Annotated in this window: 50 protein-coding genes, 5 tRNA genes and 3 riboswitches (2 of these 58 only partly in view); of the genes, 38 read left to right on the top strand and 17 right to left on the bottom strand. The window is 43.1% G+C overall.

The genetic code is table 11. From position 1 onward, the window contains the following. Positions 1-340, top strand: the final stretch of a protein-coding gene (gene rpiA / locus B3V56_RS00415) for a ribose-5-phosphate isomerase RpiA (RefSeq protein WP_289282565.1). It extends 341 nt beyond the left edge of the window; the window shows 340 of its 681 coding nt (coding positions 342-681); the start codon falls outside the window, past its left edge; it ends in the stop codon at positions 338-340. Positions 341-417: 77 nt separating this feature from the next. Here the strand turns inward: rpiA and B3V56_RS00410 are convergent, their stop codons facing one another. Beyond that, entirely contained in the window at positions 418-933 is a 516-nt protein-coding gene (locus tag B3V56_RS00410) for a peroxiredoxin (RefSeq protein ID WP_289282564.1), read from the bottom strand. A 161-nt stretch (positions 934-1,094) separates the two neighbouring features. Here B3V56_RS00410 and B3V56_RS00405 point away from each other — a divergent pair, with 161 nt between their 5' ends. Together B3V56_RS00405 and B3V56_RS00400 are read left to right on the top strand one after the other, a co-directional pair. Further along, entirely contained in the window at positions 1,095-2,102 is a 1,008-nt protein-coding gene (locus tag B3V56_RS00405) for a Gfo/Idh/MocA family protein (RefSeq protein WP_289283842.1), read from the top strand. Between the two features lie 197 nt (positions 2,103-2,299). Next, positions 2,300-2,381, top strand: a riboswitch (cyclic di-GMP riboswitch). Between the two features lie 28 nt (positions 2,382-2,409). Beyond that, positions 2,410-2,913: a hypothetical protein gene (locus tag B3V56_RS00400; RefSeq protein ID WP_289243415.1), complete on the top strand. Its 504-nt coding sequence runs from the start codon at positions 2,410-2,412 to the stop codon at positions 2,911-2,913. Between the two features lie 104 nt (positions 2,914-3,017). Here the strand turns inward: B3V56_RS00400 and B3V56_RS00395 are convergent, their stop codons facing one another. Continuing rightward, entirely contained in the window at positions 3,018-3,770 is a 753-nt protein-coding gene (locus B3V56_RS00395; RefSeq protein ID WP_289282562.1) for a PEP-CTERM sorting domain-containing protein, read from the bottom strand. Between the two features lie 25 nt (positions 3,771-3,795). Continuing rightward, positions 3,796-3,885, bottom strand: a riboswitch (cyclic di-GMP riboswitch). Positions 3,886-4,254: 369 nt separating this feature from the next. Then, positions 4,255-4,337, top strand: a riboswitch (cyclic di-GMP riboswitch). A gap of 26 nt (positions 4,338-4,363) precedes the next feature. Here B3V56_RS00395 and B3V56_RS00390 point away from each other — a divergent pair. After that, positions 4,364-4,882: a hypothetical protein gene (locus B3V56_RS00390; RefSeq protein ID WP_286304199.1), complete on the top strand. Its 519-nt coding sequence runs from the start codon at positions 4,364-4,366 to the stop codon at positions 4,880-4,882. Between the two features lie 93 nt (positions 4,883-4,975). Here B3V56_RS00390 and B3V56_RS00385 read toward each other — a convergent pair whose 3' ends face one another. The 7 genes from B3V56_RS00385 to mfd form a co-directional block, all read right to left on the bottom strand. After that, positions 4,976-6,034, bottom strand: coding sequence for a PA0069 family radical SAM protein (locus B3V56_RS00385; RefSeq protein WP_289282561.1), 1,059 nt, complete (start codon positions 6,032-6,034; stop codon positions 4,976-4,978). Then, complete coding sequence (locus B3V56_RS00380) at positions 6,034-6,753, bottom strand: SIMPL domain-containing protein (protein WP_286304201.1); 720 nt, start codon at positions 6,751-6,753, stop codon at positions 6,034-6,036. Before B3V56_RS00380 ends, B3V56_RS00385 begins: the two co-directional genes overlap by 1 nt. Positions 6,754-6,808: 55 nt before the next feature. Next, positions 6,809-7,801 (bottom strand): alpha-L-glutamate ligase-like protein, encoded by a 993-nt coding sequence (locus tag B3V56_RS00375; protein WP_289282560.1) that lies wholly within the window; start codon positions 7,799-7,801, stop codon positions 6,809-6,811. After that, the gene (locus B3V56_RS00370; RefSeq protein WP_286304202.1) at positions 7,798-9,309 is read right to left on the bottom strand and encodes an inactive transglutaminase family protein; all 1,512 of its coding nucleotides are present in this window, start codon (positions 9,307-9,309) and stop codon (positions 7,798-7,800) included. Before B3V56_RS00370 ends, B3V56_RS00375 begins: the two co-directional genes overlap by 4 nt. A 12-nt stretch (positions 9,310-9,321) precedes the next feature. Next, a complete protein-coding gene (locus tag B3V56_RS00365; RefSeq protein WP_286304203.1) occupies positions 9,322-10,143 on the bottom strand; it encodes an ATP-dependent zinc protease in 822 nt (273 codons plus the stop codon). Positions 10,144-10,237: 94 nt separating this feature from the next. Next, a complete protein-coding gene (locus B3V56_RS00360) occupies positions 10,238-11,008 on the bottom strand; it encodes a methyltransferase domain-containing protein (protein ID WP_289283841.1) in 771 nt (256 codons plus the stop codon). After that, complete coding sequence (gene mfd, locus B3V56_RS00355; protein WP_289283840.1) at positions 11,005-14,472, bottom strand: transcription-repair coupling factor; 3,468 nt, start codon at positions 14,470-14,472, stop codon at positions 11,005-11,007. Before mfd ends, B3V56_RS00360 begins: the two co-directional genes overlap by 4 nt. Before the next feature lie 143 nt (positions 14,473-14,615). Between mfd and B3V56_RS00350 the strand changes: the two genes are divergently transcribed. From B3V56_RS00350 to B3V56_RS00295, 12 genes are all read left to right on the top strand, one after another. Further along, positions 14,616-14,822 carry a hypothetical protein gene (locus B3V56_RS00350; protein ID WP_289243423.1) on the top strand — a complete coding sequence of 69 codons (207 nt, stop codon included), beginning with the start codon at positions 14,616-14,618 and terminating at the stop codon, positions 14,820-14,822. Between the two features lie 8 nt (positions 14,823-14,830). Continuing rightward, positions 14,831-16,672 (top strand): excinuclease ABC subunit UvrC, encoded by a 1,842-nt coding sequence (gene uvrC / locus B3V56_RS00345; protein WP_289283839.1) that lies wholly within the window; start codon positions 14,831-14,833, stop codon positions 16,670-16,672. A 49-nt stretch (positions 16,673-16,721) separates the two neighbouring features. Beyond that, positions 16,722-17,279 (top strand): CDP-diacylglycerol--glycerol-3-phosphate 3-phosphatidyltransferase, encoded by a 558-nt coding sequence (pgsA, locus tag B3V56_RS00340; RefSeq protein ID WP_289283838.1) that lies wholly within the window; start codon positions 16,722-16,724, stop codon positions 17,277-17,279. Between the two features lie 38 nt (positions 17,280-17,317). Next, positions 17,318-17,393: transfer RNA gene (locus tag B3V56_RS00335), tRNA-Gly, on the top strand. 68 nt (positions 17,394-17,461) lie between these two features. Continuing rightward, positions 17,462-17,535 (top strand) — tRNA-Cys (locus B3V56_RS00330). A gap of 162 nt (positions 17,536-17,697) precedes the next feature. Next, a complete protein-coding gene (locus B3V56_RS00325) occupies positions 17,698-18,900 on the top strand; it encodes a tyrosine-type recombinase/integrase (RefSeq protein WP_289282529.1) in 1,203 nt (400 codons plus the stop codon). A gap of 151 nt (positions 18,901-19,051) precedes the next feature. Then, the gene (locus tag B3V56_RS00320) at positions 19,052-19,375 is read left to right on the top strand and encodes a S24 family peptidase (RefSeq protein ID WP_289283837.1); all 324 of its coding nucleotides are present in this window, start codon (positions 19,052-19,054) and stop codon (positions 19,373-19,375) included. A gap of 39 nt (positions 19,376-19,414) precedes the next feature. Then, positions 19,415-19,651: a hypothetical protein gene (locus B3V56_RS00315; RefSeq protein ID WP_289283836.1), complete on the top strand. Its 237-nt coding sequence runs from the start codon at positions 19,415-19,417 to the stop codon at positions 19,649-19,651. A gap of 357 nt (positions 19,652-20,008) precedes the next feature. Beyond that, positions 20,009-20,209, top strand: coding sequence for a helix-turn-helix transcriptional regulator (locus B3V56_RS00310; protein WP_289282531.1), 201 nt, complete (start codon positions 20,009-20,011; stop codon positions 20,207-20,209). After that, the gene (locus B3V56_RS00305) at positions 20,209-20,502 is read left to right on the top strand and encodes a helix-turn-helix domain-containing protein (RefSeq protein WP_289282532.1); all 294 of its coding nucleotides are present in this window, start codon (positions 20,209-20,211) and stop codon (positions 20,500-20,502) included. Before B3V56_RS00310 ends, B3V56_RS00305 begins: the two co-directional genes overlap by 1 nt. Next, positions 20,499-20,687 carry a hypothetical protein gene (locus tag B3V56_RS00300; RefSeq protein WP_289282533.1) on the top strand — a complete coding sequence of 63 codons (189 nt, stop codon included), beginning with the start codon at positions 20,499-20,501 and terminating at the stop codon, positions 20,685-20,687. The genes B3V56_RS00305 and B3V56_RS00300 overlap by 4 nt, the downstream gene beginning before the upstream one ends. Next, positions 20,687-21,067, top strand: coding sequence for a hypothetical protein (locus B3V56_RS00295; RefSeq protein ID WP_289282534.1), 381 nt, complete (start codon positions 20,687-20,689; stop codon positions 21,065-21,067). Before B3V56_RS00300 ends, B3V56_RS00295 begins: the two co-directional genes overlap by 1 nt. A 1,017-nt stretch (positions 21,068-22,084) precedes the next feature. Here the strand turns inward: B3V56_RS00295 and B3V56_RS00290 are convergent. Together B3V56_RS00290 and B3V56_RS00285 are read right to left on the bottom strand one after the other, a co-directional pair. Continuing rightward, the gene (locus B3V56_RS00290) at positions 22,085-23,341 is read right to left on the bottom strand and encodes a diguanylate cyclase (protein WP_289283835.1); all 1,257 of its coding nucleotides are present in this window, start codon (positions 23,339-23,341) and stop codon (positions 22,085-22,087) included. A gap of 94 nt (positions 23,342-23,435) precedes the next feature. Beyond that, on the bottom strand, positions 23,436-24,650 hold the full coding sequence (locus B3V56_RS00285; RefSeq protein WP_289283834.1) for an HD-GYP domain-containing protein: 1,215 nt from the start codon (positions 24,648-24,650) through the stop codon (positions 23,436-23,438). Positions 24,651-24,963: 313 nt separating this feature from the next. Here B3V56_RS00285 and B3V56_RS00280 point away from each other — a divergent pair, with 313 nt between their 5' ends. The 8 genes from B3V56_RS00280 (at position 24,964) to B3V56_RS00245 (ending at position 34,099) form a co-directional block, all read left to right on the top strand. Further along, on the top strand, positions 24,964-27,081 hold the full coding sequence (locus B3V56_RS00280) for a VTT domain-containing protein (RefSeq protein WP_289282254.1): 2,118 nt from the start codon (positions 24,964-24,966) through the stop codon (positions 27,079-27,081). 8 nt (positions 27,082-27,089) lie between these two features. Then, the gene (locus B3V56_RS00275) at positions 27,090-27,776 is read left to right on the top strand and encodes an endonuclease/exonuclease/phosphatase family protein (RefSeq protein WP_289282255.1); all 687 of its coding nucleotides are present in this window, start codon (positions 27,090-27,092) and stop codon (positions 27,774-27,776) included. A 189-nt stretch (positions 27,777-27,965) separates the two neighbouring features. Next, positions 27,966-29,255 (top strand): hypothetical protein, encoded by a 1,290-nt coding sequence (locus B3V56_RS00270; protein WP_289283833.1) that lies wholly within the window; start codon positions 27,966-27,968, stop codon positions 29,253-29,255. Between the two features lie 47 nt (positions 29,256-29,302). After that, positions 29,303-31,294, top strand: a complete 1,992-nt coding sequence (locus B3V56_RS00265; protein WP_289283832.1) for a BCCT family transporter — start codon at positions 29,303-29,305, stop codon at positions 31,292-31,294. A gap of 79 nt (positions 31,295-31,373) precedes the next feature. Then, on the top strand, positions 31,374-31,703 hold the full coding sequence (locus tag B3V56_RS00260; RefSeq protein ID WP_289282257.1) for a DUF2845 domain-containing protein: 330 nt from the start codon (positions 31,374-31,376) through the stop codon (positions 31,701-31,703). Positions 31,704-31,833: 130 nt separating this feature from the next. Further along, complete coding sequence (locus B3V56_RS00255; RefSeq protein WP_289283831.1) at positions 31,834-32,100, top strand: PepSY domain-containing protein; 267 nt, start codon at positions 31,834-31,836, stop codon at positions 32,098-32,100. Next, positions 32,100-32,765, top strand: coding sequence for a response regulator transcription factor (locus tag B3V56_RS00250; protein ID WP_289282259.1), 666 nt, complete (start codon positions 32,100-32,102; stop codon positions 32,763-32,765). The genes B3V56_RS00255 and B3V56_RS00250 overlap by 1 nt, the downstream gene beginning before the upstream one ends. Further along, entirely contained in the window at positions 32,765-34,099 is a 1,335-nt protein-coding gene (locus tag B3V56_RS00245) for an ATP-binding protein (RefSeq protein ID WP_289282260.1), read from the top strand. The genes B3V56_RS00250 and B3V56_RS00245 overlap by 1 nt, the downstream gene beginning before the upstream one ends. Here the strand turns inward: B3V56_RS00245 and B3V56_RS00240 are convergent. Then, a complete protein-coding gene (locus tag B3V56_RS00240) occupies positions 34,096-34,422 on the bottom strand; it encodes a PepSY domain-containing protein (RefSeq protein ID WP_286304215.1) in 327 nt (108 codons plus the stop codon). The genes B3V56_RS00245 and B3V56_RS00240 overlap by 4 nt on opposite strands. A gap of 116 nt (positions 34,423-34,538) precedes the next feature. Between B3V56_RS00240 and B3V56_RS00235 the strand changes: the two genes are divergently transcribed. From B3V56_RS00235 to B3V56_RS00175, 13 genes are all read left to right on the top strand, one after another. Further along, complete coding sequence (locus tag B3V56_RS00235) at positions 34,539-35,042, top strand: MarR family winged helix-turn-helix transcriptional regulator (protein ID WP_289282261.1); 504 nt, start codon at positions 34,539-34,541, stop codon at positions 35,040-35,042. Between the two features lie 44 nt (positions 35,043-35,086). Continuing rightward, positions 35,087-35,533, top strand: a complete 447-nt coding sequence (locus B3V56_RS00230) for a YybH family protein (RefSeq protein ID WP_289282262.1) — start codon at positions 35,087-35,089, stop codon at positions 35,531-35,533. A 215-nt stretch (positions 35,534-35,748) separates the two neighbouring features. Continuing rightward, the gene (nirB, locus tag B3V56_RS00225; RefSeq protein WP_289283830.1) at positions 35,749-38,181 is read left to right on the top strand and encodes a nitrite reductase large subunit NirB; all 2,433 of its coding nucleotides are present in this window, start codon (positions 35,749-35,751) and stop codon (positions 38,179-38,181) included. A gap of 8 nt (positions 38,182-38,189) precedes the next feature. Further along, entirely contained in the window at positions 38,190-38,495 is a 306-nt protein-coding gene (nirD, locus tag B3V56_RS00220; RefSeq protein WP_286304219.1) for a nitrite reductase small subunit NirD, read from the top strand. 21 nt (positions 38,496-38,516) lie between these two features. Then, positions 38,517-41,168, top strand: a complete 2,652-nt coding sequence (locus B3V56_RS00215) for a nitrate reductase (RefSeq protein WP_289283829.1) — start codon at positions 38,517-38,519, stop codon at positions 41,166-41,168. 127 nt (positions 41,169-41,295) lie between these two features. Then, on the top strand, positions 41,296-42,549 hold the full coding sequence (locus B3V56_RS00210) for an alginate export family protein (protein ID WP_289283828.1): 1,254 nt from the start codon (positions 41,296-41,298) through the stop codon (positions 42,547-42,549). Between the two features lie 355 nt (positions 42,550-42,904). Continuing rightward, positions 42,905-43,768: a nitrate- and nitrite sensing domain-containing protein gene (locus B3V56_RS00205; RefSeq protein ID WP_289282231.1), complete on the top strand. Its 864-nt coding sequence runs from the start codon at positions 42,905-42,907 to the stop codon at positions 43,766-43,768. Positions 43,769-43,779: 11 nt separating this feature from the next. After that, positions 43,780-44,388, top strand: coding sequence for an ANTAR domain-containing response regulator (locus B3V56_RS00200; protein WP_289282232.1), 609 nt, complete (start codon positions 43,780-43,782; stop codon positions 44,386-44,388). Between the two features lie 63 nt (positions 44,389-44,451). Further along, complete coding sequence (locus B3V56_RS00195; protein ID WP_289283827.1) at positions 44,452-44,574, top strand: hypothetical protein; 123 nt, start codon at positions 44,452-44,454, stop codon at positions 44,572-44,574. Between the two features lie 32 nt (positions 44,575-44,606). Further along, entirely contained in the window at positions 44,607-45,890 is a 1,284-nt protein-coding gene (locus B3V56_RS00190) for an EAL domain-containing protein (RefSeq protein ID WP_289283826.1), read from the top strand. A 168-nt stretch (positions 45,891-46,058) separates the two neighbouring features. After that, positions 46,059-47,525, top strand: a complete 1,467-nt coding sequence (locus B3V56_RS00185) for a NarK family nitrate/nitrite MFS transporter (RefSeq protein ID WP_289282234.1) — start codon at positions 46,059-46,061, stop codon at positions 47,523-47,525. A 14-nt stretch (positions 47,526-47,539) separates the two neighbouring features. After that, positions 47,540-49,264 carry a bifunctional protein-serine/threonine kinase/phosphatase gene (locus B3V56_RS00180; protein WP_289282235.1) on the top strand — a complete coding sequence of 575 codons (1,725 nt, stop codon included), beginning with the start codon at positions 47,540-47,542 and terminating at the stop codon, positions 49,262-49,264. Between the two features lie 145 nt (positions 49,265-49,409). Then, a complete protein-coding gene (locus B3V56_RS00175) occupies positions 49,410-50,306 on the top strand; it encodes a GGDEF domain-containing protein (RefSeq protein ID WP_289283825.1) in 897 nt (298 codons plus the stop codon). Here B3V56_RS00175 and B3V56_RS00170 read toward each other — a convergent pair whose 3' ends face one another. The 5 genes from B3V56_RS00170 to rnr form a co-directional block, all read right to left on the bottom strand. Further along, entirely contained in the window at positions 50,307-51,299 is a 993-nt protein-coding gene (locus tag B3V56_RS00170; RefSeq protein WP_289282237.1) for a response regulator, read from the bottom strand. It lies immediately after the preceding gene. After that, complete coding sequence (locus B3V56_RS00165; RefSeq protein ID WP_289282238.1) at positions 51,296-54,661, bottom strand: PAS domain S-box protein; 3,366 nt, start codon at positions 54,659-54,661, stop codon at positions 51,296-51,298. Before B3V56_RS00165 ends, B3V56_RS00170 begins: the two co-directional genes overlap by 4 nt. Before the next feature lie 240 nt (positions 54,662-54,901). Next, positions 54,902-54,977, bottom strand: a tRNA-Thr gene (locus tag B3V56_RS00160). 199 nt (positions 54,978-55,176) lie between these two features. Beyond that, positions 55,177-55,252, bottom strand: a tRNA-His gene (locus B3V56_RS00155). Between the two features lie 180 nt (positions 55,253-55,432). Then, positions 55,433-57,610, bottom strand: coding sequence for a ribonuclease R (rnr, locus tag B3V56_RS00150; protein WP_289283851.1), 2,178 nt, complete (start codon positions 57,608-57,610; stop codon positions 55,433-55,435). Between the two features lie 40 nt (positions 57,611-57,650). On the opposite strand from rnr, the gene B3V56_RS00145 reads away from it, so the two are divergent. Further along, a tRNA-OTHER gene (locus B3V56_RS00145) sits at positions 57,651-57,671 on the top strand; it runs 128 nt beyond the window's last position.

Genomic DNA, 57,671 nt, shown 5'->3' with positions numbered 1-57,671 from the left:
GTTCTTTGTATTAGTAGATGAATCAAAACTGGTTGAGCATATTGGAGATAGTTTTCCTATTCCAGTTGAAGTGATGCCGCAAGCATGGCGTTTAGTGTTAACCCAGCTGAAACATCAGGGCGGAGAAGGGCAGCTCAGGCTAAATGCATCAGGTGATAATGTTGCTGTCACGGCAAGTGGTAGTCTGGTGCTGGATATGCAGTTTAAGGATATGGATAGTCTAGAATTGACGATGATTTTAGATACGATTCCCGGCATTGTTGAGCACGGAATTTTTAGTGATATCGCCTCCGCTATTTTTATTGGTGGAGAAAGCGAAGTAGAAGAACACTGGCGTTAAAACTATTTTTCATTGGCGTGATGACATGATGGTACATGGAGGAGTTGAGCTCCCCCATGTCCTCAGAGTTTAAGAAATTAGCCTTTTTTGAGTTCTTCCAGAATGGTTTCTGCTTTGGATTTACCAAACTCACCTGAGCCTTCAACACCAATATATGTCACTTCGCCATCTTTCAGGATGCAGGCAAAACGATAGCAGCGTACGCCCATGCCACCTGCCGTTAAGTCACGGTCTAAGCCCATAGCCTTGGTCAGTTCAGCACTACCATCAGCCATCATTCTAACTTTACCTTCATTGTTGACTTGTCTGCCCCATGCTCCCATGACAAAGGCATCATTAACGGCCATACACCAGATTCCATCTGCCCCTGCTGCTTTGATGTCATCTGCCAGTCGTATAAAACCGGGTAAATGCTCCTCAGAGCAAAGCGGAGTAAATGCACCAGGCACACCAAAAAGAACGATGGTTTTGCCTTCTGTGAGTGATTGCACATTTTGTGGTTGAGGGTTAACAGGGCAGCCACTGCTGGCTGAAAAGTCTACACATTCTGAGAGTGTCGCCGCGGGAATTTTCTGTCCAACTTTGATTGTCATACTTGCTCCTTAATCCATTATTTTTATTTACAGGTTAACTAGCATAAGACAATCGCTATGAGATAAAAACACTATGAAACATGAGGTTTTATGAGTTTGGAATTGTGAAGGTGAGTCGATATGATGTTAGTGACTTACTCGAATCAAAAGGATATAAACACATGGCTGAAAAACAATTACGCTGGGGAATTTTAGGTGCTGCTCGTGTAAACGAAAAATTACTGCCCGCTATTGTTGAAGCAGCTAATGCGAAATTGCTCGCCATTGCTAGTCGTCGTCCTGGTGCTGCAGCAGAAGTTTTGCAAAAACTAGCGCCAGATCAAACTGAGGTAGAGACTTTGGACGATCCTGAAGCACTGCTTTCTCACTCTCAGATCGATGCTATCTATTTACCCATGTCGAATGAAGAGCATGCGGAATGGGCTTTGAAAGCCATAAACCACGGTAAACACGTGTTGATTGAAAAACCGATGGCACTAACGGTGGCGGATATTGATGCGATTGAAGCAGCTGCGAAAGCAAACAATGTCACGGTGATGGAGGGCTTTATGTATATCTTTCATCCCCAACATGATTATGTAAAACAGTTGATTGATGATGGCAAGATTGGTGATGTTCGCACGGTGAAAACGGCGTTTGCCTTTCCAATGAAACCCGCTCGACTGTATAGGATCAATCGCGATATCAACGATGGTGGTGGCGCCATGTGGGATATTGGTCCTTATGCTATTCATACAGCAAGACTATGGTTTGATAGCGAGCCTGTTGCAGCCATGGCGATGGCCAAGCTCAATGACAGTGGAGCGGATGTCAGCTTGAGTGGTGTATTTGATTTTACGGATGGTAAGTTTGCTCATTTTGAAATGAGTTTTGAGCATGCCAGACGCAGCGAGTATGAAATCATCGGGACTAAAGGCGGTATTAAATGTCATACCGTTTGGCAACCGGAAACGGAAGAGGCCACAATTAGCTGGTGGAATGATGAGGAAGAGCAAAACGTCTCTATTCCAAAGGCCAATCATTTCAATCTGGAAATAGAGCACTTCTCTGAGTGCATACTGCAAAATAAGGCTCCCAAACTCACGATGACAGATGCAAGAAATAATTGTGCTGCTATTTGTGCTGCTCTGGCTTCAGTCCGACAATCAAAGAAAGTTGATATTGATTGAAAGTCAGCAACACTGATAGTCATAATTGATACAAACAAACGGATCTTTAAGTAGAAAAGCTGAAATGCGCACCCTTTAACTTGAGATCTATCAATGTTAGGGTAGAAGCAACAACAAACTATTTGTTGTTGGTACCCGTTAAGAAGGTATTGATTTACATTCATAGCGGGTATGTTCGGCTCAACACGTTCGTGATGGGCTGTCATAGCCAAACTCGTCGCGAGGCGAGGACGGAAAGCTACAGATCTTGATGAAGAACGAGATGGCTGGGCTGCATTGCTTTGTAACAAATCAAGGAGTTTATGATATGAAACAAGCGATGCTATTTGCAATTGCTTTATTTGCCACAGTGTCAGCTAATGCTGCGACACTCACCATCAATCCAACAGGGTCAACTAATGCCACTCAGACCACCTCAGTAGATACAGGAAGCACGGTGTTAGGTAGTGGTACCGTCACTAACGGTGACGAGCCATGGAGTTCAACTTACGATGTGACTACAACAGAAGATACCTCTACCATTATTGAGTGGTCATTTAATCCTGTAGCTGCGCTGACAGAAGCCACCATTTCTTTTGATAATGGGGTTGATCCAGTTCAGTTGTTTGATATTTCAGGTGATTTCAGGTTTACAGGTTTGATTTACGCAGGCACAGTTGCCTCTGTTAATTTGCTGAATGGTAATCGAAACGTCTTTAAATATGACGTATCACTGCAATCAGTTTCTGAAGTCCCTGTTCCTGCAGCATTTTTTCTTTTAGCCCCAGCCCTGTTAGGGTTCCTTGGTCTACGTAGAAAAAACGTGCTCTAGCTCGGGAAATTTAAACTTTTCTGAGACACTTCAATTATCTGACAAGATATTGAGTATTGTGAAAAAGCCGTGGTACAGGACCACGGCTTTTTTATTGCTGGATATTATTTCGCTTTACGGCGCAGGCCGATAAATCCTAATAGAGCAGGAGCAAACATTAATAATGCACCAGGAACAGGAACTGCAGATGGTACATCAACTTCTTCAATTCCAGCATAAAGCACACTTTGCTGGCTGTAGTTATAAAAACCGAAAGACCCATTACTGAATGCACCAGTAATACTTAACTCTTTTATACCATTGACAAAGACTTCAACTAAAGAGGATGTAAAGGTAATATCAAAGTCATATGTTGTATTATCTAGCCAACCTGTATCGCCCAAGTTAGTTGCACGGGCTAATTCGGTCACATTTTTGCTTGGATCATGAGACCAAGCACCAGAGTTATCACCCAATACGTCCCTGACCTGTGAGATGGCCAGTCCTTTTTGACCAGCACCGTAATAGGTTTGATCTCCTTGTTTCCAGTCGATGAGTAAATAATCAGCAGATGAGTTGGTTAGATCGTTATTGTTATAACCCAAGACAAACCCGATATAATCATCATCAGCAGTCGTCTTTACTGTTATCTGACCTGATAATGCCGTGCCCTGGCTATTTTTATTGTTGTGAAAGACGGTTGGAGTACCGTTGATTCCTTGTTGAACAGCATTATTACCCGACTGTAATACCCAGTTACCGTTACCATTTGCCTTCCATGAAGACAAATCAACGGGCTGAGGTGCAGCCATAGCTGTTGTGGATATTGCTCCAAGAATGAAGCCACCCAAGAGAAGGTTTTGTAACATTTTTTTCATGCCATTTTCCTTATTCGCAAAGTGAAAATGCAACTCAGCCATCTCATTTTTATCAGTAGAATTGAGACCTGTAGCTTTCCGTGCTTGGCTCACACCAAGGTTGGCTTTGAAATTGAGCGCTGGGTTTTACCAGCAAGGAAATTCTAACCCAACCAGACGCGATAGAAAATAACGTGTTTTGTATTTTCTTTACAAAAGTTAACTTTTGTAAAGTGACATGCGTTCGCTGCTATCTAGCGATAACGCAATGAAGCTGATAATGCAACTCCATATTCCCGGTGTATAGAAAGTCTCATTGTTAATTCTTGCAATAATTCACAACCAGTTCACAGTTTTTTTGTGATCATTATCACGCGATCAAGCAAATGCTGTGCGTTACATCCCAGATTTAACTAACTGGTATGGTTCTGAAATTCAGTGATTTGTACCATCGAATCATCTGAAATAGTTCAGATGGTCACATCATTAGTTATTTGTGATGTGTTTTTTATAAAGCCAAACTCGTCGTGAGACGGGGTCGGAAAGCCACGGATCTCTAATGTAATTGGAGATGGCCGGGTTGCATTGCTTCATAGATTAAATAGGAATTTATTATGAAAAAAGCGATGCTATTTGCTGTAGCTCTTTTGTTTTCGGTTGGTGTTAATGCCGCTACGTTAAATTTGACTGGAATTGGTTCATCAGGTGCTTCTCAAAGCGTTGATGTAAACAACAACAGTACAGTTTTAGCAGGTGGTACTGTAGGTGAATCAAGCAGTTGGTCTTCAGGCTTCGATTTAACCTCAGACACTGATACTGCAGTAAAGGTTGAATGGTCATTTAACCCATTTACTGCTCTTGATAGTGCAGTACTTGTATTCAGTGAAATCACAGGTCCATCAGGTGGTTACACTGGTAGTACACAGTACTTCAACATCACTGGCGACTTTAGCTTTACAGCATTTTTAACTGCTGGTGTGTACTACGCTGTTGATATTATCGACGCTACATCTAGTATTTTGAAATATGATGTATCAGTATCTGCAGTACCTGTACCAGCTGCATTATTTTTATTCGCACCAGCCTTATTAGGATTATTGGGCATGCGTAGAAAAACTGCAGTAGCAGCATAAAACTTGAAATCAAAAATCAAGTTAACAATTGTTAGTTAGATTGAAAGGGGAACTTCGGTTCCCCTTTTTTATGTCTAATAAAGATGCTCTTTTCTAAAACAAATCCATTTGCTTTGATGGTTTGTGAAATAAGTCGGTTCGTAGAACCAATGAAGATTGGTTTATGGGGTATTTTTTTACCGCTACGTTGAATCGTTTTTTGATCATATCCGCATAGAACCCCTGACCTTCAAGTCTAAAACCAAATCGTGGGTCATTGGTTTTGCCATTCCTGGAATCTTTAATGCGATTCATAACATGTTCAGCCTTATCTGGATAATGACTGTGTAACCAATCATTGAAGAGGGGGCTGACTTCTCTTGGTAATCTCACAAAAATATAGTCAATATTGCTAGCGCCTGCTTTTGCAGAAGCATCAATAATCGCTTCTAACTCTGTATCTGTAAGAACAGGAATGACAGGGGCAATCAGAACAGAAACAGGGATGCCATTACCCTTTAATATGCTAATCGTTTGCAGGCGTCTTTGTGCACTGCTGGCTCTTGGCTCAAGTTTTCTGGCAAGTGTTTTATCCAAGGTCGTGATAGACAATTGCACATGTACCAGTTGTTTTTCTGCAAGTTGTTTAAGTATGTCGATATCACGTTCTATCATAGATGACTTTGTGACAATATTAACTGGATGGCTAAATTCCAGCATCACCTTGAGTATCTGTCGTGTGAGTTTATGATCACGTTCTATTGGCTGATAAGGATCAGTGTTAGCGCCAAGAGATAGTATTGAGCACTGGTAATTCTTTGCCATTAACTCATGCCGAAGTAAGTCAGCAGCATTGGGTTTGACCGTGAGTTTTGTTTCAAAATCCAAGCCTGGAGACAATCCCAGATAAGCGTGGGTAGGTCTGGCGTAACAATAAATGCAGCCATGCTCACAGCCACGGTAAGGGTTAATCGTTTGCTGAAATGGTAGATCAGGTGATTGGTTTCGACTGATAATTTTACGAGGTGTTTCTTCACTTACCTCTGTCGAAAGAGGACTGACTTCACTATGAAACCAGCCATCATCAACCTCAGTGCGTTGAAACTCATTAAAACGACCATCGATGTTATTTACTGAGCCACGGCCCTTGTGTCGTTTATTGTGTTCTGACATTAATCAGATAAGTAATACTCTATGGTAGAAACAACGCGTACCTTTTTTATTTGTGGATTATTGTTGTCGCGTGAACTGATGCTGAATTGGCCTTGGCGCGCCTTACGAATTTTACCCAAGGTGCTGTCTGAGTCTTGAGCAAATTTTTCTGCTACTTCACGGGCTTTACGTGTCGCTTCTTCAATCATCTGAGGCTTAATTGAATTAAGACGTGTAAATAAATACTCTGGTTGAGCCGCGTAATTATTGCCTGTTAACACAATGCCTTGCTTGCCAAGTTCAGAGAGTTGCCCCATCACTTCTCTGACGGTGTCAATGGCCTCTGAATATACAGTAACGGTCTGTACAGCCGTATATCGAAATTCAGCACGTTGATTGCCACCATATTGCTGTGCAGATTTGTCGGTGATGGCTGGCGCGCTGATGGTGACATCATCACGTTTTATACCTTGTTGGGTCAGAAACGAAATAATGGTGTTGGTATTGCTATCAACATCATTGTATAAGCCTTGTAAATTATTACTTGCCAGAGTGAACTGGATTGGCCAGATGACGATATCTGCAGTGAACTCTTGTTCAGCTAGCCCTTTTACTGTAACTGTTCGTTCGTATTCTTTATATTCGATTGCAGCATTAGATAGAAACCAACCCAGGGTACTAAGACCGAGAAATAAAGCGACACCAAGAATCAGACTACTGCTTTTATTGACCGATGACATAAGTCTCTCCTATAGCAAACGCATGAATGTCCCAGCAGTGTAAAACAATTGTTGATTATGATCGACGTGAAAAATGCTCTTTTGAAAACGCGATACGTTGTTCAAGCGTCATTTTCTTCACATTGGTTAAAGATTCAATTTTCTTGAGCCGTGGCAGTAAACCCACACCATTAGCCACTTGTATACTCAAACCAGGACGGGCGTTTAGTTCAAGTAGCATAGGGCCTTTTTTACTATCCAAAACGATATCAGTACCTAAATAACCCAGGCCCGACATTTCATAACAGGATGCAGCCAGGTGCAGTAATTGATCCCAATGTGGCACCTGAAGATCAAGCAGGTTTCTACCTGTGTCAGGATGCAGCATAACGGGGCGGTCAAATTGAACAGCACGCACCGCACTACCATTACCAATATCCAAACCCACACCGACGGCACCCTGATGAAGGTTCGCCTTACCGTTAGAGTCAGATGTGGATAAGCGCATCATTGCCATCACAGGAAAACCTTTGAAGACAATCACCCGTGTGTCAGGTACACCTTCAAATGTATATCCATTAAAGCAATCATCGAACTGAATCAGCGCTTCAATGATGGCGACATCAGTTCGACCACCCAGCGAAAATAGGCCCGCCAGGATATTAGAAACATGTCGCTCAAGATCAGCGAGCTTAAGAATTTGCCCATTTGCTTTGTGGTACCCGAAATCATCTGACCCCGTCACCACCAAAATACCTTTACCACCTGAACCATGTGCCGGTTTAATACAAAAACCTGCAGTATTTTTAATAATATCAAGCAGGTCATCGACCTGGTGTTGTTCAGTGATAGTGCCTATCAGGTCTGGCGCATTAACCCCCGCTTCCAGAACGATTTCTTTTGTTTGTAATTTATCATCAACAAGCGGGTAGAGACGTCTTGGGTTGTAACGGCTTATGTAAGCAATATTTCGTTCGTTCATACCAAGCACACCAATCTTGGCTAGCTTGTTTGGGTGAACGTACCGAGACTTGACCTCTTTCAGCCAATTCAGCACATTCAGGCTCATAGGTGATCCTCGGTTAAAGGTTTAAAGCGTTTTAATTCGAGCAAGCGATAACCGGTGTAATTACCTGCCATCAATACCAGTCCCATTAAAATCAGCTGGATGCCGAGGAAATTGAAGGTCAAATGACGAATTAATTCGTTATTCATTGCTAAGTAGGCTAGTACAGCTACTAACAGAGAGCCACCACCTTGAATAACTACCTGATGTGGACCTTCTTCTTCCCATAAAACTGACATCCGTTCAATGGTCCATGCCAGAATGATCATCGGAAAGAACGTCACTTTCATACCTTCTGTTAAACCAAGCTTATAGGCAAGAATGGAGAATATTGCAATGATACCTATCACCATGATGATAACCGCGGATATTCGGGCGACGAGCAGCAGGTTGAGATAGGAAAGATAAGAGCGAATCAACAAGCCTGTACCCACGATGAGTAAGAAACCGACTAAGCCCGTTACCAAGCTTGTTTGAATGAAGGCCAAGGCAATCAAAACCGGCATAAACGTACCGGATGTCTTTAAGCCCACCAGAATTCGCATTAAGACCACCACTAAAACACCAACAGGTATTAATAAAATACCTTTAAATAGTGCTTGTTCCTCAAGTGGTAGAGTGTAGAGTGAAAAATTTATCAAAGCTTCATCAGCAAACTTCTGATTCAAAGCGACACCAAACGGGAGCTCTTGCTGAATCATAGAGAAAGTAACGTGTGAATTGGTTCCGCCAATCAGTTCAAGAACGGGTCCTGAATGATATTCCCAGAGTAAGACATTTTCAGGCCTGCCTTGCTCACCTGTTTCCGGGTTGAACAATTGATAGTCACTGTCATCAAATACCTGAATATAGGTGACTAACTCTTGTCTGCGACGACCGTCTTCAAGAAATAGTGCATGTACTTGGCGAGCAGGTACACCAGCTTGTTGCAGTAATTGAACAATCCACTGCGTTTGCGGTTTCAACTGAGCTAAGAGTTCAGCGTTTTGTGATTGATTTTTAAACTCCTGAATCAATTCTCTAGCAAGAGTGTATGGCGTGGAGGAACGCTCTTGTGCTCGATCAAGGAGTTGATTAGCGGATGTCGCGTAAGGCTCTTTTTCTATGCTGACTTTTAACGCCGGTGGCTGGCTGGGTTCTGGCGGAACAGCGTAAGGGTCTAACAACATATCCACTTTGTAATAGAGGGCTTGTTCGCCTGTAGCTTGCCGGATTGACCATTCGGCGCGCTGACCGCCGTTTTCACGTTTAGTGTAAGACAAACCATAGCCCGGGCTGGCAGTTTGTTGGCTCAGTTGCGTAAAGCCGGGTTGTGTTCCAGGTATGGCAAGTGATGCCAGCACTTCTTTATCTTGTGCATCAAACTCAACCTTGGCTTCGATAGACCAGGTTTGACGCTGCTCCCCCGGAAGCCAAGGAATATCAAAGGTGTAATGTCTATGTAATGTTAATCCCAGGCCTGTGACAATCAGTAAGCCCACTATCAAATAAAACGCTTTACGAGATGTCATGGCCTGGTTTCCTTATTTCTTCTTACTTTTACTGACTGAAGGTGCTTGCGGCTGGTTTTTAACAATTTCAGGTTTGGGTTGATTATTGTCTTTTGCCACATCTACCACAGCTACATCACGTAAGAACTCACGTCCCAGCAGGATAGGGTAGGTCATATGGGTGCGGTCATTTAAGGTAAATTCAGCTACTTCGGTCATCTTACCCAAGCGTACAGTTAGTGAGGCTACTGGACGTTTGTCGAGTGTATCTGTCGAGGCCTGACGGATTTTGACGTAACGCACTAAGGGAGCTTCAATTTCAAAGCTATCGTCACCATCATCTGGTGCTAAACGGAAACGTACCCAGTTCTTGCCATCTTTCTCAAAGGGAGTGATATCCAGCGCACTGATAGATGATGTGGTAGCGCCGGTATCGACACGAGCCTCGTAAACACGATTGATAGCCTCAATCCACAGCCATTCTGTTTTACCGACTACTAGTTTATTACCGATATTGTTTGTATTTACCGCAGCAGGTTTGGGGCAAAGTGGGGGAGCAGCATCACCTTTGTGTTGTTTGACGATGACAGTATCCAGTTTGCCTTCAATCACATCAAAACGTCCATCAAACTGACGTTGTGCTTTGCTGATCTTTTGCAGTTCATCAGCTTGTACTGTCTCTTGCTTGTTCAAACTTTCACATTGCTGCTGAATTTGTTGAATGAGGCGAGATTCGGTCTCTTGCAGAGATTGAGCTAACTCAGTAGATGAGACAGGAGGTGTTTGTGGACCCTGTTGAATACAGGCGCTTAAAAATACAGTAGAAGAAGCAATCAGAACTAATAGTTTAGACATAATAACCTTGTAAGGATAATTGATTGGATTCACTAAAAAATAGCGGCTATTGTAGCAGAGACAATACGCTTGATAAGCAGCGTATTAAAAATTCTTATGTATTTTCACGTTTCGCTAATAAATGAATGTATCGGCCCATATCACGATAAACCGGCATGCGACAATATTGATGCTCTAGCTCGAACAATACGGACTCATCACTGTTGTCTCTGGCTTGTTGGCTCATGTAGTCATTAAACACTCGAATCCCTGTATGTTTCTCAATGGAAAACCCAGCATGGCGCATTTCATCAAGAATAATGTGTGGAAACTGTGGGTTTGGCGGCGTTAATTTATTACCTTTACCAATGTAACTATCATTAAGTATGGGGGGTAATCTCCAGCCGCCTTTTAAAACATTGCTGTAGACCATGGCATTTCTGTTGTAGAACAGCAGGGATAAATAGCCACCAGGCCTGACTTTGTCCATGATTGTCTTGAGCGATGCAAGTGGTTCGCTTAACCACTCCAGCACAGCATGACACAACACTAAATCAAATTGTGGTAGCTGTTTAGCGAGACTTTGTGCTGACTCATGATAAAACGTGGCTTTGATATTGGCCTGTTCAAAATGAGTTTTAGCCGTATTAAGCATCTTTTCTGACAGATCACACAGCGTCAGTTGGTGAGCATGCTCTGCCAGCCAGAGACTGATTTGCCCCTGGCCACAGCCTGCATCCCACACATTCATGGGCGATGCGGCAGCGAACCTTGCCAGGTCTTCTTTTAATAAACGTAACCGCCATTCGCCTTTAACGGTTTCGTAGATTTTACTTTCAAACCTATCGAATAAGTCATCGAAATTACGATCGTGTTGAATGGTCATGCGCTTTTAGTCAATAAGGCATCTAATAAGCTATCGAGAGCAACAATGCGATCATCAGCTTCTGGCATGTCTTCAACAAAGCGCAATTTGTCCTGACCATCTAATTTGAATTTTTTAGGCTGTTTTTGAATGAGATTAATAATAGTCATCGGATCCACATTGGGCGACTCTTCAAATAATAAACGCCCGCCTTGGTCATAGACATCAATTTTTCGAATACCAATTTGTTTCGCTTTAAAACGAAGCTCATGAACAGCAAACAAGGTTTTGACCTGATCCGGTAACAAGCCAAAACGATCAATCATTTCGACCTGTAGCTCATGCAATGCCTCATTATCAGCCGCTGCAGAGATACGTTTATACAAAACCAAACGTGTATGCACATCAGGTAAATAGTCAGAAGGAATAAGAGCAGGAACGTGTAAATCGATTTCAACAAAGTGGCGGTCTGATTGATTCAGACTGGGTTCTTTACCCGATTTCAATGCTCTGACAGCACGTTCTAATAACTCGTTGTACAGATTAAAACCAATTTCCTGCATTTGGCCGCTTTGCTCGTCACCTAATAACTCGCCAGCCCCACGGATTTCCATATCATGAGTTGCTAAAGTAAAGCCTGCGCCTAAGTCTTCAATAGACTCGATGGCTTCCAGACGTTTCACCGCGTCTTTCGTCATGGCTTTTTGTGGCGGTGTGATGAGATAAGCATAGGCCCGATGATGTGAACGACCAACACGGCCACGGATTTGGTACAACTGAGCCAGACCAAGCTTATCTGCACGATCGATAAAAATAGTATTGGCGGTTGGGACGTCAATGCCCGTTTCGATGATGGTGGTACAAACCAACACATTAAAGCGTTGATGATAAAAGTCGAGCATGACCTGTTCTAATTCACGCTCACGCATTTGTCCATGAGCGACGGCCACTTTGGCCTCTGGCAGAATGGCTTCAATTTCACGGGCGACGCGATCGATATCTTCGACTTTGTTGTGAAGGAAATAAACCTGACCACCACGTTTGATTTCACGCAGCATACCTTCGCGAATTTTCTCTGCATCCCATTGTAAAACAAACGTTTTTATCGCTAAACGGCGTGCCGGTGCTGTGGCAATAATCGACAAATCACGAATACCGGAAATCGACATATTTAAAGTGCGTGGTATTGGTGTTGCCGTCAGCGTCAGTACGTCTATATGAGCACGGTATTTTTTTATCTGCTCTTTCTGAGTGACACCAAATCGGTGTTCTTCATCCAAAATAAACAGGCCCAGACGTTTGGGATCAATATCTTGCTGAAGTAATTTGTGAGTACCGATAATGATGTCAGCGTTACCTTCACTGATACCGGCTTTGACTTTATCCAAGGATTTTTTTGACTGGAAACGCGATAACACTTCGACTTTCACCGGCCAGTCAGCAAAGCGATCTTTAAAGTTTTCATAATGTTGTTGTGCAAGCAAGGTAGTGGGTACCAACACCATAACCTGTTTACCGGAATGTACGGCCATAAACGCGGCTCGCATAGCGACTTCTGTTTTGCCAAAGCCCACGTCACCACATACCAGCCTGTCCATAGGTTGTTCCGACAACATGTCTTTGATAACGGCATCAATGGCATCTTGTTGATCAGGCGTTGGCTCGAAGGGGAAGGCCGCAGCGAAAGCCGCATAGTCTTCATCTGGCATACCCATGGGCTGTTTTTTATTCGCAGCACGACGAGCGTAGATATCAAGTAGTTCTGCTGCCACATCCCGTGCTTTTTCTGCTGCACGTTTACGGGCTTTTTCCCATTGACCTGTGCCAAGTTTGTGTAATGGGGCTAATTCAGGTGCCGCGCCAGAATAACGACTGATTAAATCCAGAGAAGCGACAGGTACATAAAGCTTATCGCCTTTGGCATATTCCAAAGTCACATATTCAGCGGTGACATCACCAATATCCAATGTTTGCAGACCAAGGTACCGACCTACCCCATGATCTTCATGGACAACAGCATCACCGATAGAGAGTTCGGCCAGATTACGGATAATGGCATCGGTATCACGCTTTTTACGACTACGACGTCGACGCTGCATGACCTGCTGGCCAAACAGCTGTGTTTCAGCAATAACAGCCAGGTTTTCATGACCTAGCAATAAACCTTGCTCCAGCGGAGCGACGGTCATGGCTAAGTTGTCATCACCTTGGATAAACGCATCCCAGTTACTGACAGGCTGACATTTGATATCGTGCTGTCGCAGCATATCCAGTAATGTTTCACGACGCCCGGCACTCTCTGCGGCAAATAATATTCGTCCATCGAACTGACCAATAAATTGTTGTAACGCCTCACAAGGTTTGTCCTTACGCGCATTCATCGTCAGTTGTGGCGGCATGCCTGAACCATAATTGATATGACCTGCTTTGTCCTGATGCTCAAAGCTTTGCAAATGAAGACGTTGATAGGCCTTGAAAGAGCTGAATAATTCTTCAACTGTAATGAATACATGTTGAGGCTCGAGCAGCGGTCGTTCTGGATTCACACGATGCTGACGATAGCGCTCGCTGATTTCCTGCCAGTATCGGTCAGCACCGACATGTGGGTCTGCAATACTAACAATTAAGGTGTTATCCGGAAGGTAGTCGAGCAGGCTGTTAGTTTTTTCAAAAAATAAAGGCAGGTAAAACTCGATACCACCTGGCACATTGCCATCACTGATTTCACGATAAATAAAACTACGTTGGGGATCGCCCTCGAAATGCCGGCGGAATTGTTGCCGAAATAACTGAATACCGTCTTCGGTCATCGGGAATTCACGTGCGGGCAATAGCTGAATGTTATCGATAGTATCTATCGAACGCTGTGTTTCCGGATCAAAGGTTCTTAGAGTATCAATTTCATCATCAAACAGATCTATACGATAAGGGAGTTTGCTCCCCATGGGATACAAATCAATGATGGCACCTCGTACCGTAAATTCCCCATGCTCCATGACTTGAGAAACGTTACGATAACCGGCTTTTTCGAGTTTTAAACGCCAGCTTTCAATATCGAATTGATCGCCCGTTTTCAGAATCAGCGTGTTGCCTTCGAGGAATGCACGGGGCGCAATACGTTGCATCAATGTCGCTATGGGCACCATCAGCAGACCTTGTTTAAAGTCGGGTAACTGATGCAGTGTTTCTAATCGTTCTGAAACGATATCCTGATGCGGAGAAAAGGTATCGTAAGGTAGCGTTTCCCAATCTGGAAAATGTAAAACAGGCCTTTTATCTTCCCCTAAGAAAAATTTTGCTTCTAATTCCAGACGATGTGCGGTATTCATGTCATCGGTAATGACTAGCAGCGGACCATCATGTCGCTGCGCTGCTTTCGCTAATAAAAGACCTTGTGCGCTTCCATAAAGCTGGCCTGCATAAAAGGCTTCTTTATTAGATGATGGTAGCTTGGGATTGAGCAGATTAGGCTGAGTATGATTCACTAGACTGATTCGTTACAAAAACGTCTATTTTCACATAAAACGAAGAAGTCTTGTCACAAAGAGCTGAATAAGGCACATTATCCCTTATAATTTATAAGTGATTATATGCTTGAATAAACTTGCAAAGGTGCGGGAGAATAATAATGAAACGAATTGAAAATGTCGTACTGTTAAAAACGATAGGCAGTGCTGAGTTAATAGCAGCTTTAGCGATGTTTTATTTTTTTTACACTGACGTCCCAGCGTTAATCGGTGGCTTTATTTTGCTTGGCTTATCAGCCAACAGCTTTTATCAGGCACATAAATGTTACCAACGACAGTACGCACCCAAACAAAACGACCACACTTGAAATGAGACATGGCTGAAGCAGTTAAGCAAACAAAAACGAGCGAATTTGATTCAGCCTCCTTCCTAAAAAACCTGACTAGCCGGCCCGGTGTGTATCGCATGATCGATGACACCGGAACGGTGATTTATGTTGGTAAGGCCAAAAACCTTAAGAAACGTGTTTCCAGTTATTTTCGCAAAACCGGTTTAACAGCCAAAACACGTGTCATGGTCGCTCAGATCGCATCCATTGAAACTACCGTCACCCACACTGAAAACGAAGCATTAATCCTTGAAAACAATTTAATTAAGGTATTAATGCCACGTTACAACATTCTGCTGCGTGATGATAAAAGCTATCCTTATTTATTAATATCAGGCGATAAATTTCCCCGGTTAAGCTATCACCGCGGTGCTAAACGCAAAGCAGGGCGTTATTTCGGCCCATATCCCAGTGCCGGGGCTGTAAGGGATAGTCTCAACTTGCTGCAAAAACTCTTTCCTGTCAGACAATGCGAAGACAGTTATTATCAAAACCGCTCGCGCCCATGCCTGCAATATCAGATTAAACGCTGTACAGCACCCTGTGTTGGTCTGATCAGTGAAGAAGAATATAAAAAAGATGTCGAACACACGATTATGTTTTTGGAAGGCAAAAACAAACAGGTCATGGATGATCTGAGTGCCGAAATGGATGCAGCATCACAACGGCTCGACTTTGAACAGGCTGCGGCTATTCGCGATAAAGTGATTGCACTACGTCGGGTACAGGAACGCCAATACGTCAGCTCAGACCAAGGTGAGTTTGATGTGTTGGCAGCGATTGTCAAAGATGGCATGGCTGTGGTTGAAGTCTGTTTTATCCGTGGTGGACGTAACCTCGGTAGTAAAAGTTATTTTCCAAAAGGCTCAGGTGACAGCAGCCCTGAGGAATTATTATCGGCTTTCGTTCCTCAGTATTATCTGGGCAAAAATGTGCCCACAGAAATCTTACTTAGCCATGAGCCAGAAGACAGAGATTTAATTCAGGATGTGCTGCAAACTGAATCTGGTCACAAGGTCAGCCTAAGAAAACCTCAACGAGGTCAGGGCGTTCGCTGGATGCAGATGGCCTCTACCAATGCGGATATCAGCCTGACTCAACGGTTAAGTAGCCGTTCCAATTTACTACAGCGATTTGAGATGTTGCAGGATGCGTTAAGCCTGGATGAATTACCCAAACGTATCGAGTGTTTTGATATTAGTCATACTCGCGGTGAACGAACTGTTGCTTCATGTGTGGTGTTTGGGCTGGAAGGCGCGATTAAGGCGGATTATCGCAAGTTTAATATCGAGGGTATTACCGGTGGCGATGATTACGCAGCGATGAATCAGGCATTAACACGCCGTTTCACGCGTTTGCAGAAAGGCGAAGGTAAGCGGCCTGATCTCTTATTAATAGATGGTGGTAAAGGTCAAATCAAAGAAGCACAAGAAGTGCTCGAAGAACTCAATTTATCTGATTTACCTATATTAGGTATCGCAAAAGGGCCAGAACGCCGACCAGGTGAGGAAACATTATTCCTGGTGGGTAGAGAAGGAGAAGTCACGCTGACAGCCGATTCGCCGGCACTGCATTTATTGCAACAAGTGCGGGATGAAGCTCATCGCTTTGCGATTACGGGTCACCGACAGCGACGCGCTAAGGCACGTAAAACATCCACACTTGAGCATATTGAAGGCTTAGGGCCTAAACGCAGACAAAAGCTGTTACAACAGTTTGGTGGACTTCAGGAAGTGCAACGAGCTGGTGTGGAAGATTTAGCCAAGGTGGACGGTATCAGTAAATCCCTTGCTCAAAAAATCTATGATGTCTTTCATGGCGATCATTAAGCACGCATAGTGATACCATAAACATGATTTTAATTTTAAGTGACACAAGATGTTGAATTTACCAAATATTTTAAGCTGCTTACGGATTCTGTTAGTTCCTATTCTGATTCTGTTCTATTTTTTACCTATGCCTTCAGCATCAGTCTGGGCTGCTTTGATATTTGTCATTGCCGCGTTTACTGACTGGCTGGATGGTTATCTCGCAAGAAAGTGGGAACAAACCTCGGCGTTTGGTGCCTTTCTCGACCCGGTCGCCGATAAACTGATTGTGGTGATGGCGTTGATTATGGTCCTGTTTAAAAGTCCTGTCTGGTACATCCTGATACCTGTGACATTAATCATCGCTCGTGAATTAATTGTTTCCGCATTACGCGAATGGATGGCCGAATTAGGACAGAGAAATGCCGTTAAGGTATCTCAAATGGGTAAGTGGAAAACCACCTTCCAGATGCTGGCCATTGCCTGCCTGATTTACTATAAGCCCTTATTTGGATTACCAGTTTTTGAAATTGGTGTAGCACTCCTGTATGCGGCAGCGTGGTTAACGATTCAGTCAATGTACTACTATCTTTTAGCGGCTTGGCCAATGATGCGAAATAAGGGTTGACATAAAAATTTAAGTGCCTATAATGCACGTCTTCCTCAGCGGGAATAGCTCAGCTGGTAGAGCACAACCTTGCCAAGGTTGGGGTCGCGAGTTCGAATCTCGTTTCCCGCTCCAAGAATATAAAAAGCCGCGGTCAGTCAAGTCACTATCGCGGCTTTTTAGTCTTAGACTCAATGAAAAATGGCTGGGTGGCAGAGTGGTCATGCAGCGGACTGCAACTCCGTTAACGCCGGTTCGATTCCGACCCCAGCCTCCATTTTTCAATTTCACACCATCCCATAACAACCCTAAAAGCCAATAAAAACGCGATATTTCGCTTTTGCGTTGCTTCATTACATCCCAAAAAGAATCTTGACATGTACCACTTACTGGTGCCAACAATAGTGCCAACTGAACTTTCAGAAATGGAGTTGGCACCATGTTGACCGATGTGAAGATAAAATCACTTAAGCCAAAAGATAAACTCTATGCCGTAGCTGATGAAAAAGGCTTGTCATTGGAGGTGTCACCTAAAGGTGGTAAGTGGTGGCGATTTAAGTACCGTTTCGATAACAAGCAAAAAAGACTCTCTCTTGGTGTCTATCCTGATATTGGTCTCAAAGAGGCCAGAAACAGCCGTGACGATCTCCGAAAGCTCATAGCCGAGGGTATTGACCCTGCCACAGTAAGAAAGGCTGAAAAACAGTCTAAAGGCGATCAGAACAGCTTTGAAGCAATAGCCAGAGAATGGCATAGCAAATTCAAGCCTAATTGGTCTGAAGACCATGCCGAACGAACCATTACCCGATTCGAGAAAAATGTTTTTCCCTGGCTTGGTGCCAACAACATAAATGACATTAAAGCCTCAGAACTGCTGGCGGTTGTTAGACGTGTAGAAAGTCGAGGCGCACTTGATACTGCTCACAGAACAATGCAGCAGTGCGGGCAGGTTTTCCGATATGCCATTGCTACAGGTCGAGCAGAGCGTGACCCTTCACTTGATTTGAAAGGATCGCTCCCACCTGTAAGAACCAAACATCATGCCTCATTAACTGAGCCTAAGCAGATAGGCGAACTATTAAGAGCCATCAACGGCTACTCAGGCTATTTTATTACTGCATGTGCCTTGCGCTTTGCCCCTTTGGTTTTTGTACGCCCAAAAGAGCTACGAAGTGCTGAATGGTCAGAGTTTGATTTAGACAATGCTGAATGGCGTATACCTGCACACAAAATGAAAATGCGTGTACTGCACATTGTGCCGTTATCCAAGCAAGCAATCGCTATCTTAAACGAGCTAAAGCCCCTCACAGGCTCAGGACAGTATCTTTTCCCATCTAATCGAACCAAAACAAGACCGATGAGCGATAACACCATTAACGGTGCTTTGCGTCGCTTAGGCTATACCAAAGAAGAAATGACAGGTCACGGCTTTAGAAGCATGGCCTCAACAATTCTTAACGAGCAGGGCTGGAATAGAGACGCGATTGAGAGGCAGCTTGCCCATAGTGAGCGTGATGGCGTGAGAGCGGCTTACAACTACGCTGAGTATCTGCCAGAGCGTAAAAAGATGATGCAATCATGGGCTGATTATCTTGACGGGCTGGTGGCTGGTGCAGATGTTATCCCGATCAGAAAAGCGTAATTATCCCCCTATCGGGTGATTTATTTTAGAAATAGAAGTGTAAGTTTCTAAATATGGAGAAATAGAGCAATGGATTGCAAAAGCGTCGGGAAAGGTGTCCTACCACCAGCCCCGACTAATCAAAAACAAAGCTAGTAAGGAGCTTTAATTCATGACTGATCTTATTTTAACTCAAACAGCAGATGATAATGCTGAAGGTATGGCATGGCTAAGCGGTGAAGGTGATTCAATGAGTGCCGATTTTAATCATGGTGATCCTTTGTTGGTGGACATGAATGTTAATAATTATGTTGGTGATGGTATATATGTGTTTCAAGTTGGGAGTGATCGTTTTGTAAAGCGACTACAGCGTGTTCCAGAAGGCTTCGCGGTACTCTCATCTAACCCAGACTATTACACTTGGTATATCACTCCTGATATGAGTTTGAGAGTTTTCGGGCGTGTAATTAAGGCTTGGAAGTCGAGCGAGATTTAAATAGAAAATCATCACAATCAATTACCTAAGGAGGCAACAATGACTTACACAGCCACAAATTCTGCAAGCTTTTGCAAACCAATATTTGAAGTTGGGACATATGAAGACAATGGTTCTGGCTATTACGTCATCACAACTGATGTAATTGACGGTGTCAGATACAGAAGGCTGGCGAGTACTCGTTTCTATAACAAGCTAGATGCCAGATTAAGATTGAGGGAAGTACTACGCTATAAACCTTCAGCCAGCCTTATTCTGTATCTGGCCGAGCCATAAACAGACTAAAGTTTTAATTTACCAAGCCTAGCCCGACGGGGTGAAAAGCTGGCCTCATTCACTAGCCTGGCTTGGTTTTTTTTGAACGAAACAGTAATCAAAGCGACTAGGCGATAGGCTTTTATGTCAAAGATAAAGGTGGGGGTTGTAAGACTACGAGAATGTTGCGGAAGTATTGATATACCTAGCTTTTGAAGCGACAAATATTTATTTTTCATACCCACAAATCATCACAAATCATCACAAATTGTCACAATCAAACACAACTGTCAGCATTTTTTATAACTTGTTGCGATAAATAATGATGTGTGAATAATGAATTGTCATGTTTAACAACGTCCCTTAGGAGGGCAAAACATGACACAGCAAATCATAAAACTATCTGAAGTAAAACTAATCTCTGGTCTTAGTGGTTCATCAATCTATCGTGGTGCTGCAAGTGGCACCTTTCCAAAACCGATTAAATTAGGCGAACGTTCAAGTGGCTGGATCAAGTCAGAGGTTGATCAATGGCTAAATGAACGTATCGAGCTTTCTCGCAATGGGGAGGTGGCCTAATGAAAAGACCAGATATATCCAGAGCAAGCCAAAGAGCTGCTATTCTCAATTACCTACAAAGCAATGGCTCAATCACAACTATCTATGCTCGTGAAGTGTTGGGGATTATGTCCCCAGCAGCGCGCGTGCTTGAACTTCGAGAGCAAGGTCACAGGATAGTAACTCATTGGACTAAAACCACCGATAACGCGGGTACAAAGCATCGAGAAGCAAAATATGTACTATTCGGTAATGTCATAAAAAAAGCCCCAACCACCAGCGACCAAACTAACGGAAAGGGCATTGCTATATGAGCCAGATCGATAATACATATCAATTTGTAGTGTGGCAAAGATTAGTCATTCAGGCTCAAGAGTTAGCTTTAAAAATGCCAGGTATAGGTTTAAACCCAGACATTTTACCAACGCTACCCATTGAGCAATTAACGGGCGTTCTTGCTTTCCTGAAACGTTCCTATGCTGAAAAACAGGCTAGTTAATGGCGGGGCGAAATCGCTTTAAACAGCCTTTTGATAAGCGAGGCGGTGCATTGGTGATGAGTACGTATCTTCTAAAGTCTGATACGTACTTATCACTATCACCACAAGCTAAAGTATTAATGATGCTGTTACAAATACACTGGAAGTCTGACAGGTTAGTTGACTACGGTGTAAGAGAAGCAGCAGAGAAAATACCTTGCTCAAAGAAAACAGCTATCAGGTCATTTAAAGAGCTTGAGGATAAAGGCTTTATATCTTGTCAGAATGAGTTTTGGTTTAGCAGTAGAACAGGAAGCAGGACAAGAGGCTGGCGGCTCGAATGGTTACCGTTTAATGATCGACCACCAGCTAATACATGGGAAAAAAAGAACCATGATTAACAGATTAACCGGTGCAAAAACGACACCGTCGAGGCGTTTGACGGTGCAAAAACGATACCGTCGATTTTAAAAATGAATTTGACGGTGTCGAATATGCACCATTGGCACAATAAAATCAGTCACTTACAAAAAGGGTGGCGGTGTCGATTTTGCACCACACCTACATATACCACTACCTATGCATTTTTATTGTTTGTTTAAGCATGTTTTATGGTCAGGAAATGCGAGTGGCCTCAAATGCTTTTAAACCCAGTAAAAGGTCAAGATTAGGGCAAGGGGTAATTAGAAAGCATAGTAGTTTCTTTACCAACGACAGGCCAAGATCAAAATACTCTGAATTGATACTTAGTTTTTTTGACAAGGTTTTTCTGACATCATCACGCGAGCAAGGTTTTATGGTAGTCACTACGCGAGGAAAATTCCCTGTCAATTAGCCTGTAAAAAACGCTAACTCAATATAACCTTGACGGTAAAAAAGTAATTATCCGTCTAAACATAGATAGAGAGCCCACGCGCGCGTATTTGTCGGCTAAATCTGTCTAGTGCAGGTCAAGGTAATTGAGGCTAAATCCGTCTCAACAGGTCAAAATTAATCCGAGCATGAGACATGCACAAAAGCTCAATATTGATCCAATGGCTTATCGGAAAATAAAACTGGCTGGTGGCTAGAAAGCACGCAAGCTAAGCTTTGATTTAGTCGATGTTTACCGAGTGTTTTTTATTGCCAAAATTGAGCGCAAAAGTGAACAGGAAAGCTTATGGCAATCAATATGATAGATGTTTTTCTGAACGCAATATGAGCATGTTTAGAAATAATGAAACCTGAGTAAACCTGATTCGCTAAGCAGTTATTATTTGGTGCCAACTATAGTGCCAACTCAAAAAAATGAATTATTCAATGCCTTTATTTTTGCGCATTTCAAGTAATAATTGGATTGAGACCCCACCTCCATTTTCAAGCTCACACAAACAAATCAGTATCAGGCGCTTTTAAGCGCTTTTTTTATGCCTGTTATTCTAAATAGGCACGGCTAGAGTGAGTTTGTCTCTGCCATTGGCTTTCGATTCGTACAATGCTTTATCGATAACACAAAATAAATCTCTTGTGTTGGCAATGGGGAACAGATCCGTGTGGTATAGACCTGCGCTGATTGTGGCGTTGATATGTTGACCTTCGAAGTTAAAGTGATGTGACCGGGTTTGGTTGATTAACTCTTGTATGATTTCTTGTGCTCTTTCAGATGGTAGCCGGTTTAATATAACGACAAACTCCTCACCACCTACTCGATAAGCTTTGTCGCTATCACGCCCTTGGGATTGTAAAATCTCTGCAAACTCTTTTAAGACATGATCCCCTGCTAAATGCCCATAGGCATCATTAATCTTTTTGAAAAAGTCGATATCAATAAGCGCGATACCAAAAGGACACTGGTGTGCATGAAAGCCTTTTATTAAGGCTTCTATTTCGAACTCTAATGTGAGTCGATTATTTAGATTAGTCAGTGGATCTTTACTGGCGAGATCTTTGAGTTTTTTATTAGCTGCTTCCAGTTTGTACGTGCGTAATTCGACCTGTTCTTCAAGACTGTTCAGCAGGCGCTGTTCAGCTTCACGTGATTTGATGACTTCTTTTGCCATCGGTCTAAAGATAAAAATCACTTCAAGGACAAGGGTGAGTAGGGTAATTAACCAGAGTCCAACTTCCAGGTTCTTGATGATACGGAGCCTTTCATCACCTTCGAACTGATATTGATTGACAGCCTTATCTAAATCAATGAGTAAATTTTCGGAGACATTGTCGATTTGATTCATCAATGTCTGAAAGGTTTGTTCGTCATAAGTATCGATAAGCTGTGTGGCTGTATTCAGGTATTGCTTGACTCTGTCATACAGGTTGATATCGCCAAAATAGAGGTGTCGGATAGCTGCTGACTGTTCGAGTGTTTTATTATTTTTCAGTTGGCCTGAGGCAAGTTGCTGATTAGCCTCACCCATCTTGTTTATATGCTGAGTTAAGGCATCCTCGGTGGTGTCTTGCTCTGAGTTTGTTATGAAGCGTTGTTGATATAAACGATGGATGTCGAGTGCAATATGTTGACTCAACATGCGTTGACTGCCTGAGATATTGACGACATAGGCCGTATTATCGACATCGGATATGGCAGATTTTAATGTGTAGGCAGCGAAACTGGACAGTATGGCAATAAGCACAACAGCCAGCATGTAGCGCTTGGTGATGAGTCTGTGCAATGCGGGCTGTGTATTATCTGCCATAATATCTATTCATTTATATTATCGCTCATGAGATATCTTTCACTCATATATACCTTGCCTGTGAGCACATGGCTAGTCTAATTCACATATTAAACTATAACCATAAGTTTTCTAAGGATTTGAAATTCCAATCAGCAGGTTCTTCTGGTCCTTCGATGCTCTCTTTACAACTTTTTGCTGCCAAATCGATCACTTGTATAGGAATGGGGGCGTTTGAACGCGTTGAGAAGAACACTTTCACTTTGGGTTTGAGTAAAGACTCTGTTCCTGGTTCAACCACCACAGCTAGGCGCTGTGAGGTGAGACGAACCAGTGAACCAATGGGATAAATCCCAACAGATTTAACAAAACTATTAAAAATTTGTTTATCAAAATGACCTTCCCATTTCGACATTTCTCGTATGGTATTGGCGGGTTCCCATGGTTTTTTATAGGCTCGCTCCGATGTTACGGCATCGTAGACGTCACAAATAGCCGCCATTCGGGCTAAAACCGAGATTTCATCAGCAGGCAGTCGGTTTGGATAACCGGTACCGTTCATTTTTTCGTGGTGATTTAAAGCAATATCGATGACTTCAGCTTCGGCTCCACCATCTTGCAGAATTTTGGCGCCAACGATGGTGTGCTTTTTCATCACGTCATATTCAGAATCAGTGAGTTTGCCGGACTTGTTTAATATATCGAGCGGCATGGCTGCTTTGCCTAAGTCATGCATCAGCCCGCCGATGCCAGCAAGACGTGTTTGTTCTTTATCTAGACCCATTTGATTGGCAAGTGCAAGCATGAGTGCACAAACCGCCACAGAGTGCATATAGGTGTAATCATCATGCGTTTTTAAGCGGGCAACACTAAGGATGGCGGCTGAATTACGTTGAACCAGAGAATCAATCTCGCCCACTAAGGGAAGGGTGGTGTGAGGATCAATGGCTTTGCCCAAGCGAATGTCATTAAACATGGACATGATTTGGGGTTTGGCATCCTGACACAGTTTTCTTGCACGCTCTATTTCATTCTCTATTGATGAAGAACTAGGCACCGGTTTGGTTTCAGTTGACTTGCTCTCTTCAACTGCATCTTTCGATGCTTTTTGCTCGACTGTGTTTTCAACTGTTGCTGGAGCGGACGTATTATCTCCCTTGTCAGTATCTATCCAAAGCTCTTTAATGCCGGCGTCATGGATGCGTTTAATGTCATTGGGGTCAGTAATAAGAAAGCTGCTGCGAATGAACGGGTGCTGGATCCAGGAACCACCAAGCTTCTGAATATACATACCAATGCGTAATTCAGAACTGTTAATACGCTTTATCAAGACTGCTCTCCCCTCAAATCAACATGTTTTTTTATAGTTATGAGTCAAACATACCTTGCATTGACCGGGGCATCAATAGCTATTTCTATCATCTTGGTCTGAGCAGTTTAATGCTGAGATCATTAGTCTATGACACCTTGTTAATGTTGCTATATCCAGCGATAAGCCATAAGCCGGGAGAATGGCGATGGACTTTGTGTTGGCTAAAAAATGATCATTTAATAAGAGGATGTTAATCGATGTATAGAAGGGTGGTGTGATTGATATGTTATTCTCAGTGGCACTATTTTCACCCCAAGATTAGGAATGAAGTGTGACCAAAGCACCCATATTGAATGAAGGCAGCAATTGTTGGCAAAAAAAGCAGGCAAAACAAGTTGCAGTGTTAATTGATGGGGAGAATTATTTTGGTGCATTGCATGCCGCGATCCAGCAAGCGAAACATACCGTCTACATACTTTCCTGGGATATCGACAGCCGTATGCAGCTTATCAGAAATGATGAGCAAACTAGTGATTTGCCAGCAGAGCTGGGCGCATTTATCAGTGAAGTGCTCAACCGCAATCCAGATCTTGATATCTATATTCTCAATTGGGATTGGGCGATGGTTTATACCATGGAACGTGAATGGTTACCCATGTATAAGCCTGCTTGGAAGTCTCAAAAAAGACTGCATTTCAAGTTAGATGGAGAATGTCCTTTAGGGGCATCGCAACATCAGAAAGTGGTGGTTATCGATGATGATATTGCCTTCTCAGGTGGCTTTGATATTGGCAAAAGCCGTTGGGATAGCTCTGCACATAAAGCGGATGATGCCAGACGTACCGATCCTGATGGGCATCGATATCCTCCTTTTCATGATGTGCAAATGCTGGTTCAGGGTGAGGCGGCAGCCGCTTTGGGCGACCTGGCTAGAGAACGCTGGCTTAAAGCCACGGGAGAACAGCTGCAAAAACCGCCACAAAGAACAGGGACTGCCTGGCCGGATTATATTGAGCCGTGGTTTGAAAATATTGAGGTGGCCATCAGTCGAACCATACCTGAATATCACGAACAAAAAGAGGTTCGTGAGGTAGAGCAGCTGTATATGGACAGCTTAAAAGCGGCTGAAAACTTGATCTACATGGAGAATCAGTATTTTACGTCCTGGAAGATCGCAGATTTACTAGCTGAGCGACTTCAAGAACGAAATGGTCCCGATATTGTTTTAGTTCTTCCATTGATGACGGGCGGCTGGCTGGAACAGGCTACCATGGATGTTTTGCGTTTTCGTGTGGCTTGTAAGCTGAAAGAAGCAGATACACATAATCGCCTGAGAATTTGTTACCCACATCGCGATGAACTGGGTGACTCTTACATCAGTGTGCATGGCAAAATCACAGTGATAGATGATCGACTTATGAGAGTGGGGTCTGCCAATCTGAGTAACCGCTCTATGGGGCTTGATAGCGAATGTGATCTCGTTATCGAAGCCGATACAGAAGAGAATAAAGCGACTATCAGCCGTTTTCGAGAGCGTTTACTGAGTGAACACTTTGGCATAACAGAAGACCAACTTAGACAAAATCTTTCTCAGGAAACCTCTTTGATTCGTTTAATTGATGCTGGCCAGGATGACGCACATACACTGCGTGAACTTGACTGCCGTGTATCCGATTATGCTAACCAGATGTTACCGACATCTGCGGTGGTGGATCCTGAAAGACCAATCGATTCTGAAGAGTTGACCAAAATGTTTATCCCTGTTGATGAGCCAACATCCGCCAAAAAACAATGGTGGAAAATTGTGGCCGTGTTGGCTGTTGTGCTCATCATGACCGCCATCTGGCGGTGGACACCACTGAGTGAATGGTTAAATCCCGAGACGCTGCAACATGCAGCAGAGGGCATAAAATCACATCCATTAACACCACTGATTGTTGTGGGTATTTTTGCCGTAGCCGGACTGATTGCTTTTCCTGTAACACTATTGATAATTACGACGGCACTGACTTTTGGGCCGCTATGGGGAAGTGTGTATTCAATCATTGGTTCATTAGTGAGTGGTTTGATGGGCTATGCCGTTGGTCATTACCTGGGACGAAATACCATTCAGAAACTTGCTGGTTCCAGTATAAACAAACTAAGTCGTCGTTTAGCTAAGCATGGCGTTTTAGCTATCATTACTGTCAGAATTATTCCCGTGGCTCCGTTTACGGTCATCAACATGGTGGCAGGTGGCTCACATATTAAAACCCGCGATTTTATTTTAGGAACAGTCATCGGTATGCTGCCCGGTATTTTAGGCATCACCGTTTTTGCTGATTCTTTGATGCGAACTATCCAAAACCCAGACCCCACTCAGATTGGAATTTTCATTGCTGTAGTGATTGCCGTTGGCAGCATTATGTATGGATTAAAACGTCTGATTAACCGAAAAGAAGACAAATAAAACACTGAATGGAGATTACCTTAGCAACCTACAATATTCACGCCTGCATCGGAACTGACGGACATTTCGACCCGTTCAGAATTGTTGACGTGATACGTGAAATGGATGCCGACATCATTGCTTTGCAAGAAGTCGAACATCATATGGTCAATGATATCGATCTGCTTGATTTTCTTGCTCAGCAGACCGGCATGATTGGCATTGCAGGCCCAACCATGTTTCGGGAGAGTCGACACTATGGCAATGCCGTTTTAAGTAAATTTCCATTAACGTCTCATGAGCTGATTGACTTAAGTCTTGAACCCCATGAGCCCAGAGGGGCAATTCAACTCAGGCTGGAAATCGAGCAACATCAGCTTGTGATAATGACGACACATTTTGGTTTAAAACCAAAAGAACGTCAGTTTCAGGTTGAAAAACTCTTGAGTCGCCTTGCTGAACATGAGGTCGATACAGCGGTATTGATGGGCGATTTAAACGAATGGTTCTTATGGGGAGGGACATTACGTCGCTTAAAAGCCTATTTTGATACCACACCATCCAAAAAAAGTTTCCCCAGTTTTTTCCCCGTATTTGCATTAGATCGTATCTGGGTACATCCACGTAAACACCTACTTTCCTTGAGTGTTCATCGAACAATGCTAGCTAAGAAAGCATCTGATCATTTGCCTGTTGTGGCAAAAATCCTGTTTTGACAATTTGAAGTCAATGTCTCAAATTGTTAGGGTAAAAAGAGTTTTAGAAAACAAAAGTATCTCCATATTCACTCTGGTGAATAACATTTCATGCAAATACCCGCAGTCAACTCGGAAAAATAAATGATGAAAATAAGGGCCAGCTTGTCCACGAGGAGCATGATCTTTAGTCAATGCATTGTGGCGTCTATGGCAGCGTTACCAATGCAGTCAGTTACTGCTGAGGAACAGACGGTCGAGCAGTTACAATCTCGACTGAAAGCGCTTCAGGCAGAGTTACAATCAACACAGGCGGCTCTTGCAAAAGCAGAACAAGAAAAACAACTTTCTAATGCGAAACTGGAAGAACTCTCCCGAGCTGAACCAACATTAGAACCTGACAATAAAATTCGTTTTGGTCATCTCAAAGTGGGCGGTGCTATCAGAGCAAATTATGCTGTCGGTGATTACCCCGAAACAGGAGGTGCCTCGCGTTCTTTTGATGATGGCGGTAATTTCGCCTTGGATACTTTTCGTATCAATTTGGATTATGAAAATGGACCATATCTCGGTAAGCTAGAATACCGCTGGTACAACGGGTATAACTTTCTTCATACAGGATGGTTGGGATACCAATTTGACGAGAATCGGCAAATACAAGTTGGGGTAAATAGAGTGCCATTCGGGCCAGGCCCATACGGCATCTCACAAAGTTGGTTTTTTGATCAACACTACTATCTTGGTTTGTCCGATGACATGGATTTGGGTGTCAAATATCATCAATCAACAGATAACTGGGATTGGGATGTCGCCTATTACGTCTCAGATGAAGGTTCATATACCGGGTCCTCTCATCAGAGTGCTCGTTATTCTTATGATGTGGTGAATGAATCGGGTGATGGTTACGAGGAACGAAATCAATTTAACCTGCGTGGCATAAGACATTTTCAACATGGCGAAGTAGGGACTGATTTAGGCTTCTCTCTTCAATATTCACAGTTAAAAAGCCGAGGCTCGCAGGATGATGGGCATCATTATGCATTATCCGGCCATATGTTGAATAAATGGCAAGCATTCACATTGGCTACACAACTGACTTATTACCGGTTTGATGTCGATCGTAATCAACCATTAGGTACCAGCAAGTTAGTTCAAATGGGCGCTTATGACTTCCCCAGTACTGCAGCGGCTGAAGCCTGGTTACCAGCTATCTCTCTAAGTTATCGTTACGATACTGACCAACTGCCTTGGTTGGACTATGTCATGCCTTACGTCGAGTACAGTGTCCTTCTCAAACAAGAGCATGATTTTAACGATAGTGCCTTAGCAACAGTTGGTGCAGCTTGGGCGAGTGGTAATTGGTACATCTACACAGATCTAAGCGCCTCGAACGGTAATGAATTTATCGGGGGGGATGACCCATTTGGTGATCGTCTCGGTGCTAATCAGAATGATGACTGGCAGACACGTTTTAATATCAATTTTGGCTACTACTTCTAGGTGCTGAATATTCGTACTTACAATAATAATCATAGAGAGAGTCCGTAATGACCGAGCAGACGATAGATAATAAAAAACCTCGCAAAGCAGAAATCAATCCTCCCGTATTTTTTGGTTCGGCCATTTTAATTATCGCTTTTGTTATTTTTGCTGCTTTCTTTTCTGATACAGCATCAGTCGTATTTAAAGATACTCAAAGCTGGATAGTCGATACTTTTGGTTGGTTCTATTTATTGGCTGTCGGTTTTTTTCTAGTGTTCAGTATTGGTCTGGCTATGACTTCATATGGCGCCATTAAGCTTGGTCCTGATCATTCTGAGCCTGATTATGGCTATTTGTCATGGTTCGCCATGTTATTTAGCGCTGGTATGGGGATAGGCTTACTCTTCTTCGGTGTTGCAGAGCCCATTATGCATTTTTCAGCCCCACCCGTAGGTGAAGGCGGTGATATTGCGGCAGCACGTGAAGCCATGTCAATTACCTTCTTTCACTGGGGACTGCATGCCTGGGCAATCTATGCCGTCGTGGGTTTATCTTTAGCTTACTTTGGATTTAGACATAACCTGCCATTGACCATTCGTTCATCGCTTTACCCTCTAATCGGCGAGCGCATTTACGGACCGATAGGTCACGCCGTTGATATCTTTGCTGTACTGGGCACCATGTTTGGTGTCGCAACCTCACTGGGATTGGGCGTGTTACAGGTCAATGCTGGTCTCACCTATATGTTCGATTTACCAGCTGAATCTGTCTCGCTGCAAATAGGCCTGATTGCTGCCATCACCGTACTCGCCACGATTTCAGTTATTGCTGGTTTAGACTCGGGTATCAAACGTTTATCAGAGCTAAATCTGGGCTTGGCTATTCTACTGATGTTGTTTGTTCTATTTGCTGGACCAACGCTCTTTTTACTACAAACGTTTGTGCAAAATACCGGTAATTATCTCAGTGAAGTGGTGAATAAAACTTTCAATTTATATGCCTATGATCCTAACGGTTGGATCGGTGGCTGGACATTATTCTATTGGGGCTGGTGGATTGCTTGGTCACCTTTTGTCGGTATGTTTATCGCACGAGTTTCAAGAGGCAGAACCATTCGTCAGTTCATTTTAGGTGTGTTATTTGTGCCGGTAGGCTTCACCTTTATGTGGATGACTTTCTTTGGCGGAACAGCGATCAATATGGAATTAGGGGAGCTGTCTGGTGTTATATCTAATGCTGTAAGTGAGAATAATGCCATTGCCATTTATGCCATGTTCGAACAAATGCCTTTTAGTATGATCTCGGCTGGCTTAGCGACGATATTGGTTGTTACGTTTTTTGTCACCTCTTCGGATTCGGGCTCTTTGGTGATTGATATGATCACATCCAATGGTCATCCGAAACCTCCGGTTTGGCAGCGTATTTTCTGGGCCTTAACTGAAGGCTGTGTTGCTGCAGCATTGTTGTTAGCTGGTGGTTTAAAAGCATTGCAAACAGCTTCGATTGCTGGCGCGTTACCCTTTGTCGTCATCATGTTGCTGATGTGCTTTGGTTTGATGAAGGGACTCAGAATGGAAGGCATAAAACGCCTTATTATTGGTGTTCCCCAAACACCTGTTAGCACAGGCAGACAAGTGAGTTGGAAGCAACGCCTGAAGAACTTGAGTGAATATCCTGACAAAGCAGCTATGCAAACTTTTCTGCTTGAAGTTGTGAAGCCTGCTTTGAAAAAAGTATCAGCTGAGTTAAAAACAACGGGTGTGGATGCTGATATTGTCAGTAAAAAAGACTCTATTGAGTTAGTTGTATCGTATGGCGGTGAAAGAGATTTTGTCTATGGTGTTCACAGCGTCAGACATTTAATGCCTAGTTTTGCTTTGGATGCATTGGAAGATGATGACGATGAGACTAAGCGCTATTACCGTGGAGAGGTATACCTGGCTGAGGGTAGTCAGCATTATGATTTATATGGATACAATCAAGAGCAAGTGATTGATGACATTCTGATACAGTACGAAAAACATATGCATTTCCTGCATATCGTTGGGGACAGTTAAATCAGATTATAAACAGTAGCAAGATTTTCCTGTTATTTCATGGTATTGTCCCGAAAATAAACATGAGTGGAGAGAGAAAATGCGTTTATTTTGGTTCAGTTTAGCCGCCTTAGGCCTTGGTTTTTCGGGTGTTTCTCATGCCGGTAGCAGTGAGTATCTGGATAGTTACTCCTGTGGTAAAAGCGCCATTGAAATAGGTATGAATATTGATGAAATCAAACTGATGTGTGGTCAAACCTGGCAACCCAGTAATGTTGTAAAATCGGTTAGACCTGCATTAGAAGTAGGTAAAGATGGTGAAAGACTCCAGGATAATTTTGAAAAGTGGATGTTTAAGACCGTCAGTGATGGCAGTACCCACGTCTTGTTGAAAAATGGTGAGGTCATTCGAATTTTTACTACACAATAATCCGGGTTTATTCAGTTTGATTTAAGTTTGAATCGCTATATTCTTTACTGATAAACCAAGTAAAAAAGCGATGTATACGATGAGATCCTTCCTGACATTGTCACTGTGTTCATGTCTGATGCTTATAGCTATGCTAAGCCTTTCGACTGTGCGGGCAGAAGAAAGCGCCACTGTGGCCAGACAATTATTGAAAGAAGGTAAAATCATGCCACTCCAGGAAATACTGACAAAGGCGGCCATGATAAAGCCAGGCCAAGTCATTGAAACGGATTTGGAAAAAGAAAATGAGCGTTATGTCTATGAATTAGAAATTCTCGACAAAGATGGTCAGGTTTGGGAACTGGAGCTGGATGCGCAGACAGGTGAATTCGTTGATCTGGAAAATGAGGATGATTAATGCGCCTGTTATTAGTAGAGGATGACCCTTCATTGGGGCCCAATCTTCAAGACTCTCTCAACAAAGCAGGCTTTGCTACGGATTTGTCGACGGACGGTATTGATGGCGAAGCCATGGGACAAATCGAACCTTATGACCTGATCGTTCTGGACTTGGGCTTGCCTGGAAAGTCCGGCCTGGAAGTACTCGAAAACTGGCGAAGTCAGGCTAATTCAGTCCCGGTGATTATTCTCACCGCACGAGATGCATGGGAAGATAAAGTCTTAGGCTTTAAAGCAGGCGCCGATGATTACCTCGCCAAACCGTTTCAGACAGAAGAGTTGATTGTTCGAATCAATGCCGTTTTACGTCGATGTACGGGACACAATCCAGGTGCCTTGAGCTATGGGGATTTATCTTTGGATGAGGCTGAGCAAGCTGTCATAGTAAAAAATGGTAACAAACACAGCCTGACAGGTACTGAATTTAAACTGTTACGTTACTTTATGTTGCATCCAAAGCAGTTACTTTCCAAAACAACCCTCACAGAACATGTCTATCAATTAGATAGCGATAAAGATAGTAATGTGATGGAAGTGTATGTTAATCGATTACGGCAAAAGATCGGGGCAGATTGGATAATCACTCGTCGTGGTCAGGGGTATATTTTTGGTCAGCAAGACTGATGCGATCAGTCCGTAGCCGTCTCTCCATTGGCTTGGCTGTTTTTTTAGCAGCATTGTTATTAGGTCAGTGGCTATGGCTGACCTTCACCATAGACCGCTTGATTGAAAAACAGGTTATTACGCGTTTACAAGAAGAGACGGAAACCGTACTCGCACATATTCATATTCAATCTGATGGTGAAATCGTCTTAGATAGCAGACGTTTGAGCAGCAGCTATCAACGAGCCTTTTCTGGTTTATATTTTTCTATACAGTCCATCGACCATCAGATTTTTTCACGATCTTTATGGGACTTTGATCTCACTACACCTGCTCTAAGTATCGGCTCCAAAGCGACACTTTACCTTCAAGGCCCTGGTGAACAACCATTAATGGCCGTTTCTGCTGGCTATCTAAAGCAAGGTAAACAGATCACCATTACAGTGGCAGAAGATATTGCTTGGATGTTGGAGGATAAGTCTCATTTTCAGTGGACCTTTACGGTGTTATCTCTGCTTGGCGTTTTAGCTTTATTAGCTTTTCAATTCTGGATCGTTAGGCTTGCTCTGAAACCTCTCAATAAAGCCAAGCAAGAATTAAAACTACTGGGACAGGGTGAGATTGAAAAAATTGATGAACATGCACCGGATGAAATTCGACCTTTGCTGTTTGAGTTAAACCGTTTGATGTCCAGTATGGTGGTTAAGACCCGTCGATCGAGGCAATCACTTGGTAATCTCGCACATCGTTTAAAAACGCAATTAACATTATTGAATCAGATTGCTGATACAGAAGCGATGCAACATAATTCTGAAGGCAAGCAGGCAATCTATTCGCAGACAAATGAAATTAAACAAATTATCGACCGCGAGTTAAAGCGTGCTCGTGTTTCCGGTATGACGTTGCCCGGTAAAGGTGTCGATATAAATGAAATGGTGACCAACCTTGTCGATACATTGAAACGTATCTATCAAGATAAAGAATTAAATATCAGCTGGCGAGTGGATAAACAACTGCGCTTTCATGGTGACAGGGAAGACTTGCTAGAGCTATTGGGTAATATTCTTGATAATGCCTGCAAATGGTGTGAAAGCAGAATAGAACTTGAGATTTATAGAGATGATGGTATCTATATCTGTGTCAAAGATGACGGTCCTGGATGTCATGGTGATGATTTATCAGCACTGACTCAACGTGGTTTTAGGGCAGATGAGGCGACGCCTGGTAGTGGCTTGGGGTTGGCGATAGTGTTTGATATTGTCGAGAGTTATGAAGGGACAATGCACTTTTCTGAATCCCAGAAATGGGGAGGACTGCAGGTGGATATCCACCTGCAGTCCTCAGTTTCGGCTTAGAACCAGTCTTGAGTTGTTTTACGAACTTCACCGGTTTTGGCGTCGATTAATACTTCCCATTCGCCACCATCGGCGTCGACGATTTCAAATTCATAATCCCAACCTTTATCAAAGGCACGATCTTCCAGGTCAGCATCTTCAACAATCCCTGGTTTGGCTTCAAGGGCTTTTGCTTGGGCTTCTTCTAAAGAGATAAGTCCAAAACCTTCAGAGATTTTTCTGATTTCACGAAGATCATCAGCATCCATATCAGCGTGAGCAACACCCACTTGCATCATCATAGTAGCTGCGCCGATTAAACTAATTGTTTTCAAGTTTTTCATTTTTGTGCTCCTTTCGTTGAGGTACGGTTCACATATTAGTGGCCCAAACTTAAACGAAGCTGAATTTATTTCAGATAAAGGTTTACTTTCAGTTAGGGAGCTAACTATAATGAGATATGCTTCAAGTCAAAGACTTGCCAGATAAGGCAATATTAGAAAAGTTTGCTTCACGTTACCCCAATGCGGATGTTGATGCAGTGATGCAGTTTCTTCATCTGTTAGGAGTGGCTTCTGAGCTTTCTATTGGTTTGGATGAATTTCTCAGTCGCTATCAACTACTTCAAGGCCGGTGGTGGGTCCTCATCCTATTGATGCGTGAAGATAACTTTGTTTCTTCACCATCTAAGCTCGCTGAAAAAGCGGGTGTCAGTCGTGCGACCATGACTGGCCTGCTTGATGGTCTGTCACGAGAAAAGTTGATAGAACGAATTGTTGATGAAAAAGATAAGCGACAAACGCAGATTAAACTCACGTCAAAAGGTCAGAAACAGCTAGATGATGTGATGCCTGATTATTACCAGCGTTTAGGCAAACTAATGTCGGTGATCGATAAAGATGAAGGCGAAACTTTAATGAGAGTACTGGGCAAGTTAAAACAAAACTTAACTATTTTTGATTAAGTTTATCCGTTTAGTAATACGTTTATATCTATGAGGAGTATGTAATGAAGAAGTTTTTAGTTTTTTTATTCAGTATGTTTTCTATTCAACTACCAGTGGTAGCTGAGGAGCTATCTGTAAACAATCAAGTTGATTTTGCAAATGCTCAATGGAATAAAGCATTTAATGCTGGCGATGTAGATGCGCTGACACAGTTGTATAAAAATGATGCCACCTTATCACCGGGTAATGGCGCTATATTAAAAGGTAGAGATGCCATCGGTCAGTTATTCCAGAGCTTTGTCGATAATGGCGTCACAAATCATCGTATTGATACGGATAGTATCTATGTGTCGGATAATCAAATAACACAAATAGGCTATTGGCAAGCTGATGGTAAAAATGCTGAAGGTGAAAAGATTAGCTTCGGCGGTGTTCTATCATTAGTTCTGGCTAAAACAGAAGAGGGTGAATGGGTCATTCAGTCTCATATCTGGAATATGCAGCCATAAATTAACACCATTAATTCCCAAAAAAGCCCTTCACTGAAGGGCTTTTTTTTTGCTCTGAACTCAAATGGTGCAAGTTATTTCATATTGGTGCAAAAATAAGTATCCAAACTACTTATTAAAAAGGGTGTTTTTAAAGTCTTTCATGTAAATCAATGGTTTAGTTTTTTGGCACAGTGTTTGCCAAAGTATGCAGACAATGATTGACGGAGAGATCCATGAGAGAGAAGTTAGTCCTAATTGGTAATGGTATGGCTGGGGTGCGAACACTGGAAGAGTTGCTCAAACTCGCACCTGATAAATATGACATTACTGTTTTCGGTGAAGAACCTTACGGTAATTACAACCGCATTATGCTTTCACCTGTGTTGGCAGGTGAAAAAACGATTGATGAGATCATGATTAATGATCTGCAGTGGTATGAAGATAACAACATCAAACTGTTATCTGGTAAAAAAGTGACCACAATTGATCGTTTAAATCGAGTCGTGACAGCTGATGATGGTAGCACTGAAAACTATGATCGTCTTTTGTTAGCCACAGGTTCACGCCCATTTATGTTGCCTATTCCGGGCTCTGATTTAGAGGGGGTGATCAGTTTCCGTGATATTGCCGATGTCGATACGATGTTGGAAACGGCTAAAATCCATAAAAAAGCCGTGGTCATCGGTGGCGGCTTATTGGGTCTGGAAGCAGCCAATGGGCTAATGATTCAAGGTATGGATGTCAGCGTTGTTCATATTAGTGATGTGTTAATGAATCAGCAGCTGGATAAACCTGCTTCTGATCTAATGCTGGAAGAGCTTAGGGGCAAAGGGCTGACGTTTTTGATGGAACATCAAACTGAAGCCATCATTGGTCGTGACCGTGTCGAAAAACTTCGCTTTAAAGATGGCTCTGAAATTGACGCAGACCTGGTTGTGATGGCCGTGGGTATCCGACCAAACATCGAACTAGCCAGCTCAGCCGATATTCATTGTGACCGTGGCATTGTGGTAGATGACACCATGCAGACCTTTGATCCAAGAATTTATGCCGTAGGTGAGTGTGTTCAACATCGAAGCCAAACCTTTGGTTTGGTAGCGCCTTTATTTGAGCAAGCCAAGGTGTGTTCAAATCATTTGGCCCAAATGGGGATTGCACGTTATATCAGTTCGGTGACCTCAACAAAATTAAAAGTGACGGGGATCGATCTGTTTTCTGCGGGTGACTTTCTTGGTGATGATGATACTGAAGATTTGGTATTTAAAGATGCAGCCAGAAAGGTTTATAAAAAGCTGGTAATAAAAGATAACCAATTGGTTGGTGCCGTACTTTATGGCGATACAGTAGATGGGGCCTGGTACTTCCAATTGATGCGTGATGGCACAGATATTTCAGATATTCGTGAAAATATGTTGTTTGGACAACATCATCTGGGTGATTCTGGGCATGGCCCGTCTAACTCGGTTGATGGTTTGCCTGATGATGCTGAAATTTGTGGCTGTAATGGCGTCTGTAAAGGTGACATTGTGCAGGCGATTTCAAAACATGGCTTGTTTACTTTGGATGAAGTTAAAGCCCATACCAAAGCATCAGCGTCTTGTGGATCATGTACAGGTTTAGTTGAACAGTTACTGGCATCTACTCTGGGCAGTGACTTTAATGACACACCCAGCAAGAAGCCAATGTGTGGCTGCACGGATTTGTCGCATGCTGAAGTCAAAGCCGCGATTATTGAAAAATCACTGAAAAACATTCCAGATTTGATGTCTGCACTTGAGTGGAAAACAGAAGATGGCTGCCACTCCTGTCGTCCTGCCTTGAACTACTACATGTTAAGTAGCTGGCCAAATGAGTATCAGGATGATCCTCAGTCACGTTTCATTAATGAACGTGTGCATGCCAATATTCAGAAAGACGGCACCTATTCGGTAGTACCCAGAATTTGGGGTGGGGTAACCAATCCAAGAGAGTTGCGTGCAATTGCAGATATTTCCGAAAAATACAATGTACCCACAGTCAAAATAACTGGTGGTCAACGAATCGATCTTCTCGGTATAAAGAAAGAAGACTTACCCAAAATGTGGGCAGATCTGAGTGATGCTGGTTTTGTTTCTGGTCATGCCTACGGTAAGTCCCTGCGGACAGTCAAAACCTGTGTTGGATCAGAATGGTGTCGTTTCGGCACGCAAGATTCTACCGGCCTGGGTATTAAAGCTGAAAAAATGACATGGGGAAGCTGGACACCTCATAAATTCAAGATTGCCGTATCTGGCTGTCCACGTAACTGTGCAGAAGCAACTATCAAAGACTTCGGTATTGTCTGTGTTGATTCTGGCTACGAACTTCATGTTGGTGGTAACGGTGGGATTAAAGTCCGAGCAACAGACTTTCTCACCAAAGTTGCCACCGAAGAAGAAGCCTTGGAATATTGCGCGGCCTTTATGCAGTTATATCGTGAAGAAGCTCACTATTTAGAACGTACCGCACCTTGGATTGAGCGTGTTGGTTTGAAACATGTGACTTCAGCGGTGGTGGACGATGAAGTGAATCGTAAGCGGTTGGCTGAGCGTTTCCATGAATCACAAAAGAATGCACAGGTCGATCCTTGGGCTGAGCACGCTGCCAAATACAAAGATAACTATATCCCGATTAAACAAGTAGTGTAGAGGTAACTATGAGCTGGACTGAAGTTGGCCCCTTGGTCGATATTCCGAAAAAAGGATCACGTGTACTCGTGACAGCCGAGGGTGATGTGGCGGTATTTCGCACCTCAGGTGATCAGATATTTGCCTTATTTGATCAGTGCCCCCATAAAAAAGGGCCGTTATCTCAGGGGATTGTTTACGATAACCGTGTGGCCTGTCCTTTGCATAACTGGGTTATTGATATGAATAGTGGCGAAGCTACTGGTCCTGATGAAGGCTGTACCCGCACATTTGAGACAAAAATTGAAAACGGTACGGTTTTTATTTCTCTGTAATCTGATAAAGAGTCTCTAATTTTGGCTGAACAACAAACGACAACAAAGACGACTTGTCCTTACTGCGGTGTGGGGTGTGGTGTTTTAGCAACCCCACTTGAAACTGGCACAGTACAAATTGAAGGTGATGCAGAACATCCTGCCAATTTAGGCCGTTTATGTTCTAAGGGATCGGCTCTAGGCGACACTCTCGATTTGGGTAACCGTTTGCTACACCCCAAAGTTGATGGCAAGCGAGTTTCGTGGGAGCAAGCCATAACATCAGTGGCTAGAGGCTTTAGTGAGATCATTGCTAAACACGGTCCAGAGTCTGTGGCGTTTTATGTGTCGGGCCAAGTGTTAACAGAAGATTACTATACGGCGAATAAATTGATGAAAGGGTTTATTGGTGGCGCGAACATCGACACCAATTCACGGCTGTGTATGTCATCAGCGGTGGCGGCTTACAAGCGAGCCTTTGGCAGTGACACAGTGCCCTGTAGTTATGAAGATATTGAATTAGCTGATCTTGTCGTGTTGACTGGTTCTAACTTAGCCTGGTGTCATCCTGTGATTTATCAGCGGTTGAAGCAAGCGAAAGAAGATCGCCCAGAAATGAAAGTTGTGGTGATTGACCCTCGCAAAACAGCCACTTGTGATATTGCTGATTTACATTTGCCGTTGCGGCCAGGCTCTGATGCCACATTGTTTAATGGTTTGTTGCACTATCTAAAAAAAGAAGATTACCTGGATCTTGAGTTTCTTGAAGCGCACACCGAAGGGTTTGCCTCGGCAACGTCAGTAGCAAAAGCATCCGCTGGCTCCATTCCTCAAGTGGCCGCTGTCACAGAGTTACAAGAGCAGGATATCGTTAAGTTTTATCAGTTGTTTGCCTCAACCGAAAAAGTCGTGACAGTGTATTCTCAGGGGATCAATCAGTCGACGACAGGAACTGACAAATGTAACAGTATTATCAATTGTCATCTTGCCTCTGGGCGTATTGGTCAGCCAGGCATGGGGCCGTTTTCGTTTACAGGTCAGCCCAATGCTATGGGCGGACGAGAAGTGGGCGGCTTAAGTAATCAGTTAGCCGCGCATATGGAAATTACTAATCCTGAACATCATGATCGTGTGGCACGCTTTTGGAAAGCAGATAATTTAGCCAAAGAAAATGGCGCCAAAGCCATTGATATGTTTGAGCAGATTGCCAGTGGCAAAATCAAAGCTATCTGGATTATGGCGACGAATCCCGTTGTGAGTCTGCCTGATGCCGATAAGGTCAAAGACGCATTGAAAAAATGTGAATTGGTGGTGGTGTCTGAATGTGAGGAGAATACCGATACAACAGCGTTAGCCGATATTTTGTTACCCGCCGCTGCCTGGGGTGAGAAAGACGGTATGGTAACCAATTCAGAAAGACGAATTAGCCGTCAGCGCTCATTCTTACCCTTGCCGGGGGAAGCGAAACCTGACTGGTGGATTATTACTCAGGTCGCGAGAAAAATGGGATTTGAAGCCGCCTTTCCATTTGAGAAGCCAGCAGATGTATTTAGAGAACATGCACAACTCTCGGCTTTTGAAAATGAAGGTAGCCGTGACTTTAACATTGCCGGACTAGCCGATATAAGTGATGAGGGCTACGACAATCTGATTCCCATACAGTGGCCAGTCATCAATAAAGCTGATAACGGCACTGCCAGATTATTTAGCGATAAGCAGTTTTTTACCCCTTCAGGCAAAGCCAGAATGATCAGTGTTGAACCTAAGCTGCCTTATCATCAGGTATCAGATGAATATCCCTTAGTTTTAAATACGGGTCGTATTCGTGATCAATGGCATACCATGACACGGACAGGTAGAGCCGTCAGATTGAACGCCCATATTCCGGAGCCGATGGTTCAGGTTCATCCGCTGGATGCAGCGAATTTCCATCTAGTGGATGGTTCACTGGCAGAAATAAAGAGTCGTTGGGGGGAGATGATAGTCCGGGTTGTGGTAACCGATGAGCAACGGCCGGGCAGTATTTTTGTCCCCATCCATTGGAGTGATCAGTACGCTTCAATGGCACGGGTTGATGCGTTAGTTGCTGCTGTTTATGACCCTATCTCTGGTCAGCCTGAGTCGAAACATACCCCTGTCAGCATACGCGCCTATAAACCTGTTTGGCATGGCTTTATTTTGTCGCGGCACCCCATCACGGTCAAAGATGCCAACTACTGGGTGAAAGTGCGTGGTGCTGAATTCTGGCGTTATGAGATTGCTGGTCAGCATGCATTAGATGAGCCGGCTAAATGGGCACAACGACACTTAGGGGAAGAGGGCGAATGGCTTGATTTTATTGATGCCAAAGCGGGACGTTATCGAGCTGGACAAATTAAACGTAACAGGCTGGAAGGCGTTGTTTTCATCGCGCCAAGTCATGATTTGCCTGCGCGTTCCTGGTTATCCCAGTTATTTAGTTTAAGCAGTCTGTCGGATGCTGACAGATACAGTTTGCTGGTCGGCCAACCCAGCCAGGGACAAAAAGATGCAGGACAAATTGTTTGCTCATGTTTTGGTGTCGGTCAGAATACCATCAATGAAGCTATTCATTCCGGTCATGTTAATTCTGTGGATGAGATTGGTAAAAAACTGAAAGCCGGCACAAATTGTGGGTCTTGTGTGCCTGAGTTAAAACAATTATTAGCGCGCTAATGGTGAGTACTACCTTATTTAGAATACTGTCTGTCTGCAATGAAGCAGCTGAGGTGAAGTCGTTACATGGTTGATTTTAAAGCCAGTTATTTATCAATAGTGGCTTAATTTGCAGAGGAAAAAAAGAATGCCAAAACTAAAAAAGCTAAGCGTGATGTCGTTACTGAGCACAGGACTGACGAGTATCGCTTTGCTACCAGCTACAGTCGTGGCAAATGACAGCTTTTACGAAGCATTGACCGGGGGCAAGGTCAGTTTTTCAGGCCGCTTACGGTATGAGTCGGTTGAGCAGGATAATAGTTTAAAAGATGCCGATGCTGTCACGTTACGTACAACTTTAGGTTACAAGACAGGTGATTTCCATGGCTTCGGTGCCTTTCTTGAACTCGAAGATGTGTCGGATTTGGCAGGCAATTATGAAGAGTACCCTCAAACAGCAGTCAAAAAGTACTCGGTTATAGCCGATCCGAATGGCACAGAAGTCAACCAGGCTTATCTGAGTTATAACGGTTTTAATACAGAGGTGAAGTTAGGTCGACAAGAGCTGACTTACCGTGATGCACCATTTCATCGCTTTATCGGTAATGTGCTTTGGCGTCAAAATCATCAATCCTTTGATGCTGTGAGTCTAAGTAATACGTCTATTAAAGATCTTAAATTGAGTTATGCCTATATCAACAAGGTCAATACCATCTTTGGCGATGATTTGACGGCTGGTTTGATAGATGATGGGGTGATTGATATGAATAGTCACCTGTTTAATGTGCAATATTCAGGCTTATCCATTGGCAAATTAGAAGCCTACAGTTATTTGCTGGATTATGAAGATGCGGCTAAAGATAACGCCAACTCAACAGCAACTTATGGTGTGAGATTATCTGGTGCTAAACCAGTTAATGAAGATTTTGCAGCTATTTATACAGCGGAGTATGCAACACAACATGACTATGCCGATGGCAAAATGGACCCTCAGGATTACTACTTATTCGAACTCGGTGGTAAATATCAAGGTTGGTTAGCAAAGCTATCTTATGAAGTGCAAGAGGGTGATGGCACCTATAGTTTTAAAACACCTTTAGGGACGAACCATGCTTTTCAAGGCTGGGCTGATGTCTTTTTAACCACGCCAAACGCAGGTCTTATTGATACTTATTTCACCATCGTGGGTAATGTGGCAGGTGCAAAACTGATTGCGGTGTACCATGATTTTGAAACGGATAAAGGCAGCCTTGATGCGGGTAATGAGTTTGATGTGATGTTGCAAAAAACCTTTATGGAACATTACACGCTAGGTATCTCTTATGCCGACTACAATGCCGACAAAGAATTCGGTGGGGTGGATACGGATAAATTCTGGTTATACGGACAGCTAAAGTTCTAAAAAATACTCCTCATTGAGCCGGGCACTGCCCGGCTTTTTTTTTGCCTGTTTAATCTGCACCAGAATTGTTCATCAGTCCTATCAACAACACCATTTTGAAGCAGTTTATGTACCACTTAAATTTCTAAGTTTCTGTATTTGAATAAGTATTTTGTTGGCACACCTTATGCAATTTATTACCTGAGTCCACTAATGCAAGGAGCATGTCATGGGATATTTTGTTGACTTAATGATGGTAGTGAAAGAAGTAGTGAAGTTGATTTTTATGGTAATGATTTCGCCTTTAGGGATTATGGCAGGCTATCTCGCAACCTGGGAATGACACCGTTCTAGCTAATTTCACTGGAGAACAAAGATGTATCCATTGATCATCGGTGGCGTAGTTGTCACTGGCATGCTTTTTATCGTTTATAAACTGCTGTCTGAGCGTTATCAGCTCAGACAGCGAGTTAAACGAGGCATATTACTAACCAACCATTTACGGTTGGTGGTTGAACATTGCCAAAAACATCGTGGCACAAGCAATGCGGTAGTCAGTGGGAATGAGAAATTATTGCCACAAATGATTCAGTTACAGAATGATATCGACAATCTGATTGGTAGTGATATGAGTCAATCACTATCAGATTTTCCTCAATGGCAATCTTTCATAGAGCATTGGCCAAGGCTTAAACAGCACGCTTTGGCTAGGGATCTGACGCCACAGAATATTGTCAGACAGCATAGTCTGATGATCGATGGTCAGCTCATGCTGCTGGATGAGGTCATGAGAGCATACGATTTACATCGATTGATGCTCGACTCATGTACACGGGTTTCCGAAATTTGTATTGATACTTTACGAGTTGCAGAGACTCTCGGCTACACAAGAGCAATCGGATCAGGTGTTTGTGCTCGAGGTACGTGCTTGGCTGCTGACCGAATCTTGCTTGAGTTTTTACGTATTTCAGTCAAAACCACATCTGAACGATTACTGTCTGAAGTTAAATTAATAAACAACACTGACTTGACTTCTTCCTTGGAAACATCCTCAACCGCCATTCGCCAGCAAATAGATGCTTTGCTAGAAATGGTCGATAAACACGTGCTTCAACGAGGTCAGTTGAAGTTGGATAGTCATGAATATTTTACTCTCTCTACGCGGGCAATTGATGAAGTGCTGAAGATTTTCAGCATCATTATTCAATATGCCTCCAAACAACACACCAGAATGATATGAGCAATGCTGCTATGAATACAGTCACGAATACGATTAACACGGTAGTTATCAGTGAATTTACGGAATTTATGAATACACTGCAAAGAGTCTTTGAAAATACAGATTATAAAGTGATTTTCGAAGCCACCAATTTGCAACAGTTACTTAACCTGAAGTGGACTATTGAGCCCGATTTGATTATTGCTATTATGAATACCAGCGATAGTCAGCTTCTGAGTAAATTTAAGATCATTAATGAACGCTTTCCATTGCCCATCGTGATATTTACATACGATGACCGTGATGAAGCGATTGAAGAAGCCATTGAGGCTGGGGTGAGTGCTTATATCGTTGATGGTTTTCATGAAAATCGTATCCATGCCATCTTGCGAACGGCAATGGCTCGGTTTAAACAAGTACAAAGTATGCAGAAACAGCTGAAAGATTTAAAAACGTCTTTGGCTGATAGGAAAATTATTGATAGAGCAAAAGGCCTCATTATGGAGCAACGTAAATGCACCGAGAACGAAGCCTATAGTCTGATGCGAACTTCAGCCATGAACCAGAATATGAGATTAGGCCAATTAGCTCAGAATATTTTAGCGGCGGCTAACTTACTTGAGCCACAAAAAAATGCATAAGTTCTGATGAAATAGTAATAGAACGTCACAGCCACTTCAGTGATGAAGTGGCTGTTTTGTTTTATGGTTATTTTGTTAGCGGATGTCGGTCGTTATCCTATTTTGGTTTTTGATTGGCTTCATGAGGGTATGAGGAAGGGTGAGGATGGCCAATTAATGGTTGAGTTTGATGATGGTAGTAATTGAAAACTATACCTATTAAGATTAAGGCTACGGTAATGCTTAAACGCCATTACAGACAAACAAGAAAGGTACAAACAGGTATGACGGAATTGTCATTCAAGGAGGATCATTATGAAGCGGCTTATGAGTCTCTCTGCCTGAGGTCAGTTTTTCAGCCAATCTTTAGCATAGCTCATCGAAAAGCTGTGGGATACGAAGGACTGGTTCGTGCCGCGGATGTCTCTGGGAACCCCGTGACACCACAAGAATTGATGAGAAAAAACACGGCATCCGATCAACAGCTGATTCTTGATAGGACCTGTCGTCTATTACATGCCTGTAATTTTTCTCAACACCCCGCCAATGATGCTTGGTTATTTTTAAATCTTAATTCCCAATGTTTAATTTCGGAACGTCCCGATATTGGATTTATGCAAACGCTGATGCGCGAGAGTGACTTACCATCAAGGCGCATTGTGATTGAAATTTTAGAAAGTGAAATTGATAACCGCGATTACTTACGGGAGTTGATTACGCATTTTCGTCAAATGGGCTGTTTGATTGCGATTGATGATTTTGGTGCTGGTCACTCTAATTTTGACCGTATTTGGGATTTACAGCCTGATATTGTCAAGATTGACCGTAGCTTAGTAAAAAAAGCAGGCCACTCAATGAAAGTGGAAAGGATTCTGACTGGCATTGTCTCGCTCATTCATGAGACCGGAAGTTTGGTGGTTATTGAGGGGGTTGAGACTGAAAAAGAAGCCTTGGTTGCGATTTCCAGTAACGCAGATATGGTTCAGGGGTTTTATTTTGCTAAGCCAAAGCCTGATCTCCAGCAGGAGATTGATTTCGGTCAAGCCATGGATAAGTTACTTCATCAACATCAGAATGTACGAAGCCAATATAATCGAAAGCTTCAACAACATTTCCGCACCTTTGAGTTGATATTTGAAAAAGAGCTCGACGCGTTTAAACAAGGGGCATCTTTTGAAGACTGTGGTCACGCCCTATTTGATGATGCCAGAGCTGTACGTTGTTACCTGCTTGATGAGTCTGGCTACCAGATTGGCCGAAGTCTGAACTCACCCAAATATACAGCCAAACTGGATATTCGTTTTACACCGCTACTTTCTGGTGTCAATGCTAACTGGTCACATCGACATTACCATTTCAGAGCCATACAAAATCCGAATATGACTCAGATAAGTCGTCCATACCTGTCGGTAGCCGGTTCTCATATGTGTATCACCGTTTCACAAGCAGTGGTTGTTAGTGGCAAGACATATGTTTTCTGCTGTGATTTAGACTGGCCCGACGAAGATCAGCTCATCAGTTGAGATAACGCACTTATACTGTGCGGAATGCACCAAATTAGCAGCTAAATATGCATTCAGGATGCGCATTTGTTTTTCTAAGTATATATAAATCAATAGGTTATGTTTTGGCATGATTCCCGCTATTCGAACATGGACCCATTCCGGTATGTTCAAAAGAGAGCTGAATTTATGTCCAATAACAAACTCAATTTATTATCTTTCAAAGATAATATTCGTACCCTTCATCTTACCTGGATAGCCTTTTTCATCAGTTTTGTGGTGTGGTTTAATCATGCACCATTGTTGATGGCTATCAAAGATACGCTTGGCCTCGATAGTCAGCAGATAAAAACGTTGCTGATACTCAATGTCGCCTTGACTATTCCCGCTCGAATAGTAATTGGCATGCTAGTGGATAAGTACGGTCCTAAGATCATGTACTCACTACTGCTCGGCATTTCAAGCGTGATTTGTTTTTTCTTTGCACTTGCAGATAGTTTTGAACAACTCGCTCTTGCCCGTTTTCTACTGGGCTTTGTCGGTGCCGGGTTTGTTATTGGCATTCGTATGATTTCTGAATGGTTTCCAGCCAAGCAAGTGGGATTAGCGGAAGGTATTTATGGTGGTTGGGGTAATTTCGGTTCAGCCGCAGCGGCAATGTCACTGCCCACCATTGCATTATTATTTGGTGGTGAGGATGGTTGGCGTTATGCCATTGGCCTGACTGGTGCCATTGCGCTTGTTTATGCTTTTATTTATTACAATACTGTGTCTGACACGCCTCAGGGATCGACGTATTTCAAACCGAAAAAAACGGGTGCGATGGAAGTAACCAGTAAAGGCGATTTCTTTCTCTATATCGTTATGAATATTCCCATGTATGCGGCCTTGGCCTTATTAGCATGGAAGTTGTCACCCAGTGGGGTCAGTTTGCTCTCCAGCGAAATCACCCTCGCGATTTATGTCGGTTTAGTGGTGTTATTTTTCTATCAGGTGTATCACATTTATCAAATTAACAAAGATGTGTTTGTTAAAGAAACACCAGAAATTCACCGTTACAAATTCAAACAAGTGGCCGTGTTGGATTTAGCCTATCTGGCGACATTTGGTTCTGAATTAGCCGTTGTGTCAATGTTGCCTCTGTTTTTCAGTGAAACGTTTGATATTAGTGCTGTTCAGGCCGGTTTACTCGCCTCTGGCTTTGCTTTTATGAATCTGGTATCGAGACCTATCGGTGGTTTGTTTAGTGATCGTCTGGGTCGTAAGAAAACACTGACCATTTGTATCAGCGGTCTGGCGGTAGGCTATTTCGTAATGGGTATGATTACACCAGAGTGGTTCATTGTGTTGGCTGTATTGGCAACCATGGCATGCTCGTTCTTTGTGCAAGCTGGAGAGGGCGCTGTGTTCGCGGTAGTACCACTGGTTCAACGTCGATTGACCGGACAAGTAGCCGGTATGGCGGGTGCTTATGGTAATGTGGGCGCTGTCACGTTTCTAACCGTGCTGTCACTTGTTTCTGCACAAACCTTCTTCTTTGTGATTTGTGCGACGGCGGTCGTGACATTGATCGCGGTGCAGTTTATGGATGAGCCTCGCGGACAGATGGCCGAGGTCTTACCAGACGGCTCGATTCAAATGATAGATGTGCATTAATCGTCAGGACGAATATGACGGCAAAGTTAAAAGTATTAGTTGGGCAGTGTTCAACACAAGGCGTGAAAGCTGATAATCAGGATACCGTCGGTTTTTTCATTCCGTCCAACTTAGCTTTGCTTGAAACGAAAGGTGTTGCCTGTGCTATTGCAGATGGGCTGAGCTCCAGTAATGAAGCAAAACAAGCTAGTCAAGCATGCGTGACTGGTTTTATGAGTGACTACTTTAGTACACCTGACTCCTGGTCTGTGAAACAGTCTGGCAGCAAAGTGCTTGCCGCTATCAACACCTGGTTGCATGGACAAAGTCAGCAGTTTCAGCAAGCAGGCAGAGGAATGGCCTCTACCTTCAGTGCTGTTGTTGTTAAATCAACAACAGCTCATATTTTTCATGTCGGTGATTCACGTATTTATCTATTACGTGATGGTGAGTTTGAACCATTGACCACCGATCATCGTATTCGGATTGATGAAAATAAAGAGTATCTGGGAAGAGCGTTTGGCGTCGATTATTGTCTGGATATTGACTATAAAACACTCGCTGTTCAGGAAAAGGATGTGTTTCTGTTGACCACCGATGGCGTGCATGATGTTTTGCCCGATAAGGTGCTCAAACAGTTTATATTAGAAGGTTCTGTTGATTTATCTGATTTAACAGAACGGATTTGTGATGAAGCACTGAAGGCTGGCAGCCAAGACAATATAAGTTGCCAGCTAATGTGTATTGAACAATTACCGACTCAAGCACCAGATGAGGTTTTTGCTCAACTCACCGTATTACCTTTTCCACCTGATTTATATGAGGGTGTCATTCTTGACGGCTATCGTATCAGTCGTGAGTTACACGCTAGTTCTACAAGCCAGCTTTATTTAGCGGTGGATACTGAAACGGGCGAGAAAGTGGTGATTAAAACACCTTCGGTCAACTTCGAAGATGACCCGGCATACCTGGAAAGGTTCCACTTGGAGGAGTGGGTAGGGCGACGAATAAATAATGCACATGTAGTCAGGACCATTGAGCAGAAGCGTCCCCGTCGTTTTCTTTATTATGTGATGGAGTACGTGGACGGTAAAACGTTGCAACAGTGGCTGGATGACGTTGGACGTTTGGATTTAAAAACTGTACGTGATCTTGTGCCTCAGCTTGTATCAGCACTGAGAGCTTTTCACCGACTCGATATGTTGCATCAGGATTTAAAGCCTGGAAATATCATGATCTCCAGAGATGGCGTGCTGAAGATTATTGATTTTGGTTCAACCAAAATTGCCGGCATTGCTGATATCTCAACGCCGATACAACGCAGTGAGTTGTTGGGGACAAAGCACTACACGGCACCTGAGTATCTATTGGGTCGTGCTGGTCAGCCGCAGTCTGATCAATTCTCTTTAGCGTGTATTGTCTATGAAATGCTCACAGGCCATCTGCCATATGGTGAAAAACTGGCAAAAGTTCATACCAGACAAGATCTTCATCGCATTGAATACCAATCCATCGCTTTGTTTATTCAGGATATGCCAAGCTGGGTTGATAAAACCTTGCAGAAAGCCTTACAACTCTATCCTGAAAAGCGCTATCAGGCATTGTCTGAGTTTGCGACAGACTTGATAAAACCGAATCCAGCTTATTTAAGCGATGACAATCGCCCGCTGATGTACCGTTATCCGGTTAAGTTCTGGCAAGCATGCGCATTTCTTTTGTTTATCAGCAATTGTTTGCTTGCCTATTTTTTACTCCGATAAGCTTGTATAGCGCGGTCTTTTTATATCAGCAAAACCGGTTTATCGATAATTTTGCCTCAACGACTATTCCTGTATTTACACTATAGTCATACTAAGAGTATGGTTATTATAAATACTAAAAAAGTGATAGCTGGTTGAAATGTCAATGGAAACAAACCCAAGGTTAAAAGAAGAAAACGTAACAGATTTGTTCAGTATGGAGAGTATCGAATCTGCATGGTCTTTTTTAGATATTTTGCCTTTTCCAGTCACCGTTATTGATGATGACTATAGGGTGATTCGAGCCAATCAGGAAGCCATTCATGAATACAGTCAGATTGATGAGCCTTGCTACAAAATGAGTCATGGTTACGATAGTCCCTGCCATGAAAATGGGGAGGCCTGTCCTAAGCTCGATGCACAGACCCTCAGAACAACAATTAGTCATCTACATATTCACCAAACCAACAGCGGTCCTCAGAAATTCAAAGTGATGGCGCTACCTCTAGAGAAGGGGGGAGCTATGGAGCTGCACATTCCGCTGGATGATGTCACTTCTCTTGATGGTGTCACAGGGCTGACCAATCGCACAGAAGGTGAACAAGGTGCGCGTCGATTAGTGGCTCTGATGCAGCGGTTATCGACCCCCTATAGCATCATTATGCTTGACCTCGACTACTTCAAACAGATTAATGACCAACATGGCCATCATGTGGGCGATATTGTGTTGAGACGAACAGCAGAGGTCATGGCTGACAGTATTCGTGCTTCCGATATTCTGGTTCGATGGGGTGGTGAAGAGTTTTTGTTTGTCTTATCAGGCGCACAGGCTGCTCATGCAGCTAAGTTCACCGAGAAACTGTTACAGCATTTGCGTGAAATAAGAATTGCACTACGTGATGACACCATTTCGGTCTCTGCCAGTGCCGGCATTCGAGCGGTGAGTTCAGCTGAATTAGCCACAATAAATTTTGATAAGGCTTTGCAACAAGCTGATGTGATGCTCTACTCTGCAAAAAAAGCAGGAAGAGATCAGTTCATGATGTATGACGCTGCACCATAACTAATCAGAGAATGCTTGTTTCACTTTCAGAATGTCTGGCAGGTGCTCAATTAAGATGGGGGGCAAAGCGGGATCAATGTGTTTACCACTCTGTGCATTAATGAACTCTATGGCTTCCTCAACTGGCCAGGCTTCTTTATATGGTCTGGCGCTGGTTAATGCATCAAAAATATCAGCTATGGCAACGATTCGACCTGCAAGCGGAATCTCATCACCTTTTAACCCATTTGGATAACCCGTACCATCCCATTTTTCATGATGGGTCAGGGCAACAGTATGGGCTAATTGAATCAATCTTGATGTTGAGTTGGCTAAGATCTCGGCCCCGATTAAAGTATGTGTTTTCATTTCTGAAAACTCTTCTGACGTTAACTTATCTGGTTTTAATAAGATTTTGTCAGCAATACCAATTTTTCCAATGTCATGCATGGGAGCCGCCATCATGAGTTCGTTTGCGGTACTCTCGTCAAAGCCATAACCCAGAGCAATAATTTTTGCATAGCGACTCATCCGCTGAACATGTAAGCCCGTTTCGTTATCTTTGTATTCTGCAGCTCTACCCAAACGTTCAATCAAGTCGATATGGGTGGCACGAAGCTCATCTGCTTTGACAAGAGAGATATGTGTTTTTACTCTGGCAAGGACAGTGGAGGGCACGATGGGTTTGATGATGTAATCTACTGCACCAATGTCAAAACCTCGTGCTTCATCATCTGGATCTTGTAAGGCTGTCACAAATATAATCGGTATGTGTGAGGTGTCTGATCTGGCTTTTAATTGCTGGCAAACTTCTAAGCCTGTCATTTCTGGCATCATGATATCGAGTAAGATCAGATCCGGCATTTCCTTATCAATCAATGCCAGAGCATCTTTTCCTGAGCGGGCGAACGAAAGCGCATAATCGTTCTGCAGAATCTGACGAAGCACTCTCAAGTTGGTTGGCTCGTCATCGACAATAAGGATTCTAGGCTGGTATTTCTTTATCGTAGTCATAATGTGGTGTTCGTTATATGTTGCTTGATAGCGTTTAAGTGTTGTTGGGCGACCAAAAAGTCAAAGTCGAGTACAGACTGTTTAACATCTAAAGCAAGTCGATGTAAGTTAGCTTCAACCCCATTGACTAGCTCGTCTACTCTCTCTTCGTTAAGTTCTCCATGCTCGCTAAGCTCGATAAGTTCATCGACGATAGTCAATATACGGTCGTTAGCTAGCAGGACTTGTGATGTTACAGTTGCCTCACTGTTTGAATCAGCCAATGAGGCTTTTATCCATTTTTCCTCTTTTGATAACGTGGAAAAGGCATTGTCGAGCTTAGCAATCTCTATCGCTACTTCGACTTTATGTTCATTATTTGACTTATTTTCTATCAAAGAAGTTGATTGATGGATTTTCAAAAGGCCCAGGTTGCCTGACACACCTTTGAGCTTATGTGCCAGCTTTTTCAGTTCACTGTAATTCGATGTTTCATTCAATTCAGATAGCTGTTTACTGATATCGCTATACGCTTTTATAAAACGGGCCAATTCAGCTAAATAAACAGGGTAGCTACCCCATAACGTTAATGCTTTATCAATATTGATCTGCGTGAATGTATGTTCATCAATACCAAGCACTTCTGGAGCTGTTGTAATGAAGTGTGGCTCAATACCGAGAACCCATGCCATTTCAGCTGTGAGCAGCTCTATATCAATAGGTTTGTGGGAAAAGCCATTCATGCCGGCATTAGTCGCTTGCAGTCGGTCTTCAGATAAGACACTCGCTGTTAAAGCGACGATAGGTGTCGTTTGAAGTTGATGGGCTGACTCATACTCACGAATTGTCTTGGTAGCAGCAAACCCATCCATCACTGGCATTTGTAAATCCATCAAAACAATGTCAGGTTTTTCTATGGTGAATTTATGGAACGCATCTTCGCCATTTACCGAAGTAATAACAGTATGATTTTGTCGTTCAAGTAAAAGCGAGAGTAAGGTTAAGTTTTGAGAAATATCATCAGCAATTAACACTTTTTTGGCTGGAATCGACAAGGCTTGGTTCGCTACAGTCGCGTTAATGATGTCATCGGTTTTTCTTAGTGGCAGATCAAAGAAAAATGTACTGCCTACACCTGTCTCACTACTGGCGCTTAATTCTCCTCCCATCAAATCCACTAGCTGTTTGGAAATTGTTGTGCCTAGTCCAGTACCACCAAAGCGCCGGCTCATTGAAGCATCAGCCTGGGAGAAGGGTTCAAAAATGGTATTGAGCGTCGTTTCATCCATCCCAATACCGGTGTCCTCAACGGTAAAACGAAGAGTGGACTCATTAAGAGGGTGTACCGAAACGGTGACACCACCATTTTCAGTAAACTTCACGGCATTACCAATAATGTTATATAACACTTGCCTAATTCTGTTTTCATCTCCTAAATACGAGGTATGAATGTCGTCAGGTATACTGCAGTTAAGGTATAGGTTTTTATTTTTTGCTTGAAGCCATAATGTAGATATGACTGAATCAATCAGCCTGGTTAAATCGAACGTGGACTCTTCGAGTTCGAGTTTATTCTTTTCTAGTTTGGCACTGTCGAGAATATCATTTAACAGGTGAAGCAATGATCGGGCTGATTGGCTAATGGTTTGCAGATGTTTTTTATTGTTGCCACTGATATCTTTGGCATCAAGAAGCAGATCTGAAAAACCGATGATGGCATTCATCGGTGTTCTTATTTCATGACTCATATTCGCCATGAATCTGGCTTTACTCTCTGCTGAAAGTTCAGCTCTTTCTTTTGCCTGACGAAGATCGTCTTCCATCTCTATGCGGTGTGTAATATCCAGAATCAAACCATCTATCCAAACGGGTTGGTCGTTCTCGTAAATAATAGAGCCTTTTTCAAATACCCAGATATAGTGGCCATCTCTGTGTTTCCAGCGAAACTCAACTGAGTAACTGGTTTTACTTTCAAGTGCTGATTGAACAGCATCATTGGTTAAATCCACATCATCGTGATGAATCAGTTCTGAGAGATGAATTCGCTGCTTATAAAAGTCTTCAGCAGCCCAGCCTATCATATCAAAAATGGCATCGCTGACAAAAATGACCGACCAGTGTTCATCCAGCAAACAACGAAAACTGGCGCCAGGAATATTTCTAATTAATGAACTATATTGCTCCTCACTCTTACGCAACTTTTCTTCAATTTCCCAACGTTGAGAAATATCGGTAGCAAAACCTACAAATAATGAACCGATGTCTTCTACTTCAACACGACCTACACCAAGTCGTATTGGAAATGAGTGACCGTCTTTATGTTTAGCAAAGACTTCTCTGGCTTGACCGGTCAGTTGGGTTTGTCCTGTTTTAAGAAAGTTAAATAAATATTCTTGGTATTCATTTTTGGCTTCATCAGGCACCAGAACTAAGAAAGTTTTGCCAATAACCTCTGTGTTTTTCCAGCCAAAGATAGTCGATGCTGATGAGTTAAAGTCTTGGATGATTCCGTTTTGATCGATGGTGATGATGCCGTCAACGGCTGTTTCGAGGGTCGTTTTTAAACGTAGTTCACTGATGGTTTTTTCAGTCAGTAACTGGCGATATCTGAGCTGAGAAGCAATAGTGATGGCCAAGGCAATCAATAATAATGTGATAGAAGTAATAATATAAGATAACTGAACGTGATCTTCTGTGATGCGATGCGTCATCAGAGTGTTGTCGCTCATGAGATATCTTGCCCCAGCCATACCAGTGTAATGCATGCCTGAAATGGCCAGTCCCATCACAACAGCGCTGATGATATTGATGAGGTGGACAGAGTGTTGTTTCCAGACTATTGATAGATAATGGCGAGCTGACAGTGCGATGAAAGCCAGTACAACAGCAACAATAATAGAAGCAGCGAACCAACTAGGCACATAACGAAGCTCCGCGTCCATCTCCATGGCTTCCATACCAACGTAATGCATCATCCCTATACCGGCACCTACGGAGAAGCTACTCATAATCAGTTGCCATAGAGTCATTGAAGGATTTACAAGCATTCTCAAAGTGATATAGGAAGCAAGCAAACTAGGAAGGATAGAGATAAGTGTGAGAGGGATATTGTAGGTCGTTTGTTCAGACATCTCGTAAGCTAACATGCCCACGAAATGCATACTCCAGACACCACCAGCAAAAATGATGGCGCCAGCAATAATAGCAATATGGCGGTGGCGATTGTTTTGGATTAATTTTGCCATTGAAGCAAAATGTAACGCCACAAAAGCCGCTGTTGTAGCTAAAATGATTGATAGAACGACAAGAAAGAAATCATATGAACCGACAATGAGTGTCTGTTTGGGTGCTGATGTTATAAAAAAATTATCTAGGTTGAACATTAAGAACCTATTCAAGTCGGTTTGGGTTGATAGCTAAAGTTCGCTATTTCTATATAGCATAATTATTTAGCGGAACTTGAAATAGTTAATTTAGAAAAACTTTGAGATTAAGTTGACCCTATTGAAATAGGGCGAGATTAATGTTGCTTGTAGAGGTCAAATTGAGATTGGAACAGAGGGGTTGATTAATGCTAAGGCCAAAAAAAGCCTCGTTAAAATAACGAGGCTTTTTTCTTGTTCTGGAGCCGGAGATAGGACTTGAACCTACGACCCGCTGATTACAAATCAGCTGCTCTACCAACTGAGCTACACCGGCAATGAAGAAGCGCATTATACGGAGGCATTTTTGACCTTGCAAGCCAAAATCGAGATTAATTTTGAGTTTTTATGCAAGTTATTGTTTCAGAATGATGAAACTCAACAATTAAAAATGACAATACAGTAAATCGAGTCTTTTTAGACTGGATCAACGATGTCTTTAATTTATGATGCGATGGAAATAATCTTAAGGAAGGTGGGGTGAGTGATGGGGCTCGAACCCACGACAACCGGAATCACAATCCGGGACTCTACCAACTGAGCTACACTCACCATTATTCTTGTATGAGGTGTGGATGACTTAGGATGTCGACCTCAAGAAAGACGATAATTCTACTGTGATTATTTTTCTGGTCAAGGAAAATCTCTGATTAGATGAAAAATAGCCTTACGCAACGTTCATCTCATTCAGAAATAAATGGCTGTTATTGTTTCTTATAACAGCCATTTATATTATTTCGTCTCGACTAATTCCAGATCAATTTTTTTCTCATCGAGATCGACACGAACCACTTTGACTTTTAGTGTATCGCCTAAGCGGTATACTTTGCGCGTACGCTCCCCCGTGAGGCGATGCCCTGTCGGATCAAATTGATAATAATCATTTTTCAAAGAGGTAACATGCACTAAGCCTTCTATATAGATATCGCTTAGCTCAACAAACAGCCCAAATCCTGTAACACCACTAATCACGCCATCATGAACTTCACCAACACGATCTCGCATGTATTCACATTTCAGCCAGTCACTGACATCTCTTGTGGCTTCATCGGCTCGACGACTGGTCATGGAGCAATGTTCGCCTAATTGCGCCATATCCTCATAGGAGTAACGCCATTTTTTGTCTTTTTTCTGGCTAAGTACGTGACGAATGGCTCTATGCACCAATAAGTCAGGGTAACGACGAATCGGTGAGGTGAAATGTGCATAGGCTTCAAGCGCTAAACCAAAGTGCCCAATATTGTCAGGACTGTAAACTGCTTGTTTCATACTGCGTAACATCACAGTTTGCAGGAGGTGACCGTCAGGCCGTTTACTCGCCGTTGCCAGTAATGAGGCATAGTGACGTGGCTCAGGTTCTTCACCACCACCTAAAAATAAACCGAGTTCACCCAAAAAGTCGCGTAGACCAGAGAGTTTTTCTTCTGAGGGTGTTTCGTGAATACGATATAAAACCGGTAATTCACTTTCCAACAAAAACAATGCAGCACTGACATTGGCGGCAATCATAAATTCTTCAATGAGACGGTGAGCGTCATTACGTTCACGAGGTTCTATTGATTTAATTTTTCTATTTTCATCAAAAAGAAATTGCGTTTCCGTCATTTCAAAATCGATTGCACCGCGCTCGTGACGAGCCTCAAGCATGACGTTATAAAGGTCATACATCGTCTCTATGGCTGGTAACACGTGTTGATATTGCTCACGTAAAGCTGTGTCGTTATCCACTAGCATGGCCGCCACTTTGTCATATGTTAACCGCGCTTTTGAGTGCATTACGGCTTCATGGAAGTCATAAGAAACTGTTTTACCCGTTTGATCGATTTCCATTTCGCAGGCCATGCACAATCTATCGACTTCTGGGTTTAATGAACATAACCCATTGGACAACGCTTCTGGCAGCATCGGAATCACTTGGCTAGGGAAATAAACGGATGTGCCTCTTTCCTGTGCATCCTGATCCAGCGGACTGTTGGGCAGTACGTAGTGTGATACATCAGCAATGGCCACCCATAAACGCCAGTTGCCGGATTCCAGCTTCTCAGCGTATACAGCATCATCAAAGTCTCTGGCATCTGCACCATCGATGGTGACAAGCGGCATATCACGAAGGTCGAGTCTGCCGTTGATCGCTTCCTCGGGAATACTGTCTCCCAGATTATTGGCTTGTTCTTCAGCTTGTGGTGACCATTTGTAAGGAAGTTCGAAAGCACGCAAAGCAATGTCAATTTCCATGCCTGGCGCCATATGATCACCCAATACGTTGACGATTCTGCCCAAAGGAGATCGATGTTTATTAGGCTGTTCCGTTATCTCCGCTTCAACAATCTGATTGACTTGTGCATGACTCAGATCGCTCGGTGGAATCAAGATGTCCTGGCTGATTCTTCGATTGTTGGGAATGAGATAAAAAATGCCGGCATCTTGAACCAGACGGCCTACGATGCGCTCGTTGTTACGCTTAACAACTTCAACTATGGCACCTTCTTTTCGACCTTTTCTGTCAGTGCCGGTTATACGTGCCAATGCACGGTCACCATGCAAAACTACACGCATTTCGCGCTCACTCAGAAAGAGGTCATCACCTCCCTCATCAGGGATAAGAAAGCCATAGCCTTCTGGATGCCCCATCACGCGACCACTGACAAGATTCATTTTGGAAACTACGCCATAAGCGCCTTTCCTGTTGCGAAGTAGCTGGCCGTCACGTTCCATCGCTCGTAACCGACGGCGAAGCGCTTCATTAGCATCTTCACCTTTAACATCAATCAGTTTGGCGATGTTTTTGCGCGATAAGGGGGTGTTGTTTTGTTTGAGAATATCTAAGATAAATTCACGACTAGGGATGGGGTTGTCGTATTTTTCTGCTTCTCTATCGAAAAAGGGATCGTTTTCGCTATTATTGGTCATTGACAGTTTTTGTTTCACTCTGTATCTTTGCGCGTCTGTTGCCCAGGTGGCGGAATTGGTA

Source organism: Methylophaga sp. UBA2513 (assembly GCF_002341285.1).
Taxonomy (GTDB): domain Bacteria; phylum Pseudomonadota; class Gammaproteobacteria; order Nitrosococcales; family Methylophagaceae; genus Methylophaga; species Methylophaga marina.
Note: the sequence above shows the minus strand (reverse complement) of the source record. Positions and strands in the feature narration are given on the sequence as shown.

What these genes read in the sequence shown, in the direction of transcription:
- B3V56_RS00305 (WP_289282532.1), top strand. Translation starts at nt 20,209, where the DNA reads ATGAAAAGACCAGATATATCCAGAGCAAGCCAAAGAGCTGCTATTCTC.
- B3V56_RS00380 (WP_286304201.1), bottom strand. Translation starts at nt 6,753, where the DNA reads ATGTCATCGGTCAATAAAAGCAGTAGTCTGATTCTTGGTGTCGCTTTA.
- B3V56_RS00410 (WP_289282564.1), bottom strand. Translation starts at nt 933, where the DNA reads ATGACAATCAAAGTTGGACAGAAAATTCCCGCGGCGACACTCTCAGAA.
- B3V56_RS00250 (WP_289282259.1), top strand. Translation starts at nt 32,100, where the DNA reads ATGCGCCTGTTATTAGTAGAGGATGACCCTTCATTGGGGCCCAATCTT.
- B3V56_RS00180 (WP_289282235.1), top strand. Translation starts at nt 47,540, where the DNA reads ATGACGGCAAAGTTAAAAGTATTAGTTGGGCAGTGTTCAACACAAGGC.
- B3V56_RS00165 (WP_289282238.1), bottom strand. Translation starts at nt 54,661, where the DNA reads ATGTTCAACCTAGATAATTTTTTTATAACATCAGCACCCAAACAGACA.
- B3V56_RS00235 (WP_289282261.1), top strand. Translation starts at nt 34,539, where the DNA reads ATGCTTCAAGTCAAAGACTTGCCAGATAAGGCAATATTAGAAAAGTTT.
- B3V56_RS00210 (WP_289283828.1), top strand. Translation starts at nt 41,296, where the DNA reads ATGCCAAAACTAAAAAAGCTAAGCGTGATGTCGTTACTGAGCACAGGA.
- B3V56_RS00200 (WP_289282232.1), top strand. Translation starts at nt 43,780, where the DNA reads ATGAATACAGTCACGAATACGATTAACACGGTAGTTATCAGTGAATTT.
- rnr (WP_289283851.1), bottom strand. Translation starts at nt 57,610, where the DNA reads ATGACCAATAATAGCGAAAACGATCCCTTTTTCGATAGAGAAGCAGAA.
- B3V56_RS00365 (WP_286304203.1), bottom strand. Translation starts at nt 10,143, where the DNA reads ATGTCTAAACTATTAGTTCTGATTGCTTCTTCTACTGTATTTTTAAGC.
- uvrC (WP_289283839.1), top strand. Translation starts at nt 14,831, where the DNA reads ATGGCTGAAGCAGTTAAGCAAACAAAAACGAGCGAATTTGATTCAGCC.
- B3V56_RS00360 (WP_289283841.1), bottom strand. Translation starts at nt 11,008, where the DNA reads ATGACCATTCAACACGATCGTAATTTCGATGACTTATTCGATAGGTTT.
- B3V56_RS00205 (WP_289282231.1), top strand. Translation starts at nt 42,905, where the DNA reads ATGTATCCATTGATCATCGGTGGCGTAGTTGTCACTGGCATGCTTTTT.
- B3V56_RS00325 (WP_289282529.1), top strand. Translation starts at nt 17,698, where the DNA reads ATGTTGACCGATGTGAAGATAAAATCACTTAAGCCAAAAGATAAACTC.
- B3V56_RS00230 (WP_289282262.1), top strand. Translation starts at nt 35,087, where the DNA reads ATGAAGAAGTTTTTAGTTTTTTTATTCAGTATGTTTTCTATTCAACTA.
- B3V56_RS00175 (WP_289283825.1), top strand. Translation starts at nt 49,410, where the DNA reads ATGGAAACAAACCCAAGGTTAAAAGAAGAAAACGTAACAGATTTGTTC.
- B3V56_RS00255 (WP_289283831.1), top strand. Translation starts at nt 31,834, where the DNA reads ATGCTAAGCCTTTCGACTGTGCGGGCAGAAGAAAGCGCCACTGTGGCC.
- B3V56_RS00295 (WP_289282534.1), top strand. Translation starts at nt 20,687, where the DNA reads ATGGCGGGGCGAAATCGCTTTAAACAGCCTTTTGATAAGCGAGGCGGT.
- B3V56_RS00400 (WP_289243415.1), top strand. Translation starts at nt 2,410, where the DNA reads ATGAAACAAGCGATGCTATTTGCAATTGCTTTATTTGCCACAGTGTCA.
- B3V56_RS00270 (WP_289283833.1), top strand. Translation starts at nt 27,966, where the DNA reads ATGGCAGCGTTACCAATGCAGTCAGTTACTGCTGAGGAACAGACGGTC.
- B3V56_RS00240 (WP_286304215.1), bottom strand. Translation starts at nt 34,422, where the DNA reads ATGAAAAACTTGAAAACAATTAGTTTAATCGGCGCAGCTACTATGATG.
- B3V56_RS00260 (WP_289282257.1), top strand. Translation starts at nt 31,374, where the DNA reads ATGCGTTTATTTTGGTTCAGTTTAGCCGCCTTAGGCCTTGGTTTTTCG.
- nirB (WP_289283830.1), top strand. Translation starts at nt 35,749, where the DNA reads ATGAGAGAGAAGTTAGTCCTAATTGGTAATGGTATGGCTGGGGTGCGA.
- B3V56_RS00245 (WP_289282260.1), top strand. Translation starts at nt 32,765, where the DNA reads ATGCGATCAGTCCGTAGCCGTCTCTCCATTGGCTTGGCTGTTTTTTTA.
- B3V56_RS00320 (WP_289283837.1), top strand. Translation starts at nt 19,052, where the DNA reads ATGACTGATCTTATTTTAACTCAAACAGCAGATGATAATGCTGAAGGT.
- B3V56_RS00190 (WP_289283826.1), top strand. Translation starts at nt 44,607, where the DNA reads ATGCTTAAACGCCATTACAGACAAACAAGAAAGGTACAAACAGGTATG.
- B3V56_RS00390 (WP_286304199.1), top strand. Translation starts at nt 4,364, where the DNA reads ATGAAAAAAGCGATGCTATTTGCTGTAGCTCTTTTGTTTTCGGTTGGT.
- B3V56_RS00290 (WP_289283835.1), bottom strand. Translation starts at nt 23,341, where the DNA reads ATGGCAGATAATACACAGCCCGCATTGCACAGACTCATCACCAAGCGC.
- B3V56_RS00275 (WP_289282255.1), top strand. Translation starts at nt 27,090, where the DNA reads ATGGAGATTACCTTAGCAACCTACAATATTCACGCCTGCATCGGAACT.
- B3V56_RS00310 (WP_289282531.1), top strand. Translation starts at nt 20,009, where the DNA reads ATGACACAGCAAATCATAAAACTATCTGAAGTAAAACTAATCTCTGGT.
- nirD (WP_286304219.1), top strand. Translation starts at nt 38,190, where the DNA reads ATGAGCTGGACTGAAGTTGGCCCCTTGGTCGATATTCCGAAAAAAGGA.
- B3V56_RS00265 (WP_289283832.1), top strand. Translation starts at nt 29,303, where the DNA reads ATGACCGAGCAGACGATAGATAATAAAAAACCTCGCAAAGCAGAAATC.
- B3V56_RS00370 (WP_286304202.1), bottom strand. Translation starts at nt 9,309, where the DNA reads ATGACATCTCGTAAAGCGTTTTATTTGATAGTGGGCTTACTGATTGTC.
- B3V56_RS00405 (WP_289283842.1), top strand. Translation starts at nt 1,095, where the DNA reads ATGGCTGAAAAACAATTACGCTGGGGAATTTTAGGTGCTGCTCGTGTA.
- B3V56_RS00315 (WP_289283836.1), top strand. Translation starts at nt 19,415, where the DNA reads ATGACTTACACAGCCACAAATTCTGCAAGCTTTTGCAAACCAATATTT.
- B3V56_RS00195 (WP_289283827.1), top strand. Translation starts at nt 44,452, where the DNA reads ATGGTTATTTTGTTAGCGGATGTCGGTCGTTATCCTATTTTGGTTTTT.
- B3V56_RS00350 (WP_289243423.1), top strand. Translation starts at nt 14,616, where the DNA reads ATGAAACGAATTGAAAATGTCGTACTGTTAAAAACGATAGGCAGTGCT.
- pgsA (WP_289283838.1), top strand. Translation starts at nt 16,722, where the DNA reads ATGTTGAATTTACCAAATATTTTAAGCTGCTTACGGATTCTGTTAGTT.
- B3V56_RS00375 (WP_289282560.1), bottom strand. Translation starts at nt 7,801, where the DNA reads ATGAGCCTGAATGTGCTGAATTGGCTGAAAGAGGTCAAGTCTCGGTAC.
- B3V56_RS00385 (WP_289282561.1), bottom strand. Translation starts at nt 6,034, where the DNA reads ATGTCAGAACACAATAAACGACACAAGGGCCGTGGCTCAGTAAATAAC.
- B3V56_RS00300 (WP_289282533.1), top strand. Translation starts at nt 20,499, where the DNA reads ATGAGCCAGATCGATAATACATATCAATTTGTAGTGTGGCAAAGATTA.
- B3V56_RS00170 (WP_289282237.1), bottom strand. Translation starts at nt 51,299, where the DNA reads ATGACTACGATAAAGAAATACCAGCCTAGAATCCTTATTGTCGATGAC.
- B3V56_RS00395 (WP_289282562.1), bottom strand. Translation starts at nt 3,770, where the DNA reads ATGAAAAAAATGTTACAAAACCTTCTCTTGGGTGGCTTCATTCTTGGA.
- B3V56_RS00185 (WP_289282234.1), top strand. Translation starts at nt 46,059, where the DNA reads ATGTCCAATAACAAACTCAATTTATTATCTTTCAAAGATAATATTCGT.